Here is a 57671-nt window from a genome sequence, read left to right as displayed (position 1 = left end):
CGCCTGCGTGGCGTCGATACGGCCCGCGAAGAGGTCTTGGTTGGCTTCATCCTGCGTCTGATAGACTTTTAGCTCTGCATCCTTGAAATATTCCTGAGCATAAGCCTGATGGATCGTAGAGGCTTGGATCCCAATGATCTTACCTGCAAGCGACTCTGGGGTCGGCTCAATCTCCATCGACTTGTCCGCCACGATGACTGCTGGCGTGTTGTAATACGCATCGCTGAAGTCGATGGTTTTTAGCCGCTCTTCAGTGATCGACATCGAGGCCATGATCGCGTCGATCTGTTGGCCGGTTAACGACGGAATGATGCCGTCCCAGGCAACAGGGGTGATCACGCAGTCGAGCTCGGCGGCGGCACAAACGGCATTGATCACCTCGATCTCCCAACCGACCCAATTGCCCGAGCTGTCAGGTGACGCAAAAGGAGGATAGGGCTCGGCGGCAATACCGATCTTGACTTGTTCAGCTGCGGCCACACCAGCGGTTAGAGCGGCTACGGCTGACGCTGCAGTCAGAAGTGCTTTGAATTTCATTAGGTTTCTCCCTGTTGGTTTTATTTGGTTTGTTTCGTGTTATCCGACTGATCTGAGGAATTGCTTCAGTCGTTCCGATTGCGGATTTCCAAAGAGGGCGGCAGGTGGTCCCTGCTCTTCAATGCGCCCCTGGTAGAGGTAGACGACGTGGTTCGCCACTTCGCGCGCGAACTTCATCTCATGTGTGACCAATAGCATAGTACGCCCTTCGGCAGCCAGATCACGGATCACTGTCAGAACTTCGCCGACAAGTTCAGGGTCCAAGGCGGAGGTTGGTTCGTCAAAGAGCATCGCAGACGGATCGACCGCCAGCGCCCGAGCGATAGCCGCCCTCTGCTGCTGACCACCGGACAGATATGCTGGAAAGGTGTCCTCCTTGCCGCCCAAACCTACTCTGACCAGCAATTCGCGCGCACGTTCGATCGCCTCGGATTTTGGCACCTTCAATACATGTACCGGAACCTCGATCACATTCTCCAACAGCGTTCGATGGGTCCATAGGTTGAACTGTTGGAACACCATCGCCAATTTGGTCCGAATACGCTCGATCTGCTTCTGGCTCGCCGGGCTACCATCTGCCCGCATTGCCACTTCCTCGCCGCCGATTACGATTTTGCCGGAGGTCGGCGTTTCAAGGAAATTGATGCACCGTAGCATCGTCGACTTGCCAGAACCCGAGCCGCCAATGATCGCGACGACATCACCTTGATGCGCGGTGAGGTCCACGCCTTTCAGCACCTCGAGATTTCCAAAAGACTTATGCAAGTCCTCAACACGGATCGCCTCACGGCGCGTATCCGGTTGTTGAGCAACTGCGTCAGCGGCGGCTGTGTCCATTTTTCTTTGACCCCAACTTTCTGATTGCAGTAAGCCGCGAGCATAGTAATTATGCAAGTGTATAATTTTGGCACCCGCAAAAAAGGACCGATCGTGAGCGAGGACCGCAAGAAATTTAAGCGTGAGTCGGCCGAATCCCGGCAGCATGCACTGATTCTCGCGACGCTTGATTTGGTGGCCGAGCAGGGCGTCCGTGGCGCCACGGTGCGGGGAATCGCTGACCGCGCAGATGTTACGCAGGGGCTGATCCGTCATTATTTCAACTCCAAGGAAGAGCTGATCGTCGCCGCGTATGAGCACCACATGAACTCGATGACAGATCAGACATTCGCACCCGCGAACGAAGTCGCAGCCAGCGCCCAGGCTAGGTTGGCAGCCTTTGTGAAGGCGTCATTAACACCTCCGGTTGTCGACCCCCGCGCTATTGCTCTCTGGGCGAGCTTTTTGAACAAGGTGCAGCAAGACCAACAAATGAAGGCGACGCACGAACGGACATACGCCTACTTCCGGGACCAGCTTGAAGGGCTGATCGCTGCCTCGCTAAAAGAAGCGAACCGCTCGGTATCCCCTGTCCAGTTGCGGCAACTGGCTATTGCTTGCAACGCGGTAATCGACGGCCTTTGGCTGGAGGGCGGCGCATTGCCCGATGCTTTTGAGCAAGGTGAATTGGTGGAAATCGGGCTGAAATCCGTTTCCGCCATTATCGATTTGGATCTAACGCAGGAGAGCGAGCCCCAATGAGGCTGACAGCAATTACCGAACGGCTGGCCGGATTGGGCGGCGGCAAATGGGAAGTACACCTGAAGGCGCGCGCGATGGTCGAGGCCGGCGCAGATCTGGTGGAAATGACAATCGGCGAACCAGACGTACCAACGCCGCCAGAACTCTGCGAGGCTGCTGCTTTGGCGTTGCAATCGGGTCGTACAGGATATTCCAACGGCCGCGGAGAGGCTGGCCTCTGCGCAGCCTTGGCAGACTCTTACACCAAACGCCGCGGGCGGCAGTTCTTGCCTGAGAACATTCTCTGTTTTCCCGGCACGCAGACCGCGCTTTATACGGTGATGCAGGGTGTTGCCGAAGCAGGTTCCGAAGTGCTTGTCGGTGACCCGATGTATGCCACCTATGAGGGCGTAATACGCGCATCCGGAGCCAAGCCTGTACCGGTGCCGCTCCGCCCGGAAAACGGATTTCGGCTGCAAGCCGAAGACATCGCCGCGCGCATCACGCCACACAGCCGCGCCATACTTTTGACGACTCCGCACAACCCTACAGGCGCGATCCTGACCGCAGAAGATGTGCGGCAAATCGGCGAACTCGCGATCAAGCACGACCTCTGGATCATCTCAGACGAAGTGTATGAGCATCTGGTGTTTGAAGGAGCTGAATTTGTTTCCCCGCTCTCGGAGCCGGAACTGGCTGATAGGGTCATCGCGGTCTCGTCGATTTCCAAATCTCACGCGGCCCCTGGGTTTCGCAGCGGCTGGTGTGTAGGTCCAACCACGTTCTGTACGGCCTTGCTACCGGTCTCGGAAACGATGCTGTTTGGCAACCAGCCCTTCATCGCAGACATGACTGAGAAAGCCGTACGAGACGGGTCTTCGGTCGCCGCGGGCATGGCGTCCCGTTTTGCCGCCCGTGCCTCTGTTCTGGAACGCCGCCTTCATAGTGAAACGCCGTTGACCGTCCACCAACCGGATGCCGGCATGTTCGCACTGGTCAACGTGTCGGGCATCGGAATGGATGGTGACGCATATGCCTGGGATCTGTTGGAACACGGCGTTTCTGTGATGCCCGGCTCTGCCTTTGGCGAAAGCCTTAAGAACTGGGTTCGGGTCGCCCTCACGATTGACGACACCCGCTTTGCGACAGCGTTAGACCGCATCGTCACCCACGCAAACCTCAGCAAACGGAGCGTTGCATGACCAACCAAACAGTGGGCGAAGCACTGGTCGCCGAGTTGAAACAACGGGGCGTGTCTTGTGTGTTCGGCATTCCTGGCGTTCATACGGTCGAACTCTACCGCGGGCTGGCCGCCTCAGGTATCCAGCATGTGACTCCAAGGCATGAACAAGGCGCAGGTTTCATGGCTGACGGCTATGCGCGTGTCTCGGGCAAGCCGGGCGTGGCCTTTGTGATTACAGGGCCTGGCCTGACAAACACGCTGACGCCGATGGCGCAGGCCCGAGCGGATTCCGTTCCGATGCTGGTGGTGTCCGGCGTCAACGAAAAGAACACGTTAAACAAGGGGCTCGGCCATTTGCATGAGCTGCCCGACCAGCATTCGCTTGCCAAGACTATTGCGCTGGTTTCAGAACATGTGAACCAACCCGGTGACCTGAGCGCTGCGTTGGATCGCACGTTTGCAACCTATTCCTCTGGACGACCAGGCCCCAACCATATCCAGATCCCGCTGGATGTAGCAGGATTGGCCGCGGAAAGCGCCCTAACCCCGAACAACCCTTCCGGCCAGACACTCGACAGAGGCTTGGTCCAACAGGCGGTAAACCGGCTGTCGGCTGCACGGCGAGTCGTCATCCTGGCGGGCGGCGGAGCAAAGATGACAGACGAGGAGCTGCAATCTCTAGCCGAGCGCCTCGATGCACCTGTCGTGCAAACCGTAAATGCACGCGGGCTGATGCATGGGCACCCACTGACTGTTGCCGCCAGCCCCAGTTTAAAGGCTGTCCGGGCGTTGATAGAGGCAGCCGATTGCGTCCTCGCTTTGGGGACCGAGTTGGGCCCAACCGACTACGACATGTATGCCACCGGAGAAACGGCCTCTATGCAAGGGCTCATACGAGTGGATATTTGCGCGGATCAACTGGCCCGTCACGACGCCGCAATCGCCATAAAGGGTAGAACTGATGAGGTCATATCCTCATTGCTTGCAGCGCTACCCGGAAAATCCAACCAACGAGATGGCATAGACCGCGCTGAAAAAACCCGCGTCGCAGCCTTCGAAGAGATAGGCCCGGACTACCGCGCCCAAGTCAGGATTCTGACGGCAATGCGCGCTGCAGTCCCGAATGCGCTTATGATCGGAGACTCTACTCAGCCGATTTATGCAGGCAACCTCTACTACGACCACGACCGTCCCGGTGGTTGGTTCAATGCCGCCACTGGATACGGGGCGCTTGGCTATGGCATTCCGGCCGCTATCGGCGCTGCGATCGCCGATCCGAAAGCGCCCGTGATTTGCATCGCTGGTGACGGGGGTGCCCAGTTCTCACTGCCCGAGATCATGGCCGCAGTGGACCAAAACCTGCGCATCACCTTTGTTCTTTGGAACAATCATGGCTATGGCGAAATCGCTACTTCCATGGAGGACGTAGGTGTTGAGGTGATCGGTTGCGACCCTACCCCGCCCGATTTTGCCGCCACTGCTGCCTCGTTTGGCATTCCTTTCAAACGCGTTCCGCAAGACGCGACAGCTGTTGCCGCTGCACTGAAAGCAGCCAATGCGCAAAACGGCCCCTCTATTCTGGAAATTAATATTGCCGGGCACCGTCCGGATCAGGAGTGACTCATGCGAAATCCAACCTTTGAATTTACCCGCGCCATCACTCGCAAGCCTGCCTCGACCATTGTAGACGGACTGCGTGCCGAGGATATCGGCAATCCCAGCCTCGAGGGTATGCTGGCAGCGCATTCGGCCTATATCAGCGCGTTGTGCAGTACCGGAGCAGAAGTGATCGAGCTTGACCCGCTTGAAGCGTATCCGGACGCTCAGTTCGTTGAGGACACCGCGCTGTGCCTGCCGCAAGGTGCTATCCTGATGCGACCTGGCGCGCCTTCCCGTCTGGGTGAGGTGGCAGAAATATCGTCGACGATCCGTGCCTGTTACGATGACGTCCGCGAGATCAAAGGCCCTGGCCATGTTGAAGGCGGCGACATACTGGTGACCGGAAAGGAAATCCTCGTCGGCCGCTCGGATCGAACGGACGCTGCAGGAGTGGCCGAACTGACAGAAATCGCTAATGTGTGGGGTCATGCGTTGCGTGAGGTGTTTACGCCTGAAGGCGTATTGCATTTCAAGACTGATTGCTCGCTGATGGATGCAGAGACCATCCTTGCGACCAAGCGCCTGGACGCGTCCGGGTGCTTTGAAGGCTACCGGGTTTTGCATGTTGCCGACGGTGAAGAAGCGGCCGCCAATGCAATTCGCTTCAACAATCTGGTCCTGATGGCGGCCGGTTTCCCGCGCACCGCAGATGTTTTGGACAAGGCCGGGTATGAGGTCGTCCAGATCGACAACGCCGACTGCGCCAAGTTGGATGGCGGCATGTCATGCCTGTCACTGAGATTCTAATCGCAAAAAGGTCCTTTGGGCATAGGGACCGAGTTGGGCTAAAGCAACGCGACTACACTGGAAGACCGAAATGAGCGCGGCCAAGAATACGTTAATACTTGGCCGCATGTGAGTTCGTTAGGTGACGTCAGATAGTGGCGGTCATTTGCGACCCTTGGATGTTGTCTGCAAGAGGCGATCAGTTCGGAACCGGCACATCACGAGTTTATCGGCGTGTCGCCTGCCATACGGCAGATCTGCACCGCATCGATCTGGTCGCTGTCGCGGATAAAAGTCATGGACATTGCAGACAGTGAACGGGAATGACCTAGCAACTGAACTCTTCAGCCAGCTTAGAAAGATCATTTTTGTCTCAATGGGCGAGAGCTTTGATGATGGCCACAAGCAGGCTTCAGTCAGTTAGCATTTCCGAAAGCTCACCTGCTCCTTTTTGCAGGATGTTCAGAAAGGACAGCAGGCTGTTGACGTCGTGACGTTGGGTTGGAGCATGTACCGAAAGTGTGCCTACTAATCTGCCTTGTCCATCACGAATGGGTACAGCGATGGCCGTCATTCCGGCCATGAATTCCTCATCATCTGTCGCGTAACCCTTCTCAGCGATTCCGCGGATTTCCTCGCGTAATGCTCTAGGGTTAGTTAGGGATTGTTCGGTCTGCGGTTTTAAATTGCCTGCCGAGAGAAACCCATCCAACGTTTTCTGACGCAGAGTAGACAGGTACATCTTGCCGCTAGCCGTGCAATGGAAGGGCACCTGAGTTCCGATTGGCAATTGTATGCGTAGCGGCCATTTCGTTTCAACCCGGTCGAGGTAGATCATCCCTTCCCGGTCCGGGATGGCTAAGTTACAGGTCTCACCAACGTCTTCGGCGACGCTGCGCAAGATAGCCAAACGCGCTGTGCGCAGATGTTCGGAAGACATGATATTGACTGAAAGTAGCCGCAGCCGGTGCCCAGGACCATATGAGCGGCCATCCAGATCTCGCTGCAGGAAACCTTCGGCCTCTGCGGTTTGTAGCAGACGGTGGACAGTGGGCTTTGCCAGTCCCAAAGTCTCGATCAGGTCCGCTGGTTTGATGGCGACCCCGCGCCGCGCCACCTCCTCAAGTATAAGAAGGAGACGCAGGTTGGTCGGGATCTGAGTTTCTTTGTCTTGTGTTTCCGTCTCGGCCATCCCGCAACATTCTAGTTATTTGGCAGCAGGATCAAGGCCAGATCAGGCACAAGCGACACCAGGATCCATACCGACAGCAAAGCTACCAGATAGGGCACCGTGTATCGCAGAAGCCGGAAGTAGGGCACACCAGTCACCCCTGACGCCACATAGAGGTTCAAGCCGTAGGGCGGAGTGATGAAGCCGATAGACGCGCCCACCAGGAAGATCACCGAGAAATGGATCGGATCTACCCCAACCGAGGCAGCTATTGGCGCGAGTATCGGCGCAAGGATGATTGTCACTGGCAAGCTTTCCAGCACCATGCCGGAAAAGAAGACGATCACCATCGAGGTGAACAGAACCGCGTGGTAGCCGCCCATTGAGGTTACAAAGTTCCCAATGGTTTCTTGTGCCCCCAGCAGCGACAGGATTTGCTGCATCACCACTGAAATCGCGATCAACGGTGCAAGAATGCCTGTGATCTGGGCTGACCGGATCACAATTGAGGGGATCTCGGGGATCGTAAAACCTTCGACCACGAACATCTCGGCATAGCTTTTTTCGGTCGGTGGAATATCGTTCCGTGCGCCCATGATCCGGTTGATCGGATAGCTGACCAACCCGGCAATCACACAGAAGCCTACGGTCACACCCGCCGCTTCGGTGGGTGAGAATTTACCGGTGTAGATGCCCCACAGAACCAAACCGATGGCGAAGAAGCCAAGCCAAGCGCCGAACGCGGTTTTCAATACTCGGTTCAATTGCAGCGGGATCAGATGCCCCCAGCCATTCATGCGGCAGATGATCCAGCAGGCGAACTGCATCCCCATAACCATCAGTGCACCTGGAATTATACCAGCCACAAACAACTCAGATATCGGCAGGTTCATCAAGAAGCCGTAGACGATAAAGATAATGGACGGAGGAATGATGATCCCTACCGTTCCACCCGCCGCTGCGGTGGCCGCGCTAAAGCGTTCGTCATAGCCGCCTTTTACCATCTCGGGGTGCAGCATCGACCCGATTGTTGCTGTTGTCGCCGAGTTGGAACCCGAAATCGCGGCGAACAATCCGCAAGCGCCGAGAGATGCCATTGCCAACCCACCACGTATCCAGCCCAGACAGGCGTAGGCGAAGTCGCTGAGGCGCCGCGCAATACCTGATTTGTTGATCAGGTCTCCAGTCAAAATGAACAATGGCATCGCCAGCAGTGCAAAACCTTTGTTGAAAACGTTCAGAAGTTCGGCACCCATGTTGTCTAGGGTCAGGCCGAGAACAAAGGAACAGCCGATGACCCAGTAGCCAATCACCAGCAAAACCGGCACGCCCAGCATGAACAGAAACGTAACACCAAGCGAAATCAATGTGACCATGGTTCCGTCTGTCATCAGTCTGCTCCGATCACGGCCTGCTGAATCAGCGGCTTGCCTGTTGTCCAGTTGTGCAGATCGTCAGCGAGGTTCTGGAACACGCGTCCGACCATTAGAAAGAAAGACAGCGGTGCGGCCAGAAGGAACCACCACTGCATGATATTGTCGGTACCAAGTACGATCTGGAAGTTAGACGCAGACAGCGCCACCAGCCGGGAAGTGGTGACGATGACGATCACCGCGAAAATAAACCACAGAACCGCATCAAGGATCAGGCAAGCCAGCTGACCTGCCCTCGGCATCGCGGTGCGGAATTCGCTAAAGCTCAAGTGCGTACGCAGGCGTACGTTGTAAGACGCCCCGAACCAAGCCATTACCATGAACAAAAGTGGCGGAATGGTCGTTGACCATGGCTCTTGATCATTAAACACAAAACGGTCGATCACACCCCAGAAGATGATTAATGCAATGGCAAGATACGAATAAACCATCACAGATCGTTCTAGATGGCGCTCTATGAAGGGCACTGTCCGATAGACCAGCATGACCAGAAGCCCGCCAAATGCGGAAGCCACTGCACCCAGAACCCAAGCAGCGTCAGATTCCAGAGCTGATTGAATCTCGAACGAATCCTGGCTGAGAAAGGCGCTGAAGATCGCGCCTATGTCTGCCCATAACGACATGTACCCCGTCCTCCCAGTCGGTGTGTTTTTCGAACCGGCCCGTTTGGGGCCGGTTCACATCAGCTTATCAGGCCTGACCCATCCACCAACGGCGCGGCTCTACATTTTCCGGCAGTGTGTCTGCGGGTATCTCACGCGCGATGTCGTAGATTTCCTGATACGTATCGATGCCGCCAGACCATTTGTTCAGGCGTTCACGCCACTGCGCCCATGGCTCGGGGTTATAATTCGGCGCGCACATCTCTTCAGCCAGTTTGATCTGATCGTCCGGCAAGAAAGCGGGGCGGACACCGTTTTCGGCAAAGATCGTATTGGGAAGCTGCGGTTCCGAGAAGCCAACGGTGTTCAGCAAAGCGGCCTCATTCGCACCTTGGATCAACGCCTGAGTGAAATAGGATGACTCCATCACTGCGTCCTGCAACTCACCTCCGAGGCCGTCAAAGACCTTGGCTGACATCGAGGTATGCTCGGTGCCACAGAAGAACTTCAGGTTCACCGATTGCGATACCACTGGTGCCATATTGGCGTAAGCCACGGCTGAGGCCCAAGTTTCAGCCCCATCAATCAGACCTGTTTTCAGTGCGTCCAGCGTCTCTTCCCAGGCCACCGGAACCGGGTTCAGGTTCAGCAACTGCATTGCAATCCGGCCCAGCTGTGTGCCTGTCACACGGTTCTTGGTTCCGAACAGCTCTTCCAGTTTGGTCACTGTGGGCTTGTCCGCAAAGGTCGAGCCCATTTGCAGACCGCGCAGTTCACAATGGGTAAACAGGAACTTCAGCCCATGCCGTTTCTCCAGGGGGTCGCGGAGAATGCGCTGGCTCGCAGGACTATAGAAGAAATGGTACTGCGCCGCGCGGCTGGGGAACATATAGGCATAGTCCAGCACGTTCAGATAAGGCGCGCCACCGGCCGAGTTCTGCGTCGAAGCAGCGTAGATATCGACGATTCCCTGCTGAGTTTTTTCAACGCAGCTGAGCTGACCACATATCTGGTTGTCGCCGATGAACTCGATCCGAATCTCACCGTCTGTGCGTTCTTCCAGATCACGCGCGAACTCGATCGCCCCAGCGCGCTCGATCAGAAGGTTGCGGGTATTGAAGCCCGAAGCACCGAATTTCAGCGTGTGTTTCGGCTCTTTTGAGAAACGTTTTTCATACGTGGATTCAGCTGCTTGCGCCAGATTGGCCAAGCTCATCGCTCCACCAAACCCACCTGCTGCCAGCAACGTGGAACTCATTCCATAACGGCCAGCCACGCGGAAGAAATCCCGCCGCGAAATCCCACTTAGTTTCTTACCGATCTCCATTGCTTACCTCCCTGATCGCAATTATTGAGACGTTTTGTATCAAAAAATGCTAGTATAATTCTTGCATCTTGCATAGAGTTTTTTCAACGGCGCTAGGAGGAGGCAGTCATGGAAGTGGATTATGCGGTTGTGGGCGCGGGGTCTTCGGGCTGCGTCATTGCCAACCGGCTGAGCGCCAATCCTAACACGACTGTTGCACTGCTAGAGGCAGGTGGCCGCGATACTAACCCATGGATTCACATCCCTGTCGGTTACTTCAAAACTATGCACAACCCCTCGGTCGATTGGTGTTATCGCACAGAACCTGATCCTGGGCTGAACGGTCGGTCCATTGACTGGCCGCGCGGCAAGGTACTGGGTGGGTCATCCTCATTGAACGGGTTGCTCTACGTGCGCGGACAGAAAGAAGACTACGACCGCTGGCGGCAAATGGGCAATGAGGGCTGGGGTTGGGACGATGTCCTGCCCCTGTTCAAGCGCTGCGAGGATCAGGAGCGGGGTGAAGATGAATTCCATGGCGTTGGCGGGCCCTTGTCCGTATCCAATATGCGTATTCAACGTCCGATCTGCGACGCATGGGTGGCCGCAGCGCAAGCGGCGGGCTATCCGTTCAACCCGGATTACAATGGTGCGGAACAAGAGGGTGTGGGGTACTTCCAATTGACCACCCGCAATGGCCGCCGGTGCAGCGCTGCCGTTGCCTATCTGAAACCCATCCGGGATCGACAAAACCTGAACATCATCACGAACGCTCTGGTCACGCGCGTGGTTCTGGAAGGGAAAAAGGCAACCGGTCTGGTCTACCGGGATCGTTCCGGCGTCGAGAAAAAACTGATAGTGCGGCGCGAAATCATCCTGTCCGGCGGAGCCATAAACTCACCACAAATCCTGATGCTTTCAGGGATCGGAGACCCCGAACACCTAAAGGAAAATGGCATCGCACCGCTGCACGCCCTGACAGGTGTCGGCAAAGGGCTACAGGATCACTTGCAGGCCCGGCTGGTGTTCAAATGCAATGAGCCGACGCTGAATGATGAAGTCCGCAGCCTGTTCAATCAGGCACGTATCGCCCTGAAATATGCACTGTTCCGTGCAGGCCCTATGACAATGGCCGCCAGCCTTGCCACCGGCTTCATGAAAACACGCCAGGATGTAGAAACACCAGATATCCAGTTTCACGTCCAGCCTTGGTCCGCTGACAGCCCTGGCGAGGGTGTTCATCCGTTTTCAGCCTTCACCATGTCAGTTTGCCAACTGCGCCCGGAAAGCCGGGGAGAGCTACGTTTGAACGGCCCAGATCCGGCTAAACACATCAAAATAATTCCGAACTATCTGTCCACTGAAACAGATTGCCGAACCATCGTCGATGGGGTGAATATCGCGCGTAACATTGCCAAACAGAACCCTCTCGCCTCGAAGATTTCAGAGGAGTTTCGACCAACGGCTCAACTGAGTTGCAACGACTACGAAGGCACGTTGGACTGGGTCAGATCAAACACTGCATCAATCTATCACCCTACCGGCACTTGTGCGATGGGAAGCACTGAAACATCAGTCGTAGATGCAAAACTAAAGGTACATGGCATAGACAACCTACGGGTGGCCGACTGCTCGATCATGCCGGAAATCGTCAGCGGGAATACTAATGCACCGGCCATCATGATCGGTGAAAAGGCTAGCGATTTGATAAGAGCGGGAACCTGACTCGACAAGCGAGGGAAAGGTGTATGATCCCTCGGTTTGATTGTGTGTTCCTCCTTTTACAAAGGTAGGAAGCACTATCGGAGAAGTTCCCTTAGGGTCAGGAAGCATAGTCGGTTCTGTTCGAAAACTCTTAAGCTCTCTGTTTGAATTGAAACCCCATCGTTTTCGGCAACCTGAGTTCCAACTTGGGGGCGCAGAAAAGATGGATTCAATCAAAGGGGGCACTTCCCAAGGGATGTCCCGCCACGGTGTGTTCCGTCAGATTGGCGTTGTTGAACAGACGTACTTCCCCGCGCACAACCTAAGTAATGTGCAGAGTCTCGAATTCTCACAGTTGGGGGGCCGCAGTGGAATTGTGGCGCGTTCTGCTATTTGGCAATGAGACGCGAAGAAAACGTGGCCAGTACACGTGGACAAACATCTAGTCGGCAAAGCCACAACTCGCAAACGTGTCTCAACCAATTATGTGACTGTTCGTACACTACCCCTACCCTAACGTGACAGATGCCAAATGCCTCGCATCAGAGACCCCAGAGTCAGTACCGCGAGCCGAAGTCTCGACATTCCAGCGGCAGTACTGCCTGCCATGGCAGCGGCTCGATCACAAAAAGATCGATTGAGCCGTTGGATGAATCGGCGGTACCACCGCGGTTGGCAGTGCGGCAATCCCTGCTGCAGCGGCTGCAAATGGCAGAGAGCTTTCTAAAAATTTCCAACGTCCTTCGTTGAATTTGTCAGAGCCGTTTTTCTCTTGCTCAATCGTTTGCTTCAACGTTTTTTCGTGTTTTGAAAGGGTTCGTGACCCATTCGAGCACGTAAAGATACGAACGCCTTTAAATGCGATCGTACGTATAATTTTTGCGACAGCAAATGCCACTCATTGCTGCGGCTTCGTTGCTAAGAGTTTTAAAACGTCGCGATCTGCGCAATTGCGGTCATTCGGGCATCGCGCAGCGTCGGTCAAAGTGGTCTCACAGCGGGTAACTAACAGTCGCAAGGCACATTAATGCCAGTTCGGCGAACTAAAGCAGACTTTCCAAATTCGGACTTTAGTTCTCGTCAGCCAGATTACCTGTCGCAACAACGGTTTGGAAATACTCGACCTTCAGGTCGAACGACTTGAGGAGTTCCTGCGTGCTTGGTTTAACCACCGCATCATCAAAGTCACCTTTCTCGAAGTGCCCCGCAGAAGCGAGGTCAGACCAAAGGCTCGTAACCACCAGCTCGTTATGTTGACCTTTGACTTTGACTGCAAGAGCGGCCCCCAAATGCCCGGGAAGCTGTGCCATTTCAACGAATGTCGTTCGTCTTAGGTGATCAGCGTATTGCTCCAAGACCTCATCAGTTCCCGCCACTGCTCGCCACCAACGGATAATCATTTTGTCCTCGCGTGTTTTCCATTTTGACGTCAAAAGCAGATCAGGATTCTTTGCAAGTCCTGAATTGAGCGCCTTTAATGTTCCACTCATAAACTTGGCCGATCATCACTGGTTTCTAAACCCAGTCAGAATACGTCTCAGCTGCAAATTTGGGCTATTTTCAGTCATTGGATGCGGAGCCGGACGTCTCAAAGCTGACTTTTTCTGGTTGTTTGGTCCCTGCGATCGCAACCCGCTTTACTGACAATCGCTGCGCAAATAGACCGAAGGTTGGCAAAACTTGTCATTTGCGCCCAACAGCAGTCAAGCTACTGCGCCAAAGCGGCTTCCAACCGGGCCGAGCTACAAAAACAGCGTTTGGCATACTCAACCTTACGAACGGATTCAGCATTCAATCCGATTGCCTTACCGCAGTCTTCGCGTGCAGCACCTGCCATTTGAAACGCCGGGCCGTTGCGGCCGGAGCTGGTGAGTTGGTCATATTGGGCCACTGCAACCTGTAGGCGGGCCACAAGATCGTTTTGCAGTTCGTCGCCAACAGCTGTTTGCGATAATGGTACGTCACGGTAGCTGCGACAGGCGGCCAAAATGTCTGCCAGCCCCACTGTAACACGGCGATTTCGACGCTCGGCCGTGGACACAGCGATTAAAAGGTCGGATTTGCCTCGGCTAGAAATATCTCCGATTTGGTCAACCGAAACGCCCGCAGCGACGAGTGCCCGCGCAACAGTGTTTGCTCGTCTTTGCCCCAAATCCTGATTGTATCCCGTTGATCCAACCGCGTCTGTGAAGCCTATGACCACGGTTGGCTTGTAACTGTCGGTTGCCTTTAGCCGTTCAGCAATTTCGGCGACTTGTCGCTGACCTTCCGCGTCCAACTGATCAGAGTCGAAATTGAAGTTAACGGTCCCGAACACCTCGGCCAGGACACTGGCCGGCGCCGCAGAAAGAACCAGAAAAACAGCCAGGCGAGCGAGCCCCAAAAATCGAACCATTCCGACCTCATTCATTTGCTGGTCACCAAAAAGATGTCAGGACAAAAGTGCTTTGACAAGTTTGCTGCCCGCAGCGGGCGAGTCAATTGCACGTATCGCAATAAAATGTTGCCAATTGCCCATTGTTGGGCAATCTTTCTAATCAAATCTGCCTATCTGCGTTCCTTAACAGGAAAGTCTTTGAGGGAATCCATGCGTCAATTCATTTGCGGCACGGCAATGATCTGTCTCGCTGCGATGTCACTGCCGAAATTTGCCAACGCGTTGTCTCTGGAAGACGCTATTTTATTCGTTCTTGAGACCAACCCTGAGATTACTGCCGCAGAATCCAACAAACAGGCTATTGAGTTTGAACTGCAACAGGCGCGCAGTTTCTGGGCCCCACGCTTCGAACTGGACGCATTTGCCGGGGGCAGCATCAACGATGGCACCACTACTCCTGACCTGTCCGCCGCTGATGGATGGATCGGCGGGTACGAGGTTGGCGCCCGCATGTCGCAATTGTTGTTCGACGCTGGCGAGACCCGCTCCGAAATAGAACGTCAGGCTTATCGGATCGATGCTGCCGCACTGCGTGTACTTGAGCGTTCGGAAGTTCTGTCGTTGGAGGCCATCCGCCTTTATGCGGATGTTTTACGCGTTCAATCCCTGGTAAAACTGGCCCAAAACAACCGGGACTATCACGTCGAAGTCCTGCGTCGGATACAGCGAGCCTATGACAGTGGCGTTGTCGGAATCGGAGATCTTCAGCAGGCCGAGGAACGCCTGATCTTGGCCGAAGATACAATCATCTCGTTCGAGTTTGACTTGGAAGATGTCAAGAACCTGTTCATCGCCGTGGTTGGTGTCGACGCAGAAGGGCTCTCGACGGTTCCGGACATTCGCCGTGCTTTGCCTGCAGATTTGGATTCCGCGCTCGAGATTGCGCGTCGAGCGAACCCCACCATACGGTTCCTTCAGGCCGACGTCGGCTCGGCCGAAGCACAATCACGACGCACTGACGCAAATGCTCTTCCCAAGCTATTTCTCGAAGCTGACGGGCGCGTAGGCGAAGATGTGGGCGGGTTCGAAGGAGATGTTGCCGATGCGCGGATCGGGCTGGTAATGCGCTATCAGTTCCAAGGCAGTTCGAAAAGGGCTGCTCGTCAGGAAGAAGTGCGCCGTGTCAGCGAAAGCCGCGCCCGGTTGTTGGCCCAAACACGAAACGTCGAAAACGAGGTTCGCCAAAGCTATTCTATCTATAGGACGGCGCAGCGACGGACAAAGAAAATCACCGCTCAGGTCAAGATCGCGCAAAAGCTGCGGGATACGTATGAACAAGAGTTCACTGTCGGACAGAGGTCATTGCTGGATGTTCTGAATACACAGAACGCACTGTTCCAGGCCGAAGCCAATTTGGTGAACGCCAAATCGGCCGAAAACTATGTTCGGTATCGCATTTTGGCGTCTGTTGGCGTGCTATTGCGGACCATGGGCATTGAACCGCCCGAGGATAGTCGAGTCTATGCCCGCGACGAGTTGAACGTGACACCACGCAACCAGACCGGAGGCGAGCAGCGACTGGATGCAAGTACCTTTCGGGACTGGAGGAAATCGCTTGACTGACAGGACCCTGCTTTAGTTGGAGTTGCGCTCATCGCCGCAGAGAATCCGCCAAAACGCCCTGCCACTGCGCGTGTAAACATATCTCCGCGTGTGGTTTCTGGCGACCGTTTGACCGCAGAGGGCAAACCGGAATGGCGGTTCGAAGGTAAGCCACAAGATACGCTCGCCGACGCGATCGCCACATGCATGCGCCTGTGTGGACACGATATCGGGGTCGAGGTTCTGTGCTCTGGGCGACTGCTAGATGCCAACGGAAGTTTAACGCCGACCGAAGCGGTCAAAGCCGTTGAGGCACAAGGATTTCGGGCCTATCTGACGCGCCGCGAGTTGAAGGACATTCCCGAGCCTGTTTTGCCTGCCGTATTGTTCCTGTCAGGACGGGATGCCTGCGTATTGCAACGTATCACTGGCGAACAGGCGACGGTGATCTGGCCGACACGGTCCAACGATCCGCTGACAGTACCCTTGGCCGAGCTGTCCGAGCTTTACGCAGGCCACGCGTTGCTGCTGCAAGCCGATGAAAGCGCCGACGTTGATCACGGGGCTACCGAAAAACCGGGTCATTGGTATTGGAAGGTCGTGAACCGGTTCTGGCCAGACTACATGCAGGTGATCATGGCTTCGGCCATGATCAACCTTCTGGCGTTGGCGATGCCCTTATTCACCATGAACGTCTATGACCGGGTCTTTCCGAACGCAGCCTTGATAACGCTCTGGTCGCTGGTTGCCGGCGTTGGCCTGGCGTTGTTGGTCGATGCCATCCTTAAATGGGTACGGGCACGCGTCGTGGACAAGGTTGCTCGTCGCGTCGATCTGGCAGTTTCTTCCGAGATTTTCCGTCATATTGCCGATCTTCGTCTGGACGCGCAGGCGCAACCGACCGGCGGGTTAATTAACAACTTGAAAGATTATGAACAGGTGCGGGATTTCTTCTCGTCGCAAACTTTGGCCTCACTAACAGATTTGGTGTTTGCTGCATTGTTCATTGGTGTCATCGCTTACATCGGTGGTCCGCTGGCATGGCCCCCAACCATAGCGCTCAGCGTTGTTCTCATCTTGGGTGTATTGATTCTCGTCCCGTTGCGAAGGGCGTCCAACTCTGACAGGCAGGTCACTGGGGTTAAAAATGCTGTGGCAGTCGAGGCCGTAAGCGATCTGGAAACACTCAAGGCTGTCTCGGGCCAAAGCCGAATGCAGGCGCGATGGGAGAGAATGGTCGCCGAGTCAGCAACAACGCAAGAGCGCAGTCGCCGATTGGCGACATTTGCAACCACGATCACAGGATTTGCCCAACAATTGTCTTCCATCGGGATTGTGGTGATCGGAGTATACTTGGCGTTGGAAGGCAACCTGACAATGGGTGCCGTAATCGCGGCGATGATTTTGTCTGGCAGAGCGATGGCACCCACAGCGGCCCTATCTGGCCTTTTTGTTCGCGCAAGTTTCGCAATCGAAACGCTGCGCGGCCTCAATACTCTTATGTCCCAGCCTTCGGACAAGGGGTCGACGGGTGCTGCCCTCAGCGCGCCTGCCAAAGAAGGTGCGTATGAGGTTCAGAACCTCTCGCTGCAGTATCTAGGAACCAAAGTCCCGGCTTTGGCTGAGGCGTCTTTCTCAAGCGATCCGATGGCGCGGATCGGGATCATCGGACCTGTCGGGGCTGGCAAAACAAGTCTCGTGCGCATCTTGTCGGGGCTATACGCACCCACCGATGGCATGGTTCTACTGGATGGTTTGAACATAGCGCAACTGGCTCCGGCCCGACTGCGCAAGGACATCCAACTGGTCCCACAAGAAGCGGTTCTGTTCTCCGGCACCTTGGCTGAGAATATTGCCTTTGGGGTACCGCAAGCCACAAACGAGGATATTCTGCGCGTGGCGCGATTGGCTGGGGTCGACCGCATTGCAGCCGCGCACCCGCAAGGCTTTGGAATGCCAATCACCGAGCGGGGTCGCAACCTGTCGGGAGGTCAGCGACAGCTTGTGGCGCTGGCCCGTGCCTTGTTGCCACGTCCAAGAGTATTGATCCTAGATGAACCAACCTCTTCGATGGATACGCAAACGGAACAAATTTTTGTTCGAAACCTTTCGCGGGTACTGGCACATTGGCCGATGACCCTGATCGTCTCGACCCACCGCAGCAGCCTGCTGAGTTTGGTTGACCGGCTGATCGTGTTGGACCAGGGCAAAATTGCGGTAGATGGACCAAAAGAGGACATCCTGCGGCAATTGGCGAAAAACACCGGTGAAGGACCGTCATGAGCAATCGGGATTGGGAGCTGGTCGATTTCGCGAGCGGTCCCAAGGCCGCAAGCCTGCGCCGGTCTTCTGGGTGGATATTTGCCGTATTACTGGGACTACTGCTGATCCTCGGCTGCGCGGTACTGTGGGCCTCGCTGGCGCGGATTGAAGAACTGGCTCGTGCAACCGGTCGGGTCGTCCCGTCAGGTCAAGCGCGGGTTGTCGAAAGTCTTGAGGGTGGCATCGTCCAGCAAATTCTGGTGCGAGAAGGTGATGTGGTTGAGGCCGGGCAGGTGTTGGTCCGCCTGGATGACACAAGCTCTGCTGCCAGTCTGGGCGAATTACGGGCGCAGCAGCAGGCGCTGCGTGCCCGCGCCCTGCGACTTGAGGCGGAATTGGATGGAGCAGCTCAACCAAACTTTACAACGGCGGCCATTGATCCAGACAGTTCACTGGCGGTTCGGGAAAGTGCCCTGTTTGACAGTCGAACCGCCTCATATCTGGGTCAGAGGGCTGTTCTGGATGCGCAGGTTCAGCAACGCGAACAAGAAATCGCCGAGCTTAGCGCTGCACTGGATCGGGTGGCTGAGAACATCGCGCTACTTGACGAAGAAATTCAGATCAAGACCGAGAGTGGCATCGTCCCACGGGCTCAGATCCTGCCGGTGGAACGCGAGCGCACCGCAAGACGTCAGGAACGTGACGCGTTGAGCAGCCAGCGTGAACAAGCGGGCGCAGCATTGACAGAAGCCAATGCCCGCCTGACCGAAGCCGAATTGCAGCGACGGGCCGAGATCAATATCGAGCGATCTGATACGCTCAACCAACTCAGCGTCATTGAGGAGAGCATAAAAAGCGCGACCGATTTGGTAAACCGCGCCGCCTTGCGCGCGCCGGTAAACGGGATCGTATCGACCCTGAATGTTCACACAATTGGCGCTGTGATTGCCCCCGGCGAAGAAGTGCTTCGCATCGTCCCGGCTGATGACTCGCTGCTGATCGAGGCGCGCGCGAAACCAGAAGACGTCGCCTTTCTGCGTCCGGGCTTGCCCGCAAGCGTCAAACTGACTTCTTTTGATTTCACTGTATACGGTTCCTTGGACGGTCAGGTGACCCGCGTCGGGGCCGATGCTGAACAGGATGAAGCCACCGGCGAGGTCTACTTCCCGATCATAGTAGAAACCAAAAGCAACGCCCTTGAAAAGAATGGTCAACGGCTGGAAATTCGCCCCGGTATGGTCGCCTCAGTCGATATCCTGACCGGAGAGCGAACCGTACTTGACTACATCCTGAAACCCTTCCGCAAGGCCAGGTTCGAAGCACTGCGCGAACGATAATCTGTATCAGATCACCGCTGTTTGCTGTGCACCATCTGCATCGTTGAAAATCACCTCGACCTCGGCCGAAAAACCACCCCCGGCCGCATTGACCGTGGCCACCAATGTGCCAGATACATCCAATTCTCCGCTGGCGTTGTCGTAAGTGACTACAGAGCCAAGATCGGCCTCATCAACGTTCACCAAAGCCGTAAGGTCGATCTGGTCACCTCCAACCGGACCTTCGTAATCGGTAATGACGTCGGATAGGGTCAAGTCGGTCATCACAAAAATGTCTGCCCCTGCCCCGCCTTCAAGTGTATCTGCCCCTGCCCCGCCGGTCAGCGTGTCATTCCCGGCGCTGCCTATGGCCCAGTCGTTTCCTTCCCCAAGATCGACGCTGTATCCTTCTGTCGACCCGGAGAGATTAATAAAATCGTCCCCGCCCAACAGGTTAAAGCCTTCAATCTCGGCATAGGGTGACGTAGCCGACCAAACGACGCCGTCGTTCCCGGAGGTGCCCGTTGCAATATCGTTACCGCCCACTGATCCGGTCACATCGTCCAGCAGGTCGCGAGATGCGCCGCTCGGGTCCGTGATGGTGGCACCTGTCACCTCCATTTGTAGCGTGTCGATATCCAAATTAGCCGTCGCTTCGGCACTGGCAGGAGGTGTTCCGTCATCCACGATATCGTAGTTTAGCACGGGCGTTCCGACATAGCCGTCCGGAACAGTGATCTGCACACCACCAGCCTGCACATCTATCGTCACGTTGGTTGGATCATCCGATGTGACATTCGCGATGCTCAGGGCGTCCATATCACTTGCGTTTGCCAGCAACTCAACGTTGGTGATGAAAAACGACGACTCGGTGGAGGAGATGTCCACTGGCCCCGACACATCAGGCTGGTCATTCACATCAATACTGAACGGCACAGGCGAAGACGATCCATGGTTTGTCGTGGCGACAACTGAACCTTCGACGGCGCCAGCAAAGTCGCCCGGCAGAAGGATCGTCACCGCCGCAACAAGAGCCGCAAATTCTGCCGACGTCAGTGCGCCACGAGTCAACGTCAACGTCTGCCGATCAGAGGAAAGCACCCCATCTGACGCAGTAGTGCCGTCGGGCAACGGAGCGTCGAAGGTAACCACAACCTCATCCAAAGTCTCCAGACCCAGCGTTCCTGTCACTTCTGCATCAATACCAAGCTCTATCTCAATTGGCGTACCAGTCTGCGCAACGGCGTCAGGGTCTGGGTCGACGGTCAGGTCCAGATCAAGCGACGGTGTGATCGTCAGATCCAGTTCTGCCGGGGCTGAGGTCTCGCTATCCGAGAACCCTCCGATCAAGGCTGTATCAGTGGTGACCGCAGCAACTTCCAGCGTAAGGTCGCCCGCAAAGTCTTCTTGCGGTTCAAAGGTTACAACGCCATTTGGAACGAAGGTCGGTGTGCCGCCACCAGATGCATCTGCAACCCCAGCCAGTGTCACCACACCACCAACTGCAGGTTGGGCCACACCATCCAGAAGAATTATTCCGCCGGGAGGTACGGTGATCTCGAACGTCATCGTCTCATGCGGATCCGGCGTAGTGCCTGAGATATCGAGCGTATAGACCGTCGCATCGTCCTCGACCCCGGTATCTGGTGTGATCGAGGCGGTTACTGTCGGCACATCCGCGTCAGGACGAACCTTCACAATAAAATCCACCGATCCAGTGTTACTGTCAGAATTCGCCACCTCAAGTGTATTGACGGTCAGGGTCAGCGGGATTTCGTCCGGAATAGTGGAATCCAAACTATCAGGTGTGCGGCCATGCTCATCCCGAAGCACAAACTGCACTTGTTCGAACGCCTCTTCCGATATCGTGTAGGTCCCGTCACCATTGTTGATGAATCCGCTGGGCGGCCCCGTGACGATTAGGTAGTCTGGAACGCCGGACAAAACCAACGTGACCACTTCAGAACCATCTTGATCAGGAGAACCCGCATCCACAACACTGCCGAGTGTAAAGGGAATGTCCTCGATGATTGTGATAACCGGGGTCGGGCCACTCAGATCAACATATGGATCCCCGGTGTCGGGGTCCGTTGGTGTCTGATCAAAATCGAATATCGGGTCATCTGCGACCGGAATGATCGTCAGGGTCTGCGTGATCGTGCTGGACAATGTCGAGCCATCGAGATCTTCTGAAGTTGCACTCACGGTATATTCGAGCGGACCGCTATAGTGCTCGTTTGCTGTGATCTGCAGCGTCGGCAACTGGTCTGCGGTGACCGTATATTCAATTAGCCCGCCGCCAACCGGTGTGCCTATTAGCGGGTTACCATCCCCATCAAGCAACTGGCCACCATTCGTGCCATCCACCTGGATGGTGATATTGCCTACAGGCCGTTCGCCCGGATCAATTCCGCGGATTTCGATATTCGGTGTAAAGGCCGTGTCTTCTAGAACGGAATCTGACCCAAGAACAACAATTTCGGGGCCATCAACAACCGGGTTGATGGTAATCGCAAATGATCCGGTGGCGTCGGTGGTCGTGCCGCAGGTGGAATTGACCAGAATCATAGAATAATCGAGCGAATTCAGCCCATCATAAGGGTCATCCGTTCCAAAGGTTTCGTCGGCCGGGAACGGATCAGGACTGGACTCGTGTTCGGGCGGGGTGAACAAGATTGAGCCAGCTGTCAGGGTAGGATCATCCGGATCAACACCCAACACACTCAGGTCAATTGCGTATTGGCCAGTGACCGGATCGAACAACACAGCTCCGGGCGGGTCACTGCTGAGAGTCGAGCCCTCTGGCAGATCAATTCCCAGACCAAAGCTGCCTGTCACCCCATTGGGCAAGTTCACCAGATCGTCGATACTGTCATAGAAACCCGGGACCGGGGTTATTTGAATCTGAAAGGCGATTTCAGTGTCTTCATCACCACTTCCGACCAACTCGAGCGTGGGTAATGGTAGCTTTTGGTCATCCTCACAATCACCGCCACTGCCGCCATCGGGTATAACGACAATGCTGATCTCTTCAGAAACCGCGGCGCCTCCGGGCAAGTCATCGATTTCCTGGATGATCTCAGCGGCCGTCAAACCTGTCAAACCAGACAAGTCAGCGTCATCTTCAGTGACGATGGCCGTGAACGTTAGGTTATAATAAGTGACTTCGGTTACACCGGTTGGAACAAATTGCAGATTTGCCAATTGGCTTTCGGTTACCAAATAGCTTTCACCGGTAGCATCGAGCGGCGTCGCATTGGCGAAGCTTGTCGCGGGATCGACACCCGTAATCAGGTAGTAGATCGTTTCCGATCCATCAAAATCCGCTCCGGGGTCACCTTCCGGCACCAAAATTTCTGTCATCACACCAGTCAGCGGGGTGACGTCGGTGGTAAATGTCTCATCTTGCTGGTCGCTGATGACGCCGGTTTGAATGACAGTGTCTTGCAGGCGGCTGTCCAGCAGAAACGGACCGCTTGAAAAACCGGCATAGCCGTAAATCAGTTCGGAATTCGGGCGCTCGTCCGTCGTTCCTCCGGGGTTAAACTCGCCATCGATCACGCCAGAATAAGCCGTTTCATCCTGCGTGGTGATAATTGGGTCATCCGCAACACCGGTTACCGTCAGAGTCGCGGTTCCTGTTGCAAGTTGGACTTGTGTCGGATCAAGCGTTTCGAAGTAAACCAGCGAAACGTCGAACACAAAATCTTCGTTGCTGTCGGGACCCGGCAGGACCCACAGATTGGATGCCTGTGCAACGGTCAGCTCCAGACTACCAGTTGGTCCAGCAAACACCGGGAACAGTTCGATCGAAGCAGGATCACCGGGAGGGCCGTCAAAGAATTGCGGTACGCGTCCTCCAGAATCCGGAATGATATTGCTTACCACAACGATGTCGAGAATAGCCTCAGGTGACTCCGGCGAGTTCGTTGGATTGTCGATCAGGTTCCCGTCAATCGGAAAAAACACTGCTGTATCTTCAGCAGTCGTGTAGCTTTCACTCGGATCTCCGCCATCAACAACGGGATCGATATAGAGCTGGTTGGCAAGCGGGGTGACACGCGTGCCTCCGCCGTCCGCCTCGGTTGTGACTACCTCGATGGTCGCGCTTACGGGCCCGGCAAAGTGCAATGGGATGCCGCGTACCTCGGCCCCCTCCCAGCCGCCATTCTCGAGGCTCCAAGTGTTGAACCCCGGCGGTGTATTCACCTCGGTCAGCAGTGCAAGAACTTTAGGTCCGCCCGGATTGTCAGGGTCCGGTACATAGATTGTGACTCCGGCCGGTACACTTCTAAGCACGACCGCAGTGACTTCTTCGCTGCCATCCTGGTCTTGAATGATCGGCTCGAATGGGATTTGCCAGACACCGCCGGCGGCGTCGATTTCAGCTTCATTACCTTCAGGTAAAGTCAGGATGACAGCTATGTTGTTGACTGGGTCGACGTCGACATCAAATGTTGCGTCCGACACCTGATCGTCAGTGGTGACCGTATTTTCGTCCTGTGTGGTTAGGGTGACTGTCAGATCATTTCCAAAGAAGTCTCCAGCCGAAGAAAACGGGTCTGTGTTTTCGCGATCAACGTCATAGTCTTCGTAAAGAGTCGGGGTGAGCTGAATGGAGCCTTCGAAACTGGTCACATCCGGTACAAAGGTGATTGTAATTTCACCAGTACCGGAATCGTAAGTCGCGGTTTCAATCTTGGCCAGCTCCGCCGGGTTCAGAGGTGACGTACCATCAGCCGAGAAAAAGGCAGACGCGTCCACTGTATCACCGGTCAGAAAATCCGCGATCCAGTCGGTTGGCACATTGGCGACAACCAACGTGCTTATTTCTTCAGAGCCATCAGTATCCGGAGTTTCTGCATTTAGCCCTACAAACAGGCTGACCTGCCCGGGACCCGAGCCATCGTCAGTGCTTTCCAGCAGCGTGAGTATCTCAGCCCCACTGATCGAACCATCCTCGACACTGGCGGAAACCGAAGTCGGGCTGTCCGCTGCAACTTCGTCAGCGGTCAGTACAAAAACGGAAGCAGTCAGATCCGCCTCAGCAAGAGGATTAACGGTTTGGGTGATCTGGAACGCGCCGGTGTTGAAATTGTCCGTCAGATCGTCTTCAACATCGCCGGTTGTTGTTTCGTTCCAAGCCAGTGTGCCATCCAATGTCAGAACGCCACTGAAATGCTGGGGAACGACAGTTTCCAAAGACTCCAATGCTGCCGAGAACTGCGCTTGTGTCGCACCAGCAGCCGGGGTCAGGCTGTATGATACGCTGTTCGCCGTTGATCCTGTTTGCGTAATGATCACAAAGCCTGCCAAGGCCGGGTCACTGACGCGTAGTTCAAGCTGATTTGTATCCGACGGATCAAAAACATCACTTGCGGTGGCAACGCTGATGGTCAAATCCATCGCCGAGATCGTCTCGGACCCATCGTTGTCTTCTAAGGCGGTGCCTGAGATATCGACCTCAATCCGACGCCTGCCGTTCCGGTTTTCGTTAACACTGATGTCGTTCGTGGCCACGTCCAACCCATCCACGATCGCATCGACATCGACATCCACACTGTCTGTTGCGGTTTGTGTGTCTGACGGTAATGGTGGCGCCTGATCCAAAGAGGTCACAATGGCCGTCAGTTCGTCGCCTACTATTGTTTCGACGTCTCGGTCGTCATTGGGCAGCGGTGTCAATCGAATGGCCCCATCGAACTCAGTAACGCCGTTGATCAAAATGATCGTCAGGGTCGTACCCGCAATCGTTGCCGAAGCGATTTGATCCGCACCCTGTTCGAACAAAGCCGGATCAACAATACCGCCTGCATCGGCAACCCAACCCATCGGGATGTTTTCAATCACGATCTGCGTCAGCGCTTCAGATCCATCCTGATCCGGCGTGCCGGCGTCGATGAGCAGAAGGAAAGACGTATCTTCGTCCACCAGATAGTTGTCCGGGCCGCGCTCATCCACATTTGGGGTACTGTCGTCTACCGATAGAAAAATTGTTGGTTCAGCAACGGGCGTGACGTTCAGATCAAAGCTTTCGGTTGCAACTGTTGGGTCACCTTCATCGGTGTCCACGGTGATGGTGATGGAAATCACCCCGGAATAATGCGTAGGCAAGCTTGTGACTGCCAAAGACTGCAAGGTTGCCAGATCGCCCGTCCACTGTGCACTACCTGCGTTCAGCACGGTCCCATCGCTCAAGACGGTATCACCGGCTGGCAGGTTGGCGAAATCCAGCGTGATCGACGTTATTGATTCTGATCCGTCGATATCGGTGATGGTCACATCCAGATTCAGCGGGATTGGATCCCCCAGATCTTCAATTACCGTGATATCCTCCGAGGTAATTTCGACATCCTGTTCGGAATTCACGGTGATCGTGAATGTGCCGGTTTCAATACCGTCATCTGGGCCGGTATCCATTTCGCCCGCCAAAATTGCTTCGTCGGTCGTGAAAGTTGCGCTGCCGGTCAGCGGCGTGGATGTCGAAAAGTCATCGGGGAGCCGGATGACAAGGCCCTGATATTGCGCAAAAGTCAGCCCGTTCAGGGTAAATACCGGACCAACCGGAGCGGTCTGGAAAGTCGCGCCGCCGTCCGTGGAATATTCCACGCCAGCAGGCAGTCCGTTAATCGCCACATCTACAGATGCAATGGTTTCAGACCCGTCAATATCCGTCGCCTGCCCTGTTACTGCATCAGCCAGGCGCACATCCAGAGGCGTCGATGGTGTACTGTCTTCATCCGTATCGCCCGGGGCATCGTTTTCATCGAGGGTAATCGTACCCGGACCGGAAAGCTGCAAATCACCTTCGGCACCGATATCAACAACCCGCGTCGCCGTAACCGTTCCGTCATTCGGTGTATCAATTGCCGCTGAAACGTCCTCGTCAGTCTGAATACTCAGCGTCAGGGTAAGCGGCAGGTCTTGTGCAACGCCGAGATCCGTGCGGTTTTCCGTTGAAAAATCGGTGGGCAGGGTCAATTCCAGCCCATCATATGCGGCTTGAATATCAGCCACCTGATCTGCAGTCATCGAGATCGTCAGAGTCGTTGAACCATTTGGCGATGGCGTCACCATCGCGACTGCCCCGACGGGTACAACCAAACCGAGGCTGGCAATCGTCGACCCGGCCGGCAGTCCCTCGATGATCAATTCCAACGCCTCATAGTCCTCAGAGCCGTCTATATCGGTTACCTGAGGTGCCAATAAATCAGACGGCCTGACTGTAGTAGGAGCGTCCGTTTCGTCCACGACGGTGTCTGGCCCAGTATCATCAATGACGGCATCTCCCTCGGCAAACACCACGATCGGAAATTCCAATTGCGACGTCCCGAGGAACGTCGTCTCGATCGCAATCGTTGCCTGCAACGGACCTGTGGGTGCGTCGTTTCGGCTTGTTGTCGAAAAGTCCGTCGGGAAAGTCAGAACCAGCGCATTAAAATCTGCTTCGCTGCCCGAAAAGCTTAACGTCGCCACGCCTCCGGCATTGATTATCTGGCCGAAATTAGTCGTTGTTCCAGACGGCAAACCTGTGATTTGCAATGTAACTTGGCTGACAGATTCACCGATGTCGGCTTGCTCTAGGTTAAACTCGATAAACGAAGCGGGGCGCAGGTCTACAGGCGCGTCCGTTTCAAAAGCGATTGGTAACCCTGTCAACTCTATGGTGTTGTCGCCGGGTTCGGGAACGCCATCGTCGTCATCTTCCAGAAGGTTTTCGCCAAATAAGCGTCTATCCAGCCTCAGTTCCGAAGGATACTCGGTGGGCGGCAGCAGTGGGTTGTATTCCAGACCAGTAAGTGGGTCGCCGACACGTACAGGCTCCTGCTCTCCTGTGCCGGGCCGTGCATCCCCCAAATCCAGCATCTGATCGAGGGTTAGCTGAGGGATATCACCTATTTGATCCCACTCGCCCAGTGCCTCAACTGAAGCGGTCAGTGCCTTGGCAGAAACCGGGACGTCATCAAATTGAACAACATAGGTGTTCTCGGCACCTGCCAGCAAAACTACGATCTGACCGTCAGGTGCGATCAGAAACAGATCACCGTCAACAACCGCGTAGCGATTGGGGGCGAAGTCATTAGGCAGGTTGACTGCGGACAGCCCGTCCGTGTCGATCACTAGTTGAAACAGCTCAGGTGTATTGGCCAGTGCAGAGGCCAATTGCCCAGGCGTTACTGCATCAGGAAAACGGTGCACTTGGTCAATCGTATCTCTTGCCACTGCTTTTTCCTAACCGAAAACGTACTACTCAACTTGAATACGTTAACACTCCATTAGGAATTGCCAACCCCGTGCAATCGGCCGGTGATTATTCTCAAAGTGCAGTCTTTGACTTGTTTAAAAGTAGATCGCCCCAAAATCCTTCGAGTTTTAGTCTGTGGCCTAGGGCCTCTTCCATTTACTAAGCTGTTTGAAATGCTCACTATTTGACTCCGGACTTGCCAGAATCGGCGAACTAATTCGTTCTGAAAAACAGTCTGTTGCAGAGGTCTGCCTTCGATTCATCTGCGTAATCGCTTCGCATTTGCGGCGAACCTTGGCCCCCTGCCTTGCATTCAACACCACTTTGTCGGGAATCGTAGTAATAGCCGGCTAAGTTCATTGTTTGCTCCGGCTCGAGCTCGAATCTAAGTTCTTGCACCGAAAGCGCCCTGCCCCAACGCTTCTAATGTACGCCTTTGATTGAAAGCAGAACCGTTCGGCTTTTTAGAGTGTTTTTGGTCAGATCGTGAGTTTTCGGCGTACTGCGATCGAAGAAGCGCGGTAAGGCCGTTCCATTGGCGTGATGCTGCGAGGGTTTGGTTGCGCCGTAAATGCGACACTAGAAAAGACGCCCAAAGGCGCGCAGCCGAGCTGGATTGATTTCATCAGGACATTTAGCAGAAACGGCTCCCAAAAATCATTGGGAGCCGTGTTTATTGAATAGCTGGACCTTTGGGAAGTCAGGCGTGTCCACCACCGATCAAACCGATGCCCGAAGTCAGACCGAACCAGGCTTTGACCCGCAGACCAACCGCCTTGATGATACCCATTGCCTGGATCCCGTGGGCGACAAGTGTGCCTTCCATTTCACCTTCAAAACTGGTGGTGTAGGATTGGACGATGCAGCCACTTCCTGGCACCAGAAGATCGCGGTGCTCTGGGTGTACGAGGTCAAGATGGACGACGATCTGACCCCGTTTCGCCTTTTCACTAGGCTCGATCAGTCGACCGCTGGGCGCAAGCTGCCCGGAAGAAATCGACTCCTGAATACGGACGATCCTTGCCGGAAGAACGGTATTGCGCATCGAGATGTTGAAGTTACTTTCGCAAGCCACTTCTGCCGCCATACCTTCGTACAGTTCAGTGCGAGAAACTTGTGAAAAACCAGCAACGATACGTCCACGCTCTGCATCTTTCCGATCCGGTACAATTAGCATGGCGGGGCTCATCGCGGCTTGTGCTGCGCGCGAACCGACGTTCAGAGTGACTTGTTCAACCACGCCGTCGACAGAGCTGGTCGTCAGCGTCTTTGAAAGTTCCACCTGAGCTTGCTTCAACGACGCGCGCGCCGATGCAAGTTGGGCTGGCAGAACAGCAGTCGCTTGGACTTGTGCCACACCAAGTTGCGTTTCAGCTGCCTCAACCTCTGCTTCCCGAGTGCTCAAGGTTGCCTGGGCACGTTCGAGCTGGCTCACTTGAAATGCAGCGGAACCCTTTGCTTGAAGTGCCTCGTGATCCATAAGCACCAGTTCGGCCTGTTCTCTGGCAGTAGTCGCGGCATCCAGCACGGCCTGCGCAGTCTGGACTTGCAACTCAGCTGCCAGTTTCGCGCTTTCAATTTCCTCGACTTTGCGCGTCGCGAAATCTACTGCGGCTTGTTCAGACGCATTCTCGACAGCAAACAGCGGATCGCCCGGTTCCACATGATCACCGCCTTTGACATAAATATCGGTCACCGTTCCACCATTCTCGGCGACGACTGGAACAGTTCTGAAGGGCACAAGGCCAGTGTAGGACTTGGGATAGTAATAAAATACCGCAAAGAACACGATCAGTGCCAAGACGAACCACATGAACAGCGCCCGGTGAACGTTGTATAGGGTAACCGGTAGCCCGCGCCATTTCAGATAGATCACGCGCAGGACAAACGGAAAAGATGTGACTAGAAGCTCAATCATTTTACCAACTCCTCTTGCGAAGGGCGCCACCACAACATGAAGTCGCGGGCGATTGCGGTTAGGATCAGGGCGCCTGGCAGCAGAATGCTGAAGTGGCTGAGTGCAGGCATCAGTTCATAAGCCAGCGCTACGGTTAGCATCACCGGGATGGTTGTACGCAGCGGGGTGCCTTTTGATTTGTGCTCGGTGTAACGCTCAAAACGCGCATAGAGGTGTACGACCAGTAGGATCGCAAGGAAGAGAACAACCAGGCCGACCCAGGCATAGGTATCGGTCTGATTGGGCGCGACCCACCATCTGGGGTCGCCGCCAGCGGCGAAGGCAGGAGTTGAGATGACGCCAAGCAAGGGCGCCATCAGGAACGCGGGTGGTTTCATGTTTTTGGTCCTTTGGTTCGCAGCCACGCTGCGGAAGAAGATTGATGACTTTGAGAACGTCAGTTCTCGGTTGGTTGTTGCGATGGCTCTGAGGGCTGCTTCGACGGCCCGTAAGGAGGGTCCCAGCGACGCCCGTTCGGTGAATTCTCGCCAAGCGACGATGCGTGCAGGCCTTGAACACTGCCGCCGGACCATTCCTGTCTGGCGGAGTCGTGGATTGCTTTAAAAACGCGGTAGTACCTTGCGAAGTAGATCATTGCGTTGTCCTTTCTGATGACCCGGACTTAACCGTCATCGGCTCAGCGATCCTGAGGGTTCTGGACATTTGTTATTGCCTTCTGGACAATTGCGGTGACTGCAGGAGGTTGCGTGCTAGTCAGAGGAGGACGCAAAAGTGCCACGCATCAGCGCTTACAGGCTGCAAAATGTCGGGCTGCGTTATGGGCAAGAACCCGGAGCGCGCGTTCCGTTTCCTGAGGTCCTGGAAATGGCGGGAGCACCCTCTGATATCGTCGACAGCCCCGACGCAACTGTCGAGCTGCTGCATGAAGCAGGCGCAGTTGAAACCGCCTGTCGCGTTTTGGACGACAAAACCTTTGCTGCTCGGGTTGGGCTTTCAGCGCAAGGTCCCGGAACGCTTCTGGCTTACATCGTGCGGGCGGCTGAAACGGTCGAGGACGCGCTGACATTGACTCAGCGGTTTTACGCAATGCAAGACCCCGACCTGCGTCTGGATGTAGTGGGGGCACCCGACCAGCCAAAGATCACTCTGGAGAGCAGCGTAATCCCGGCGCATCAATATCCTCGCCATCGCGAAATGCTGATATTCGGTCTTTATAAACGAGTTCAACAAATCACCTCTGGCGGGCTTGCCCCGATCTCTATCGACTTGGAAACAGACGATGCCGATCATTGCCAATTGCTGGGAGATTTGGCGGGATGTGAAGTCGCAGGCTTCAAGTCCGGATACGCCTTGGCTCTGCCCCCAAACGGCATGAGTTTTCGTATACCAACGGCAGACCCCACTTTGCTGGGGCATTTACGTAGGCACGGAGAAGAGCAACTGAAGGCTCAACCTGATGCAGTCCGAAGCCTGTCCGACCGTATTGTGGATATGCTCGGGGACCGTCTTCCCGGACCGATACCAAACGGCGACGATATAGCCGAAGAGCTTGGACTGACCCGACGCACTATGACCCGGCACCTGTCGGCCGAGGGAACAAGCTTTAAAGCACTGTTGGAAGGGGTGTTGTGCGACCTGTCCAAGCGGATGCTTCGTAGTGGCGAGGGTGTTGCGCGCGTTGCCTTCATGCTTGGGTTTGCAGATCAGGCCGCCTTTTCAGTGGCGTTCAAGCGATGGACAGGTGAAACTCCCGCCAAGTTTCGTAAAGCTGGCCGCTAGGAGACCTTCCACGTGCAGCGTGCGGGGGCGGAAGATGTCCAAGATCAACAAAACCTTGTCCCGTCTCCAAAAGAAACCAGGCCTTCGGGTCACCTAGTTCAATGGCACACAGCAGCCGCAGTGGTTGCTAACCCAGAACAAGGATGAACCCTATGAAGACCTCAAAAAAAATCTTTATCGCCCCGATCTCCGGCGCACTTCTGATCACCATGGCAGCCACAGCTCAGGCTGATTACGTCACCGACAAAGCGATTAAAGGCGCAGTCGTCGGCGCAACTGTCGCGGGCATTGCTGGCGAAAGCATCGTAGGTGGCGCTGCCGCTGGTGCCGCAGTTGGAGCCGTCGGCGGTGCAATCCAGAAGGACAATTTCGAAGATGCGCAGGACGAAGCACAAGAGCGTCGCGACGACTTCAAGGAAGAGCACAAGGACTGGAACGACTAAAAATTGACCGCCAGAGAAACAGAAGAAGGAGGAAACGTAGCCAAACAAACCTGACCGGTCAGCAAAAGGCCCATTGGCCCTGCGCTGCTAGCATCCAGACGCAACTTGACTGACCGTCCCCCGCACAGAACTCGCACAGTTTCTGATAGGTTGCCATCCAGCTCTCAAACGAGCCGGGTGGCACCTTTGTTTTGAGCCCTTGAACGCAACTGTTTCATGAAGGCGCGGTTCCAAATTTCAGTCTCAGCCCTGCCCAACACGAGCCGGGAATTGTCCAAAACCCAAAAACAACCGTCCAGAACCCAAACGACAGGAATAGGCACCAATCCCAAATCTGGCTCATCCGAATGACATCGACGGGCCGGCAACAGACGTATCTCTGGTGACTGCCGCGCTTTGCAATCCAACGCCAGAGAGGACGGCAATGAACCTACTAGCAAACTTTGACGCAGAGACCCTGGCACGCATACAGTTTGCCTTTACTGTGTCTTTTCACATCATCTTCCCGGCATTTTCTATCGGCTTGGCAAGCTTCCTGGCCTTTCTCAATGGCCTTTGGCTGTGGCGTAAGGACAAGGTTTACCTCAACCTTTTCAACTACTGGAAAAAGATCTTCGCCGTTGGTTTTGCGATGGGTGTCGTGTCCGGCATTGTGATGTCTTACCAATTCGGCACGAACTGGAGCACGTTCTCGGATACCGCAGGCCCTGTAATCGGGCCCTTGATGGCCTATGAGGTCATGACCGCCTTCTTCCTTGAAGCAGGTTTCCTTGGCATCATGCTCTTTGGTCGTGAACGCGTCGGTCCCGGTTTGCACATGGCGGCTACGGCGATGGTTGCGCTAGGTACGCTGATATCAGCTACGTGGATCCTGTCCGTCAATTCCTGGATGCAGACCCCAGCCGGGTTTGACATCAACGAGTTGGGGCAATTCATCCCCGTGGATTGGTTGTCGATTATCTTCAATCCGTCCTTTCCCTACCGCCTGACACACATGGTCCTTGCCGCCTATCTCACCACTGCCTTCGTAGTGGCCGGGGTTGCGGCATGGCACTTGCTACGTCGCAATCGCACGGCCGAGGTGACCCGCATGTTCTCGATGGCGATGTGGATAGCCGTTCTGGTCACGCCTCTGCAGATCGTTGCGGGCGACCTACATGGTTTGAACACGCTGGAGCATCAGCCGCAGAAAGTTATGGCGATGGAGGGTCACTTCGACAGCCACCCCGAAGGTGCACCATTGATCCTGTTCGGCCTTCCAAACGAGGATGACAAGCGCGTGGACTACGCCATCGCGATTCCGAAACTATCATCGCTGATACTGAAACATGACCTGAACGCTCCGATTGACGGGCTGGACACTATTCCCGACGACGATGAACCCCCTGTCGCGATCGTTTTCTACAGCTTCCGCATCATGCTCGCTATCGGATTTGCCATGCTGGGCATCGGCCTGTGGTCGCTTGTTCAGAGGGTTCGCGGTCGCATCGACGAAGATCGTTGGTTGCACCGGACATCTGTTCTGTTGGCGCCCAGTGGGTTTGTAGCGGTGTTGGCCGGTTGGATCACCACCGAAGTGGGGCGCCAGCCGTACACGGTGTACGGGCTGATGCGGACATCCGACTCCCTTTCACAAGTGGATGCGTCTGCAGTTGCGGCGTCTCTGATCGCCTTCATCGTTGTGTATTTCGCTGTGTTCGGAGCAGGCACCTTTTACATGTTGCGCCTCATGGGCATGCCTCCCGCGGAAGGTCTCCAGGAAAATCACAAACCTATTGAAATCTCTACCTTGGCGGAGGCAGCGTAATGCTTGAACTCTCGACAATCTGGGCGGGCATCATTGCCTTTGCCGTTCTGACCTATGTGGTCCTGGACGGTTTCGATCTTGGAATTGGCATCCTCTTTCCATTCGCAAAAACTGACAAAGATCGCGATGTTATGATGAATTCGGTCACACCGGTATGGGACGGGAACGAGACCTGGCTGGTCATGGGGGGCGGAGGTTTGTTCGCTGTTTTCCCGCTGGCCTATTCTGTGGTTATGCCCGCGATCTACATGCCCGTCATCATTATGCTGCTTGCGCTTGTTTTCCGTGGTGTTGCCTTCGAATACCGGTGGCGAACGGTGCGCGGGCGATGGCTGTGGGATATCGCGTTTCACGGAGGCTCAACCGTAGCTGCCTTCTGCCAAGGCATCACGCTTGGCGCGCTGGTCCAGGGCATCCCGATCGAAGATCGGCTGTACGCAGGTGCACAGTGGGATTGGCTGACCCCGTTTTCTGTTCTGACGGGTGTGGCCTTGGTGATCGGGTATGCCTTGCTGGGAGCGACCTGGCTCAATATGAAAACCAAGGGCGAGATACAGCGCCGGATGCGTTCTTACGCCCGACCGCTGATGCTTATGACGCTTGCTTTGATCGGCCTTGTTAGTCTTTTGACCCCATTCCAAGACCCGATCTATCTGATCAGATGGTTTTCGTGGCCCGGTGTCGTCTTCTCTGTACTGGTGCCGGCTATAGTAACTGTCATTGCATGGATGCTTGATCGCGGCCTGAGGGAACAGCGAGACGATCAACCCTTCTTCTGCGCCATTGCTTTGTTCGTCGTCTGCTTCATCGGCATAGGGATCAGCTTCTATCCCTATATGCTACCCCCAAGCCTCACGATTGCTGAAGCCGCCGCACCGGACAGCAGTTTGGCTTTCGCACTGGTTGGGGCCGTCATTCTGCTGCCTGTGATCCTGGGTTACACCGCCTACACGTACTGGGTTTTCCGCGGGAAGATCGACCCAGAGGAGAGCTACCATTGAAACTGCTAAAGCAAGTTTTCTGGTTCGGTGCGATCTGGTTCAGCAGCGTTTTGTGCCTCGCCACTGTCGCTTACGTAATCAGGTTGTTCATCACCTGAAATGGGAAGGACACCAATGCTTGCCCGTCGGCATGTCCCTGTCGCGCAAACACTGGTCCAAGCGCTGAAAAAAGCCACGATCCGGACCGCCAGATTCCCAAAAAACGGCTGGCTGTGTCGTTTCAGATTTAACAATTCAAGGGGGCTGCAATGCTTTCTAATCCAAAACCAATGTCCATGCAGATGGATCAGATTGATCCGGCTCTGCCCAATCCACCTAAGCGAAAATACCGGGGCGGCAGCCGCTCATCCGACAAGTTGCCAAAACTGTTCACAGGGCTCCTTGCTGCAGGGCTTGCAACATTCGTTCTGTTGCCCTTCACCCTGGCCCTCACCGGGGTTGTCACGAAAGATCTGTCCCCTATAGTGGACAAGTTTCTAGCCCTACTCTCTACACTTGCCTTTTTCTCTTCCACAGCCGCAATAGTGCTGAAAGGGCCAACCCTGCAGGCCGTCCTCGGGCGAGGATTGGCCTCTGTCGGTACAGCGCTAATCATTTCGCCCTTGGGGCTCTCGATCCTGTTCGCACTATACCTGCAAGACTGGGTATCGATCATAGCAGACACGTCTATGGAGCAGGCGGGTAGAACAGCGATATCCCTGTTTGGCGGTGTCTTCGTTGCAAATGCTCTCGCAATGGGATTGGCGTTTGGATGTTTATCTCTGCTACTTGGGACTAGGCTAATGCAAAATTGTTCAAAACCAATCGGTTCGCCGTAAGCGAGTGAGCTTCCGCATTCGGCTCGGTGCCGTCATCCGTTCAAACATTACCAATGCCAACAGTACGGACGAAACAGACCCTGAGGTCATTCGCATACATGGCCGCTTGGAGGCGCGAAAAGCTGTTCTGGCGGAAGGTGCGGCAAGTCGCCCCCCATCATGTCGGTGTTTAGCCCATGTATTTGTTGAAAAATTCGATCATCGTTTCGGAATGCTCACCGAAGAAATTTTAACCTTGGAAGCGGCAGGTATCGTCGTCTTCAATCCAATGGAGCTTCTTTTCCGGCTTGCAGCTTTCTCCAAAGCGATCCGCAATCAAAAGACACAAGATCACGATTGCAGAGGGTAAGAACCGAGCACGTAGCTGACGCCATGACTGGGGTGCGGTACAGGGCAAATTCCATCAGATTGAGTGCTTAGCGGTTCAATCGCCGCAACCGCCGCCATCTCCGGAGCCACAGTCACCTGCATCCTCGTCAGCGAAAGGATCGTTACTTTCAAAAATCAGAGTTAGTTCACCCTTGGTACTCAGGCTTTTGAGTGTGGCTCCGAAAACGAAGAGTGGTACGCTAAGCCAAAGCGCCCCAAACAAAAGATCACCACTTTGAACGATAGAACTTGCGCCGACGCAAATGAACACCGACAAGAAGATCAGCAACAAGACAGCTCCAGCTCTGTCTTTGAGCTTCCAAACACCTTTTGGAGGTGTGCCAAATAGGTCCTTGTACGCGTTAATGGTGGCTTTGTAGTCATCCAGGTGCTGAGGGCCTTGACCTCCAGGATTGTGGTGAACCTGTTTGCCCAGCTTTTTACAAAAGACGTCCCAATAATCGCGACTGTGCTGCATGTGCAGATGCCACACCAGATCTACCGCCTTTGAGGGAACGTTGCGCGCTGGCCGTGTGGCACAAAGATACATAAACTTCTGATATTCGGTGATTGCCACGCTTGCGGTGTCGCGAGAGATGCTGTTTTCGGCCATAAGTTGCTCAATGAATGGCTTGCCTGCAGCATCATCAGGCATTTTGTGCGTTTTGATCAGCTCCCATAGCTGAGTATTGAGAGAGGTCATCGGAGCCTCCTATGTTTTCTCTTTTCTGCAATCTTTGATTAACGCTTGAATATGACAGGTTTGTGACACCTGCGAAAACTCACTTGTAAGAAGAGACCAGAGGCGGTCCTCATGCAATTCGATAGTTGATGAGGAAGATGGTCTCAGCATCTTCGCACGCCCTGCGTGGTGCTGCCCCAGCTCTCAAGGACGATTAGCAGGCATTCGTCATAAACTAAACTTAGGCCACCTCTTTTACATGGTGGCCTTTCAGTTTTGCAGTGAAGCAGTTACCGGTAATGTATCGCAGGCGGGCCTCATCCTACCCAATTGTAGAATGCGTAGCATTCAATTGGGCTAAGGTTGCCACGGGGGCAAAAGATATCATATGCAATTTCTAGATAACCCTCGACGATAACCCCATAGCCCACGGCTACAAGGAACAAGGAACCAATGAGGTATCGACCATCTTCTTCAACTTGGCCTGGCAGCTGGCCCTCTTGATTTGCTCCCCAAGTCAGGCGAATACCGTCCTCCATTGCGTATCCACCAGTATCAGTTCCGATCACATCAAGATCAGAAAAATCCCAGCTCCAACTCGGGCTTATTGCGGGATATTGCGGAGTGGCAGACAGATTGTTCAGCCCTTTATTACGCTTTGAGGGAAGGTCAAAGTTAATACCTGACGATTTAGTGGTTTGGAGGTTATCGGCCATTCCATGAGCGTGATTGAATTTTTGCGACGCTGAAGAGTAAACTTTGTGCGCAAACCCGCGTTGGCCAGTCTCACGCAACGGACCAGCCGTGGACGTTCCGGCACTCAGGATAATGGCGAATGCGGTGACGTATGTAATCAATGTCTTTTTCATTTCTTGGTCCCTTTTTGTTGAGCGTATTTGATGCGCTGTATGTGGGACCAACCTGGCAATATGCGGCTCAAGTTGATTGCGCTGAAACGCCAGGGTTTTGAGAAAAGACCTCAACTTATCCCTCGCTCGCGATGCCTTCCGTAACACGAGCGGCCAGAGACAAGTGAAACCGGACTAGCAGTCAGGCTTAGATAGCCCGCGATTGCAACTGCGTTTCAGGCACTGGTAACAAGTGCTAGCAGCCGAAACTGCCGAACAGCGGCCAAACGATTGCTTGGCATAGTTTTTAAACCCTGTCTATTATCGCACAAAACCTAAGACGCTTCGGGTTCACCGGGGGTTATTTCACGGGCAACGTATCAACATGAACGAAAATGAATCTGGTTCCGATGGCCAATCCTGGAGTGTTCCGGGTTTCGGGGCGCATCACATAGCCAAGCTTCTGGACAACCGCGGCTCAGATATCATTGCGCTGCTAAGATCCGCCAATCTGCCCGTTGATATTCACGAAAACCCGCCGAATTTTATTGATGTTCGCAACGAACTCCGACTTCTTGAGCTTGCGATTGAGGAGACCGGAGATCCTCTGTTTGCGATATCGGCGGGCAAAACCTTCAACCCCAGAAAGACAACCCTTCTCAGCTACGTCGTCTTGAACTCGCCGACCGTTGGTGAGGCAATCGAGAAAGCAGTGAACTATGCGCGCTTGGCCCGAGGCTTTGCCAAACTGTCCTTCTATGAAGATGAGCGTGGCATGTTTTTAGAGATAGATTCCATCGCTCAGGTGATGCGTGCTGATGGAGCTCATAACGAGTTTCGAATTTCCGCATTCCTAACCAGTTTTCAGATTGCAGCCGAAACGCCCCTGCCAGTGCTTGAGATACGGTTTCCGCATGAATTGACTGAAGAAAAGCGCTCTCAAATATCCGATGCTTTGTCGGTCAATGTCAAACAGGGCCAACGCGTTCCGGGTATCCTGTTTGACAAGGCAGTGATGCACATTCCGATCAAGGATACGGATCCTGCGTTGCTGTTGCACCTAGAAACGCATGTGCAAAATCTGATGAAGGAGCTGGCGCCAACCATCGGTGAAACAAGTTCCCTGGTGCAGGGCGAAATAACATCGCGACTGTCCTTTAGTGCGCCAGCGCAAGATGAAATCGCAAACACGCTTGGGATGAGCGTCAGTACACTTGGACGCAAGCTTGCGAAAGAAGGCACGACCTACAAACAGCTGCTAAAGGACACTCGGCACAGGTTGGCCGAGCAATACCTGGATGACCCCAAACTCAGCCTTTCCGAGATTGCATTCGCGCTTGGTTATTCGGATCAGGCCGCGTTCACCAACGCCTACAAGACTTGGACCGGTCAATCGCCGGGGAGTGCTCGGGCGGGTTAATGTGCCTGTCGGCGAACGGTCCTTTCAGGCACCCCTGTTAAGCTTTTGCAGGTCTAGGACCAGGCGTCCGAGCAAGAGTCGCAGTCGCCGGAGTTCGAATGCTCGGCGTTCACATGAAAGCCAGAGCTGGCAGCATTGGCGGTTTGTTGAGTGTTTTCACTCAACGGGTGCGCGATGGACATTCCAGCACTTGCGGCAATCGCGAGAGCGGTCGCGAATGGGATCATAACCTTTTTCATTTGTTGGCTCCTTTCAATTGTGCGCATCCGGCGCACTCGGTTTGTAAGCGACGGAAAAGCTTCCCGTGCATCAATAGCAGGGCGAATATTTGCTGTGGTGGTCATGGGGAGGAATTTCGGAGCATTTTTGATCTCCCGAACTCACACCCAGTTCAAACTTTCTGTCGATTGCCGCCTCGGGGTTTTCCTTAACTGCGCTCCAGCTTGAACTGACCGTTCCGGCTACGGGAAACTCGTTTCCGATGTTGTGGTGAAATTCAACATGCTCACCTAGGTTGGGATGAGACAAGCCGCCGGCGAATGCTCCATGGCCTATCGCCGGGCGGGCCAAGGATGTTCCAGCACTCAGAAGAAGGGCGAAAACGGTGACAGATGCGATCAGTGCCTTATTCATTATCTAATCCCTCTCGGTTGCGCGTTTTCAAAACGCTGTGTGTGAAACCAATCTGCCAATCTGCGGCTCAGATTTATTGCGCTGGCACGTCAAGGTTTTGAGAAAAGACATCAAGCTGACGCCTGAAACCCCTCGGTTTCAGATCAAACGCCTGACGCCTTAGAACTGGATCTCAAAGCCGATGTCCCAGCCAATGCTGTAGTCATCCGAGCTGCTTCCCAATCCGGTTTCACTGGTAATCTCAGCATAGAGTTGCGCGTAATCCGACAGAGGGACATTGCCGCCTAAGGTCAGGGCCGCTGTGTTCTGACCTCGCTCGGTGAACACTGTATTTTGACCAAAAACAACCGAGGCCGCGTTGTCGAATGTATGGTAGAAGTCTATTTGACCATACAGCTTCGAATTGCTCGCAAAAGCATGTTCAGCGCGCAGGCCGACCCGGGCCGTCAACGTGTCACCATCCACTAGGGATCCGGTCCGACCACCATCAACCGGATCAGGGACATCATCCATGTCGATATCGCTGTACATAACTTGCACTTGCGGGATGAGTGTCCATTCGTTCAGCAGCATGAACGACTTGCCCACTTCAACAGATATCTCATACCCGTTACCGTCGGCATCGACCGCGGCGCCGCCGTTAGGGCGTATCTCGCCGTCGAAATACCCATATCGAAACTGCCCGTCGACATAGAACAGACTGTCCGCCAACCAAAGCGCGCTAAGTGTAGCATCATAAGAGTTGACCGAGATATTGGCGCTGGCCAGGCTGCTGCCTACATCCGATGACAGGCTGCTGATGCCGAACTCCAGACCGCCAAACACCTGTCCGCCTGCGACGTCACCCAAAGGCAAATTTGCACCATAACGCAGACTGCCGCTGTTTGCCGTCATCTCTCCTTCACCGACGTCGTAGCTGTCGCGTTCGCCATCGGCCTCAACCCAGAACACTGGTCCTGCGTTTTTTGTCAACTCAGTCAGCGCCCGGCTTGCGGTGACGGCATTGGAACCGCTGCTTTGCGTCTCAGTGCGTGCTGTTGAAATATATAAACCAATACCCGGTCTAAACCCGCTTAGGCCGTTACTTGGTGGACCGGCCACGGACGTTCCAGCACTCAAAAAAAGTGCGAAAACTGTTGTGGGTGCAACCATGACCTTTTTCATCTTTTTGCGCCTTTCAGCCAAACGAGTTTGTTACGCTGTGTGTGCAATCAATCTGGCAATCTGCGGCTCAGATTGATTGCGCTGTCACGTCAAGGCTTTGAGAAAAGGCTTCAATCTAGCGCCCGCTCACACTTTTTTGCAGAGGGACGTTCGCTGTCGATTAAAGGAAGTTGCGCCCCCTCGAACCTGAATAGGCTGAAGTTGACAAGCGCAGCCGAGCCCCAGAGCTAACAGCCGGGGCTCGAGCTAGATATCGCTACGTCTTGTTTCTCCGGGCTGGCTTACCTGGATCGACACACTGCTACCGGTAGTTCATCCAGATCTGTTGATTTGACAGGTTAAAACCCGACGTCTTACCAAAAACCCAAGTGTAGTTACCATTTTCCTCAATTGGGACGAATACAACACTGGGGAACTCCGAGCTCCAATTGGTGCCAGCCGAACCATAGGCGTAATCTGGTTTGGCGGCGTCAACTATCGCATTCGCCTTTTTAGTGATGTAGCTACCTCTCTGAATGGACTTGTAAACCTCCTGCTTGTAACCGCGCTGGCTGTTGTCACGCAGCGGACCCGCCGTAGACATTCCAGCACTCAGAACAATTGCGAACGCGGTGACGGATGAAATCAGTGTCTTTTTCATTTCTTGGTCCCTTTTGGTTGAGCGCGTCTGTTACGCTGTGTGTGAGACCAAACTGGCAATCTGCGGTTCAGATTTATTGCGCTGACACGTCAAGGTTTTGAGAAAAGGCTTCAAGTCGGCACCCGTTTGCTTCCTCTGCCTCAATGGGACGAAGTTGGATACGCTGGCTTCGCGACAACCGTCCACGAAACTCAGTAGATGGAAGCTATAAACTGGCAAACAGCTGACATTGGGACAAGAAGCAGCAGTAAACAGAATGCGCCTTTCTAGGCCGCGAAGGCAGCGCAGCGTTTTGTCAAAAAAGCTCTAGTAGATGTCGGTTGCCGATTTGGGAGGGCATGGCGGATCGGATGATCAGCTGTGGAAACACTAAATTTGCCTTCCGTTCGCGTGCTCTGCCCGCCTGGAACTAAGGCCGGATCGAACAGAGGCGACCATTGAAACCAAAATACGTCTGGGCGATCCGAGTGCGACTTGAATTGGCCCAGAACCAACGCGGTTCAACACGCACCACTTCTATTTGGAACGTGGGTTCAGTTCGAAAATGAACAGGCGCAGTTCACGAGAAGAGCTGCGCCTGTTTTTGGTCAACATCGATGACCGCGCGTTTAAGCGGCAACCCACATTTTCAGGGGCGCACGGAAATCCATCAGGTCAAAGCCTTTGTGATCTTCGACCCAACCGTCGATCCGATCCGAAGTTGCACCGACAAAGTCGTTGAACATCGGGCAGATCAGGCCTCCGTCATCACGGATCAAGGCCGAGGCTTCTGCGTACATTTCCTTGCGCTTCGCGTCATCCAGCTCGGCGCGGGCCGCGATTACAATTTGGTCAAAACGCTCGTTAAAGAACCGGGTATCGTTCCAATCCGCTGTGGACAAATAGGCTGTGGACAGCATTTGGTCCTGAACCGGACGGCCACCCCAGTAGCTGGTGCAGAAGGGTTGCTTGTTCCAAACTTCGGACCAGTAGCCGTCATTGGGCTCGCGCTTCACGTCCAGCGTGATACCCGCGGCGGCTGCGGACTGCTGGAACAACGCGGCCGCATCCAATGCGCCGGGGAACGAGTTCTCAGACGACCGAAGCGTGACTGGCCCGCTATGACCCGATTTCTTGAAATGGAACGCTGCCTTGTCCGGGTCGTATTCCCGCTGTTCGAACTCTGTTGCTATGGGATAAGAGCCGTTGATGGGTGTGTCATTGCCCACAGAGCCGTAGCCGAAGAGAATCTTGTCCACCATTTCCTGACGATTGATGGCGTATTTCAAGGCCATACGCAGATCATGGTTGTCGAACGGCGCGGTGTTGACGTGCATGATAAACACGTAGTGCCCTGCACCTGAGGTAGAACGAACTGTGATACCGGGCGCGCGGTCGACAAGGCGTGCAGTACGGGGTGGCACACGGTCAATCATGTCAACCTGACCGGATTGCAAGGCCGCGACGCGTGCGGTGTTGTCGTTGATGACAATCACTTCGATTGTGCCGGCATGGCCAATATTGTCATCCCAATGGTTGGGGTTCTGTTCAGCCACGAAACGCACACCCATATCGGCGGCTTTCAAAACGTAGGGGCCAGTGCCGATTGCGGCAGCAGGGTCTTCTTTTCCGCCACCGGGCTGAATGACGAGGTGGTAATCTGAAAGCAGATATGGAAGGTCCGCATTGGGCGCGTCCAGCTCGACGATGAACAAGTCGCCATCTGTCCGCATATTCGCGATCCCACGCAACAAGCCCAACGCCCCGGATTTGGTCTCTTCGTTCGAGTGTCGGTCGATGGTCTGCAGAACATCCTCGGCGGTGACAGGCTGACCGTTTGAGAAGGTGATTCCGTCGCGGATCTTGAACGTCCATGTTTTTGCGTCGGCAGAAGCCTCAAAGCTTTCTGCCACCTTGGGCTCAAGGCCGCCATCAGGTGCAAGTGCCAAGAGTGTCTCACCCCACAGGCGAGCGACCATATTTGCGGTTGAGTTTGCGGCAGTCGCAGGATCAAGGCTGTCGGTCGTGCCACCGCCCTGGATACCAACGCGAATGGTACCGCCTTTCTGTGGACCGGCAGCTTTGACGGCTGATGACATCGCCAGATTGGCCGTTGCCGCTGCCAGACCCAAGGCAGACGCTTTCCCAAGAAATTCACGGCGGGACACTTGGCCCAGGGCCGCCTGTTTTGCTAGATATTTGATTTGTTCGTTCATGGTGATTTCCCCGTTGTCGTTTGAGAGCGTAGATTTGTTAGTAGGTTGCAAGTGACACTCCGCCTGCATCTGCGGCCGGCGGAAAGCGCTGTGACAGTCTTTCAATGATCTCGTCACGCGTGCCGCGATACTCTTCTTTGAAGTAGAGGTTGACGTGTTCACCCGGATCGTTGTGCAGGTCGAACATCTCGCCCCAATCCGGGTTTTGGGGGTAGATCGTGACGCGCCATTCGTCTGTCATCACCGTCTGATTGTAGGTGTCCATACGTGTGCGTGGGTGATACTCAGCAAAAAGCTCGCGCCGTCCCGGCCCGTCTGTCTGCGTCATCAGGTGAGCGAAAGAGGTCCCTTCGGTCGGATGGCGCTCTAGTCCCAAGTAATCCTGCAGGGTCGCGCGCAAATCCAGATGGCTGGTCGTCCCGTGGCGTTCACCAGGTTCGATACCTGGGCCTGCGACGATCAGCGGAACCTGCAAGAGCGATCTGTAGGGGCTGGGGCCCTTTCGGATTAGCCCATGGTCGCCCAGCAGTTCCCCGTGATCCGAGGTGAAAATGACGACCGTGTCTTCAAGAAGCCCCTGTTGCTCGGCCTGTGTGATGATCCGCCCGACACAATCGTCAATCATCGAGATCATGCCATTGGTATAAGCGATCGCACGGCGAATGGAGTCATCCGAGAATTTCGATGTAGTTTGCAGAAATCCTTGCTCGCGCGGAGGGCCCGGATCGCGCAGAAAATCTACATAGCTCTTGTTTTTTTCCTCATTGTCGCCGTCGCGCAGGAAAGACGGCATCGCTGCTAGCTCATTCGGAATATGCGCGGGCATCGGCATGTCTGCTGGATCGTACATGTCGCACCATGGCGCGGGGGGAGAGAACGGGTGGTGCGGATCGGGGAAGGAGACAAACAGAAAGAACGGGTCTGACCCATCACTTTCAGTCAGGAATTCGCAAGCCCGATCTGTGATCCAGGAATTGTAGTGCAAATCGAAAGGAATGGCGGACTTCCAAACTTCGTCGATATCCCCGGATTGCGGTTCAAGCGCGTTTTCAGGCAGATAGAGGTCAGCTGCCCCCGGCGCAACAGACTCCAGCCAACGGGCATAGTGCCCACCTTCAGTTGCGCTAACGGATTCTCCGATCAGCATGTCGACCGTGTCAAACCCGTAAAAGGGGCCGCGCCATCCCTCGCTTTCTGGCAAGTCCCAAAAAGCGTTTGAGTCCGGCATAAGATGCTCTGGCCCGGCCAGAATGGGTTGGAAATGGAATTTTCCGACCCCATGGGTCTTATACCCCACGGCCTGAAAATCATGGGTGATCAGTTGCAGATCCTCTGGCAGCGCAACTCCGTTACGTGTCAGACCGTGCGACCTTGCGTATTGACCACTGAACAACGTGGACCGGCTTGGTGAGCAGATTTGATGCGGTGTGAAATGCTTGGTAAAGAGAGCGCCCCGCTGGGCCATCGCATCTATATTCGGTGTCCGGACATGTTCATTGCCGGTGCAACCCAGACTGTTCGCCCGTTGCTGGTCCGTCATAATCAAAATGACATTTTTCTTCATTCTTCGCACTGCCCCCCGAAACAACGGGACGGTACCACGGGCATTACATTTGAAATAATACTATCTGTTTCGTATGATATTTGTTAACCGAATACCTATGCTTACCCACAATCAACTCAAAGTCTTTTCAGCGATCATGCAAACCGGCTCTGTTTCCGCCGCTGGTCGCAGGTTGAATTTGTCACAACCTAGCGTCAGTCGGCTTTTGTCGGATCTCGAACGGGAATTCGGCGTGCCCTTGTTTCGTCGCCGAAGCAAGGGTGTGACACCGCTCCCAGAAGCCGAGGAATTCTATCAAGAGGTTGAACGCAACTTTCTGGCGCTCGCAAACCTGGACGAAATCGCCACTCAGATCGCTCGGAAGGATCGCGGTTCCTTGTCCATCGCTACAATAACCGCTGCGTCTCTGGACATCGTGCCTCAGGCCTTGAAGCGGTTGAACATAGCGGAAAAGAACATCAGGCTCGACTGGCGAGTGCGGTCTTCAAATTGGATACTGGACTACGCTCGTTTTGGCGCGATGAGAACAGGTTTCGCCTATGTTTCGCGCTCGTTGAAAGAAATGAACATCTTATACGAGGGGAGCTTGCCCCATGTTTGTTTTGTTCCCGAAGGTCATCCCTTGTCTTCAGATCAGGGGGCGCTGACGCTGGATCAGATGGCACCCTATCAGATTATCGGGCTGCGCAACGAAGTTGAGAGCGCATTGTCCCTTAGCGAACTACCAGTAGGTGAGCACCCGCCAGTGACTGTGGAAACATCTTTAGCTGCACTCACTCTCTGCAAAACTTGTGGTGGGTTGCCCGTCGTGGATGCGTTTACGGCTTGTCACTGGTTGCAGGGGAACAAGGGGCAGCCGCGGATCGTCAAAGACCTTCCTCTCTATCGGTTTACTGTTGTCGAACCCATTGGCGTCAACGCTTCGCAGATCGACAGGGATTTTCAGGACTGCTTGATCCAAGAGATCGAACGCGTTGTTTTGTGGACCAAACGGCTCCGTTAATAAAACGAAAGCGATCATTGAAGTTCAGACATCCAAGGATAGTCCAGCATTGGTCACTCCGGGTTCTTTCCCACTATTTCCGCAACTTTTCGCAGCGCTGGCTTACGGCCCATTCCGATCCTTCACGGTACGGTCGAGCGTTGCGGCGCAGCGTCAACTGTCCGGTCTTTGGCTGCGGCCGCTTGATCCTGGCCCCGTTAAGCTCACCGTCTGCGGACAAAATAAGCTCCGACCACAAGCTGAAAGACATAGAGAGGAAAGTGATCCGATATCATCGCCTTCGCAGCGCAGGTTATTTACCAGCTATGGTGCCGTGGCCTAGAGTTCGGAGGAGATTGATCGTCTAGGTTATTAACTCGTAGACGACTTTAACCTGTGGCTATGATCGTTACCAACGTATCATCCATGGATGGCTGAGCGGAAAGCGCCAAGTGTGATGGTTGATTTGCCAGAGGTTATGAAAGCTGCGATTAGCACGCGACCGGGGGCTCCTTTGGTTATTGCCGAGGTACCTGTTCCACAGGTCGCGCGGGAACAAGTCTTGGTCAAACTGGAAAGCTGCGGCATTTGCCACAGCGATCTGCATCTGCGCGAAGAGACGTTGCCGGACAGCGCTTACCCCAGGATTTTCGGTCACGAAGGGATCGGGCGTGTTGTCGCCATTGGCAAGGGGACAAGAACTGCGCCAGCGCTTGGCACCCGTGTCGGGTTGCCGTGGCTGTATGAGACCTGTCTTGATTGCAGTTCCTGCAGGTCCGGCCTTGAGAATTACTGCGTCGCTCAACAGGCACGAGGTGTCGAACAGGACGGTGCCTTTGCCGAATATGCCGTGCTTGAAGCCCGCTTTGCCTGCGAAATCCCGGAAGAAATCGACCCGATCAATGGGGCGCCTTTGTTGTGCGCCGGCTTGACAGCATGGAGTGCTTTGAAAAGGTCCAAGCTGGAAGCAGGACAAAATGTATTGATCATTGGGGCTGGTGGTTTGGGACAATATGCGGTCCTGATCGCAAAGGCACGGGGGGCGCGGGTGATCGTAGTGGATCAGGATCGTAACAAATTGCAGACAGCGCGCGGGCTTGGCGCTGATTTGAGCATACTTGCCGGACCCGATGCGGGTGTGGAGGTTCGTAAGGCCGGGGGTGCGGATGTCACGCTGAATTTTGCGCCCTCGCCCAAAGTTTGGGGCACGATCAAAGACGCGGTAAACCCTCTGAGCGACATCATCGCCGTTGCGTTGGTGGACGAGCCAGTTGATCTTTCTATGCTCTGGCTGATTGACGGAGGTCACCGGGTGTTTGGCTCGTCCGTGGGAACACGTCAGGATTTGGTGGACTTTCTCACGTTTGCCGCGCATCGCCCTCTGCAGGTGGACGTGGAACGGGTGAGCTTGGCCCAGGTCAACCATGCGTTGGATCGCCTGCAGGCCGGGGATGTGACTGGCAGACTGTGCATCGATTTCAGCCTGTAGCCAAGTAAGTCACGACGCCGTTGCAGATTGTAGTTTTCACAGCGGTCTCACCCGCGTTTTCCTGGGATAACACCCGATCCAGCACCACGATATCGGCCAGCATGCCCGGCTTGAGGCTGCCAAACTGGCCGTCACGGCGACAGGCATAGGCTCCTTCGCTGGTATAGGCGGCCAAGGTTTCGTCAAAGGTCAGGCGCTCGTCCTTTTGGTCCTCAGCCCATACCTGCCGGGTCATGGCAATGTCGATACCGGTCAGGGGCGGCAGCGCGGCGATTGGCCAGTCGCTTGAGAAACACACCCGCGCGCCCGCCTCCCTGAGTGTTCGCCAAGCATAGGAGTCGGGCCATTGGTCTTTGCCGATGATCGAGATCAATGGTTCCAATGGAAAATCCCCGCACCCCGGCGGGTGCGGTGGCATGAACGAGGCCACCACCTGCAATTCAGCAAACCGCGCTCGATCAGCGGGGTCATGCAGTTCGATGTGTTCGACGCGGTGCCGATTGTCTTGCGGGCCGTTGGCCACACGTGCCGCCTCATACCCATCAAGCACTACGCGCACCGCACCGTCCCCGATAGCGTGCACCGCAATCTGAAACCCACGCTTGTCCAACTCGACCGCCAGCAAAGCAAAGCGGTCGGGATCATGTAGAGGCGCGCTTTTGTGGCCGGGTTTGCTGGGATAATCCTGCACACGGTAGCCGGTGAGCACATCCAGCGTACCATCCATGAAAAACTTAACCCGGTTGCACCATAACATTTCGCTGTTCAGGTCGTGCCGCATCTGCTCAGCAATCTCGATGTTTGCGTCAGGCTCGCCCGGTGTGAAATGATACGGCAGTTCAAGCCGGCAACACAGATCTCCTTCGGCCTCAATCTCTTGCAGCAGCTCGGCCTGATAGACGTTACCGTCCATGTTGATGATGGTGGTGATGCCGTGTTGCGCGCAGTATTGCAGCCCTTCGCGCAGCAGGGCCTTGTCGGCCTCACGCTGATTACGTGTGACCTCGCCCGACGGCTCAACCCCTTCCAAGCCCAAAACCTCGCGCCCGCCGTGCTGGCCAAGCGCCTGAATGGTACCGACGGCGGGTGGTTCGATGAGCGTACCGGTGGCCACTCCGTCAGCATCCAATTCTACATGAGAAGCCGGACCCAGGTCGCGTCCCCTCAGGACGCCTGCCGCCTCAAGCGCCGCGGTATTTGCCCAACCGTTGTGAAAGTCCGCGCTTTGCAGCAGCAGCGGGCGATCCGGGCATATTTCATCCAGCATGTGCCGGTCCGCATTGCGCCCTCCATCAAAGGCATCATAGGCCAACCCTTGCGCAACCAGCAGGCTTTCATTCCGGTTTTGCGCTGCGAAATCACGAATTGCGCGGGTAAGCGCTCGGGTCCCTGTGACATTCTCAAGCCTTAGCACTTTCAACGAATAGGCACCAAAAAACAGGTGCATATGGCTTTCGACAAACCCCGGTAGTACTGTGGCGCCGCCGGCGTCAATGACCTGAGTTTCAGCGTTGCACAACGCCTCAACTTCGGCATTCGTGCCCAAGGTTTCTATACGGTTACCCGAGACAAACAGGGCATGATATTCGCTAGCTGAGGGCTCCATTGGGCGCACAGCGGCGTTTATGATTGCGATGGAAGAGTGCATGTTCTGGGCGTCCAGCAATTCGTCGTCCTGAAGGTTGGCACAGGTTTTACGGGAGCGCCAACCCCAGAGACAACGTATCTGAGAGGTAGGGATTGTCCGCGCGGGATTGCTCGTAGTCACCCGGATCGATCTCAGCCGTGATCACCTGAGCATCGTCCTGTGACGCGAAAGCCAACCTTTGCCCATCCGGCGCCACGATGGAAGACATACCCTGGTAAGTATAGCTTTCATCACGCCCGGCATGGTTGACATAGACGATGAAAACCTGGTTCTCAAAAGCGCGCACCGGGATCACCTGTTGCGTGATAAAGGCTCCGGCCGGACCGGCAGCCATGGCCGTTGGCACGATGATCACCTGAGCGCCAGCATGCGCAAGCCTGCGCACGTTCTCCGGGAACTCGACATCGTAGCAGATCAAAAACCCCAGTTTCAGGCCTTGCATGGATGTCATCACCAAAGACCGATCCGGCGTCTGAAACAATCCCTTCTCGTACGCGCCATAGAGGCAGTTTTTTCGGTAGATCAGCTGAGTGTCCGGATCTGCACTGTCAATGACGATTGCGCTGATAAATCGGGCGTCGCCCTCAGCCTCGGGAAAGCCCGTGACCAAACTAACCCCGGTGTCCCGAACGACCTGCGACAGCCTTTTTGCCCACGGCCCGTCATGCGGTTGCGCCAACGTGCACAGTTCCGCACCACAGCCGTATCCGGTGATGGCCAACTCGGGCGCGACCAGCAGATCGACTTGCGCGGCCATGGCATCCTGCATGGCTTGTTCCAACTGGCCTAATCGGTATTCGGGACTGCCACCCGCTTTCATCTGAAATGCAGATATCTTCACTTCTCGGTTTCCCCCAATCCTGCACGGTCTGGCTAAGTTTTAAGCACTTCAATTCACAACGGTATTCAGCATGTCGTGATTAACAAATAACGCGTTGCAAACCGATACATTTCTCTGGCTCAATGCAAGAATGAAAATCACCGGCTCAGATATCCATCTTCTGACAATTTTCGACAGCGTGGTACGCAATCAGGGTTTTTCAGCGGCGCAGGTGGAATTGGGCCTCAGTCAGCCGACGATCTCGAACCACATCACCGCGCTTGAAGAGCGATTGGGCGTGCGCCTGTGCCAACGCGGGCGACGCGGGTTTCTGCTGACTGAAAAGGGGCGGATGGTGCACCAGATCGGCATGTCCCTGCTGGATTCTCTGGATGAGCATTCTACCCAACTGGCCGGGTTGAATGGTAATCTGGTAGGGCGCCTGAAGCTTGCGGTGGTGGATGCCACCACCACGGACACCAACTTCAAACTGCCATTGGCAATCAAACGGTTAACAGAGACAGCACCAGCGGTACGCATTGACCTTACGATCTCGGAACCGCAAGAGATTTTGCAGGGTATTCTGGACGGCACTTACCATATCGGCTTTGGAAGTTTCGACAATGTTGGCAATGGGTTAAATCTCACAGACCTATACGAGGAGAACCACGCCCTCTATTGCGCGGATACTCATCCGTTGTTCTCCGAACCTGCTGACACCATTACAGATGAAGTGATCGCGCGCTATGCTTGGGCGCATCGCGGCTATTGGAACCAGCAACGACAGAAAACCCTGAACCCATCCGAGCGGGACCTGTTCGTGCAAGAGATCGAAGCGCAGCTTATTCTGGTGCTGAGCGGCGCCTATATCGGTTTGTTACCACTGCATCTCGCCACGCCCCTTGAGCAAAAGAGCCGTCTTCGACGCCTGCCCAATAGCCAGCAAGACTATTCTTGTACCATGCAAATCGTCACGCGATCGGGAACATCACCTAAGGTAAACGACCTTTTCATCTCGATACTCAAGGAAATCTACGAGGAATACATTTCCGAATGACAATGTAAGAGTTTGCTCAACGGTATTTTTCGTACAAATGCCGCTGGTTAGGCTTCGGTGAAATTCACATGAGGAGCAGCAATGCCAGACGCAGCCGGGCCGCAATACAATCAGCCTTTGGGTGGGAACGAGATGCCACGTTTTGGCGGTGGCACAACAATGATGCGGTTGCCGAGTCAGGATACGGCCGAGGGGCTGGATGCATGTTTCGTGGGCATCCCGATGGATATCGGCACCTCAAACCGAACTGGGACGCGCCATGGTCCACGGGCGGTCCGCGCCGAAAGCTGCATGTTGCGGCCCTTCAACATGGCAACAGGCGCTGCACCTTTTGCCAAGATGCAAGTGGCTGACATTGGCGATGTGGCAATCAACACGTTCGATCTCAAAAAGACGATGGACATCATCACCGATGCCTATGACGAGATTTTGCGACATGACGTGGTCCCGATCACGTTGGGCGGGGATCACACCCTGACCTATCCAGTGCTGCGGGCCATCGCGCGCAAACATGGGCCAGTGGCGTTGATACATGTGGACGCCCACGCCGATACAAATGATGAAATGTTTGGCGAAAAGATTGCGCACGGCACACCATTTAGGCGCGCTGTTGAGGACGGCCTGCTGCAGAACGACAAAGTGTTCCAGATTGGTTTGCGTGGCACGGGCTATGCGCCTGATGACTTTGACTGGGGCCGGAAGAAAGGTTTTACTGTCGTTCAGGCAGAAGAGTGCTGGCACAAGTCACTGACGCCGCTGATGAAAGATATCCGCGCGCAAATCGGTGATGCACCCACCTATCTGACCTTTGATATCGACAGCCTGGACCCGGCCTATGCGCCCGGGACCGGTACGGTCGAAATGGGCGGGCTGACCAATATTCAGGCGCTTGAAATCGTGCGTGGCTGCGCCGGCTTGAATCTGGTCGGAACGGATTTGGTTGAGGTCTCGCCGCAATATGATGTCAGCGGATGCACGGCACTGATCGGTGCAAACCTGGCCTACGAAATGCTTTGCGTACTGCCCAAGAACCGGGCCAACTGAACAAACCAACAGGAGATAACCATGCCAATCACATTGTCTCGCCGCCGATTTCTAGGCACCGCTGCCGCCACCGGCGCAGCAGCGCTCGCCGCGCCCGCAATCGTTCGAGCGGCGCAACCGCTGAAAGTCGGTACCTATGGCGGTTTTTTTGAGGACAGCTTCAAGCAGTTTATCTTTCCCGAGTTTACCAATGCCACAGGGATTGAGGTGAATTCAGTTGCTGTTCCAACCGGCGAAACCTGGCTGGTGCAGATCAAGAATGCCGCCAGAGCCAAGACCGCGCCTGCGGATGTCTCGCTGATGGCTGGTATTCCGCGCAGTCAGGGGGCGGATCAGAAAGTGTTCAAAACGCTGGACGATTCCAAAATCCCGAACCTGTCAAACATGTCGGATACGTTCCAGGATCGCTATGATGACGGCAGCCTGTTCGGGGTCGGTGCGGTGTCTTGGTATATCACACTCTGCACAAATTCGGACGAAATTCCCGAAGCCCCTGACAGTTGGGCAGCATTGTGGGATGAGGCCTACAAGGACCAGATCGGTCTGCTGGGTCTGGCCTCAAACTCTTACATGCTGGAGGTGACTGCGACGACGTTCTTTGGCGGCACCGACATTTTGGACACCAAGGAAGGCATCCAGCAAGTGTTCGACAAACTGTCCGAGGTCGTTCCCAATGTGCGGCTTTGGTACAAGGATGAGGGCGCGTTCCAACAGGCGTTGCAGGACGGTGAAATTCCGATGGGCCAGTATTACCATGACGTGGCTGGCCTGGCCGCCGCCGAGGGTTTCCCGGTTGTCTCCACCTTCCCGAAAGAAGGCGGAATTGTAGACTCGGGCTATTGGATCGTGCCCGAGCACGCCCAGCCGGTAGATGAGATTCATGAGTTCATCAACTTCATTTCGGCACCTGAAACACAGGCCCTGTTGTCACGCAATGTGGGTACAGCACCGGTCGTCGATCCTGCGCTGACCGATCTGACCGCGGAAGAACTGGCCGCCGTCAGCAGCCCGATAGCGCCGATCGTGCCACGTTATGACGTGTACAAGGAGCACGCGAATTGGATTTCTGACACCTGGAACCAGATGATCGCAGGTTAACCACTCACTGCAATGGCCCGCCCCAGATAACGGGGCGGGCCGAACCATAACTTGAAAGACAATGCGCATATGCCAGGTTTGAGCATCGAAAACGTCACCAAGAAATTCGGGTACGTGACAGCCGTCAAAGATGTGAACCTTCAGTTCAATACCGGCGAAATGATCTGTTTTCTGGGGCCATCCGGGTGTGGAAAAACCACTCTGCTAAGGATGATCGCCGGGTTGGACGAACCCACCAATGGCACGATCCGCTTTGAGGATCAGGACCTGACCGGCGTCCCAGTGCACCAGCGCAATATTGGCATGGTGTTCCAGTCCTTTGCGCTGTTTCCGCACCTCAATGTAGGTGAAAATATCAGTTATGCGATGCGTATCCGGGGCCATTCGCGGTCAGAATGCGAAGACCGCGCGCGGCAATTGCTGGACATGGTCCATTTGCCGGGGGTGGAGGATCGAAACGTATCGCAATTGTCAGGCGGGCAGCGTCAGCGCGTCGCCATCGCACGCGCTTTGGCCCTGAATCCTCAGGTTTTTCTGCTGGATGAACCGATGTCGGCGCTGGACGCCAACCTGCGCGAAGTGATGCAGATTGAGCTGCGCAAGCTGCAGCAGGAACTGGGTATCACCACGGTCGTCGTCACCCATGATCAGACCGAAGCCATGACGATGGCAGATCAGATCGTGGTCATGGGCAAGGCGCAGGTTCTGCAAACCGGTACTCCGATGGAAATATACAAGGCACCGGTCGACAAATTCGTGGCCGGGTTCATCGGTACCAGCAACCTGTTGCCGGCCAAAATGTCGGGGCCGGACGGCGTCCATGTCAACGGTGTCGAATTGAAAGTTGAAGGCAACGCGGGCCACTTCTCCGATGGCGAAGATGTCCTGTTGATGACCCGCCCGGAAGAAGTATTCGTACATCACCCCTCGGATACAGCTGTGGCGAACTCAGTGACAGGCACGGTGACCTTCGTGCGCGATATCGGGGCGACGATCGAAATTCTGGTGGATTGCGCAGGACATGAGGTGATCTCAGTCCTAACACCCAAGGACTGGCCCAACGTAAAGGTTGGTGATCAGGTGCATGTTGAAATGCCCCCTGCCGCGTGCAGTATATTGGCGGTCTGAGAGGGCGGACGAGATGCAGACAAGCGCCCTTTCACGATATCTTGGACTGATCCCGTCATCGGTAATGATCGGGGCGTTCTTTTTGATCCCGTTTGTCCTGATCCTGTTGACCAGTGTCTCGACCCCGACCGACGACGGGGGGTATGCGACCAGTTTTGATCTGCAGCATTTCGAACGCTTCCTGACCTGGTTCTATGTCGAGCGGGCTTTGTTTTCGGCAGGGCTGTGCGCCTTGATCGCAATGCTCAGCCTGTTGATTGCCTACCCCTTCACCTATTTCCTGACTACTTTCCCGCCGCGCGCGCAGACCTTCTGGCTGATCTACATCTTGGCGCAACTGTCGCTGTCCGAAGTGCTGATCGCCTTTAGCTGGCAAATCCTTCTGTCGCGAACTGCCGGGGTTGCGAACATTCTAGTCTGGGTCGGGATGATCGAGAAAAGCTTTGCGATGACCCCCTCGGCGGGGGCAGTTGTGGCTGCTCTGGTCTACCTGACGGTCCCGTTCTCGGTGCTGCTGCTGTTTCCCGCGCTCAGCCGCTTGGACAAAAGCCTAATTGAGGCGGCGCGTACATTGGGCGCCTCGCCAGTGCGGACCTTTTTTACGGTTGTCATTCCAGTCACCCGCCCCGCGATTATCTCGGGTGGGGTGACGGTGTTTGTCCTGACACTGGGCGCTATCATCGTGCCACAGGTTCTGGGCAAGCCTGAGCACTGGACGTTGTCGGTGCTGATCACGGATCAGGCGATCTTCAACTTCAACATGCCGTTTGCCTCGGCTCTTGCGGTGGTGTTACTGGTCATCAGCGCCACCGTCATCTGGCTGGTCACGAAATTCTCGGGGAAAAAGACATGAGGGCGTTGCGCAGTATCTATCTGGCGCTGTTCGCGCTGTATCTGATCGGGCCGATCCTTGTGATCGCTGCCGTGTCGTTCAATGCCAAAAAGTTTCTGGCCTTCCCCCCACGTGGTTTCTCATTCCGCTGGTATGCTGAGGTTTTCGTAGCCAATGACTGGTTCTCTGCTCTGAAGAACTCTTTGTTTATCGCTTTTGCTTCGGCCAGCCTGTCCGTTTTGATCGCGACGCCAGTGGCCTATTTCGCGTGGCGCTACGGGTTGCGCTATGCCAAGGCGCTGCTGGCGCTTGGAGTCGCACCTTTTATCCTTCCCCCGGTTATCATGGCGCTGGCCTTCTTGTTATTCTTCACCGGGATCGGAATGAACGGCCTTATGATCAACGTCATCATCGCACATGCGGTATTCCTGCTGGCGCTGCCGTTGGTAACGATCTCTTTGGGACTGGAAAGCGTCGACCGCTCGCTCATTGAGGCCAGCCAAACCATGGGGGCATCGAACGCGGTGGTCTTCCGCTCGGTGATCCTGCCAATTGCCGCGCCTTTTGCCTTTGCAGGCTTTGCGTTCTGCTTTGTCCTCAGCCTGAATGAGTACATCATTGCGTTGATGACCGTTGGTTTCTCAATCGAGACGCTGCCAATCAAGATCTTCAACGCGCTGCGCTATGGCTATACGCCGGTCATCGCGTCAATCGCGGTGATCTTCATGGTGATCAACATTGTCATTTTCGCCCTGATTGCACGGTTTTCCAACCTGGCCCGCATTCTGGGGGCGATGGAGTAGGACCAGACCATGCCACACGATCATGACCCGCTGGAAGAAGGCCCTGCCCTGCGCGTACGCGCGTTGGAAGAGTTGATGGTGGAAAAGGGATTGGTGGACCCCAAAACACTGGACAGTATCGTTGAATACTATGAGCGCGAGACCGGACCCCGCAATGGCGCGGCGGTTGTCGCCAAGGCATGGACCGACCCTGACTACAAAGAGTGGTTGCTGCGCGACGGAACGGCCGCCATCAATGCGTTGGGGTTCAGTGGCTTTCAGGGCGAACATATCCGCGTCCTTGAGAATACTGAGACCGTGCATAACGTTGTCGTTTGCACATTGTGCTCGTGCTATCCTTGGCCGGTTCTTGGTTTGCCGCCCACCTGGTACAAAAGCCCGGCTTATCGGTCACGCGTCGTGCGTGAACCGCGCGTGGTTCTGGCTGAATTTGGGGTTACGTTGTCCGAAGACGTACAAATCAAGGTTTGGGATAGCACCGCAGAAATCCGCTATCTGATCTTGCCACGCCGTCCTGAAGGCACCAGCGGCCTGTCAGCCGAAGAATTGGCTGACCTTGTCACCCGTGACGGCATGATTGGCACGGCGCTGTTATAGGAACGGATGCATGGATGGTATTCATGACATGGGGGGAATGCACGGGTTCGGGAAAGTCCCACGCGATCAGGACCGTGCGTTTGACCATGACTGGCAGAAACGCGCTTTCGCCCTGACCGAAGCACTGGCATGGTCAGTTCCTTTCTGCGCCGACGAACACCGCTATGCGATCGAGCGCATTGCTCCGGTAGACTATCTGGGGCTGGATTACTTTGAGAAATGGGCCATCGCGGCGGCGGCTTTGGCACAAAACGCCGGGCTGGTTGATCGGCACGAGCTGGAGTCTGGCCATAAACGATTTGATATCACGCAAGAGGACCATCCCGCCGTAAGTTCGGCCGAGCTTCTGACAGCGACCAAAGCAGGAGCTGAGATGAAATTTGCACCCTCGACGGCCGAGCCACTATTCAAGGTGGGACAATCGGTGAGGGTTCTGGCCAACAGCCCTGTTGGCCATACCCGAGTTCCGCGCTACGTGCGCAATCGCGTTGCGCGGATCGTCTCTGATTGCGGTGTGTTTCAGTTTGCCGACGCTATGGCGGCTGGAAAGGGACCCTGCCCGCAGCATTGTTATACGCTCGAGTTTTTGGCCAGCGACCTGTGGGGCGAGGCGGCTGACCCGAACGGTCGTGTCTGTCTGGATTTATGGGAGAGCTATCTTGAATCCGCATGACCAGCCTGGGGACATAGCCGAGCAAGTTCTAGACACAATACCCGATTTGGGCGATGAGAACCCGCTGTTTCGCGCCCCCTGGCAAACCCGAATTTTTGCTCTGGTCGTAACTCTGGTTGAGGAAGGGCATTTCCCGTGGACCGCATTTCAAACCCGTCTGGCCGATCTGATCACCCAGTCGGAACAGATCGAATTTGCTGACACTGCCGACAGGGTCGAGAGCCGATACTTCGATTGTTGGCTGCAGGCAGCGGAAGAGACTTTCACGGACCAAAGACTATTGGAGGATTGCGATGTGGATCAGAAAATCGGAGCTCTGCGGCAGACCATCGCCGAAATCCGAGCAGTGCAGACGAATTTGTCACAAACCTCTGAAAACAATTAGCGAGTAAGCGCGCCCCGCTTCTAGGACTTCGTTAGATACTCTGAAAAAAACAGCCGCGTTCGGCACTGAATACAAATTTGCTATTATTATCGCCCAATTTGAGGAAAAAAGCATGTCGGTATCCGGACCACCGCTGACCGCACCTGCGGATTTA

The 57671-nt window shown here is 55.0% G+C and carries 50 protein-coding genes (2 of these 50 running past the window's edge); 28 read left to right on the top strand and 22 right to left on the bottom strand.

Features of this window, described 5'->3' with window-relative positions; translation table 11 throughout:
• A protein-coding gene (locus tag ACXAGD_RS20975; RefSeq protein WP_475213701.1) for a transporter substrate-binding domain-containing protein crosses the window boundary here: on the bottom strand, positions 1–537 show its 5' portion. It extends 228 nt beyond the left edge of the window; 537 of the gene's 765 nt are visible here — the first part of the coding sequence; it begins with the start codon at positions 535–537; the stop codon falls past the left edge of the window.
• A 39-nt stretch (positions 538–576) separates the two neighbouring features.
• Positions 577–1374, bottom strand: coding sequence for an ABC transporter ATP-binding protein (locus ACXAGD_RS20970; protein WP_475213699.1), 798 nt, complete (start codon positions 1372–1374; stop codon positions 577–579).
• A 93-nt stretch (positions 1375–1467) separates the two neighbouring features.
• On the opposite strand from ACXAGD_RS20970, the gene ACXAGD_RS20965 reads away from it, so the two are divergent.
• From ACXAGD_RS20965 to ACXAGD_RS20950, 4 genes are read left to right on the top strand one after another with little or no spacing between them, the layout of a single operon-like run.
• Positions 1468–2115, top strand: a complete 648-nt coding sequence (locus tag ACXAGD_RS20965) for a TetR/AcrR family transcriptional regulator (protein ID WP_475213697.1) — start codon at positions 1468–1470, stop codon at positions 2113–2115.
• The gene (locus tag ACXAGD_RS20960; RefSeq protein WP_475213695.1) at positions 2112–3296 is read left to right on the top strand and encodes a pyridoxal phosphate-dependent aminotransferase; all 1185 of its coding nucleotides are present in this window, start codon (positions 2112–2114) and stop codon (positions 3294–3296) included. The genes ACXAGD_RS20965 and ACXAGD_RS20960 overlap by 4 nt, the downstream gene beginning before the upstream one ends.
• Complete coding sequence (locus ACXAGD_RS20955) at positions 3293–4897, top strand: 5-guanidino-2-oxopentanoate decarboxylase (RefSeq protein WP_475213693.1); 1605 nt, start codon at positions 3293–3295, stop codon at positions 4895–4897. Before ACXAGD_RS20960 ends, ACXAGD_RS20955 begins: the two co-directional genes overlap by 4 nt.
• Positions 4898–4900: 3 nt before the next feature.
• Positions 4901–5683, top strand: coding sequence for an arginine deiminase family protein (locus tag ACXAGD_RS20950; RefSeq protein ID WP_475213691.1), 783 nt, complete (start codon positions 4901–4903; stop codon positions 5681–5683).
• 391 nt (positions 5684–6074) lie between these two features.
• Here the strand turns inward: ACXAGD_RS20950 and ACXAGD_RS20945 are convergent, their stop codons facing one another.
• The 4 genes from ACXAGD_RS20945 to ACXAGD_RS20930 form a co-directional block, all read right to left on the bottom strand.
• Entirely contained in the window at positions 6075–6854 is a 780-nt protein-coding gene (locus ACXAGD_RS20945) for an IclR family transcriptional regulator (RefSeq protein WP_475213689.1), read from the bottom strand.
• Positions 6855–6865: 11 nt separating this feature from the next.
• Positions 6866–8224 carry a TRAP transporter large permease gene (locus ACXAGD_RS20940; protein WP_475213687.1) on the bottom strand — a complete coding sequence of 453 codons (1359 nt, stop codon included), beginning with the start codon at positions 8222–8224 and terminating at the stop codon, positions 6866–6868.
• Positions 8224–8889 (bottom strand): TRAP transporter small permease, encoded by a 666-nt coding sequence (locus tag ACXAGD_RS20935; RefSeq protein ID WP_475213686.1) that lies wholly within the window; start codon positions 8887–8889, stop codon positions 8224–8226. Before ACXAGD_RS20935 ends, ACXAGD_RS20940 begins: the two co-directional genes overlap by 1 nt.
• 67 nt (positions 8890–8956) lie before the next feature.
• Complete coding sequence (locus tag ACXAGD_RS20930; protein WP_475213684.1) at positions 8957–10195, bottom strand: TRAP transporter substrate-binding protein; 1239 nt, start codon at positions 10193–10195, stop codon at positions 8957–8959.
• 108 nt (positions 10196–10303) lie between these two features.
• Between ACXAGD_RS20930 and ACXAGD_RS20925 the strand changes: the two genes are divergently transcribed.
• Positions 10304–11899: a GMC family oxidoreductase gene (locus ACXAGD_RS20925; RefSeq protein ID WP_475213682.1), complete on the top strand. Its 1596-nt coding sequence runs from the start codon at positions 10304–10306 to the stop codon at positions 11897–11899.
• Positions 11900–12500: 601 nt separating this feature from the next.
• Here the strand turns inward: ACXAGD_RS20925 and ACXAGD_RS20920 are convergent.
• From ACXAGD_RS20920 to ACXAGD_RS20910, 3 genes are all read right to left on the bottom strand, one after another.
• Positions 12501–12671, bottom strand: a complete 171-nt coding sequence (locus ACXAGD_RS20920; protein WP_475213680.1) for a hypothetical protein — start codon at positions 12669–12671, stop codon at positions 12501–12503.
• A gap of 277 nt (positions 12672–12948) precedes the next feature.
• Positions 12949–13368: a hypothetical protein gene (locus tag ACXAGD_RS20915; RefSeq protein ID WP_475213678.1), complete on the bottom strand. Its 420-nt coding sequence runs from the start codon at positions 13366–13368 to the stop codon at positions 12949–12951.
• Between the two features lie 218 nt (positions 13369–13586).
• Positions 13587–14273 carry an OmpA family protein gene (locus ACXAGD_RS20910; RefSeq protein ID WP_475213676.1) on the bottom strand — a complete coding sequence of 229 codons (687 nt, stop codon included), beginning with the start codon at positions 14271–14273 and terminating at the stop codon, positions 13587–13589.
• A 192-nt stretch (positions 14274–14465) separates the two neighbouring features.
• Here ACXAGD_RS20910 and ACXAGD_RS20905 point away from each other — a divergent pair, with 192 nt between their 5' ends.
• The 3 genes from ACXAGD_RS20905 to ACXAGD_RS20895 all read left to right on the top strand — a co-directional run bounded on the left by ACXAGD_RS20905 (position 14466) and on the right by ACXAGD_RS20895 (position 19456).
• Positions 14466–15878, top strand: coding sequence for a TolC family outer membrane protein (locus tag ACXAGD_RS20905; RefSeq protein WP_475213674.1), 1413 nt, complete (start codon positions 14466–14468; stop codon positions 15876–15878).
• A gap of 108 nt (positions 15879–15986) precedes the next feature.
• Positions 15987–18140, top strand: a complete 2154-nt coding sequence (locus ACXAGD_RS20900; RefSeq protein WP_475213672.1) for a type I secretion system permease/ATPase — start codon at positions 15987–15989, stop codon at positions 18138–18140.
• Positions 18137–19456, top strand: a complete 1320-nt coding sequence (locus ACXAGD_RS20895; RefSeq protein ID WP_475213670.1) for an HlyD family type I secretion periplasmic adaptor subunit — start codon at positions 18137–18139, stop codon at positions 19454–19456. The genes ACXAGD_RS20900 and ACXAGD_RS20895 overlap by 4 nt, the downstream gene beginning before the upstream one ends.
• Before the next feature lie 6 nt (positions 19457–19462).
• On the opposite strand, the gene ACXAGD_RS20890 is transcribed toward ACXAGD_RS20895, so the two are convergent.
• The 3 genes from ACXAGD_RS20890 to ACXAGD_RS20880 form a co-directional block, all read right to left on the bottom strand.
• Positions 19463–27658: a cadherin-like domain-containing protein gene (locus ACXAGD_RS20890; RefSeq protein ID WP_475213668.1), complete on the bottom strand. Its 8196-nt coding sequence runs from the start codon at positions 27656–27658 to the stop codon at positions 19463–19465.
• A 722-nt stretch (positions 27659–28380) separates the two neighbouring features.
• A complete protein-coding gene (locus ACXAGD_RS20885) occupies positions 28381–29598 on the bottom strand; it encodes an HlyD family secretion protein (RefSeq protein ID WP_475213666.1) in 1218 nt (405 codons plus the stop codon).
• On the bottom strand, positions 29595–29975 hold the full coding sequence (locus ACXAGD_RS20880; RefSeq protein WP_475213664.1) for a hypothetical protein: 381 nt from the start codon (positions 29973–29975) through the stop codon (positions 29595–29597). Before ACXAGD_RS20880 ends, ACXAGD_RS20885 begins: the two co-directional genes overlap by 4 nt.
• Positions 29976–30369: 394 nt before the next feature.
• On the opposite strand from ACXAGD_RS20880, the gene ACXAGD_RS20875 reads away from it, so the two are divergent.
• From ACXAGD_RS20875 to ACXAGD_RS20845, 7 genes are all read left to right on the top strand, one after another.
• On the top strand, positions 30370–31377 hold the full coding sequence (locus ACXAGD_RS20875) for a helix-turn-helix domain-containing protein (RefSeq protein ID WP_475213661.1): 1008 nt from the start codon (positions 30370–30372) through the stop codon (positions 31375–31377).
• Positions 31378–31529: 152 nt separating this feature from the next.
• A complete protein-coding gene (locus tag ACXAGD_RS20870) occupies positions 31530–31820 on the top strand; it encodes a hypothetical protein (RefSeq protein ID WP_475213658.1) in 291 nt (96 codons plus the stop codon).
• Positions 31821–32244: 424 nt separating this feature from the next.
• The gene (locus tag ACXAGD_RS20865; protein WP_475213656.1) at positions 32245–33627 is read left to right on the top strand and encodes a cytochrome ubiquinol oxidase subunit I; all 1383 of its coding nucleotides are present in this window, start codon (positions 32245–32247) and stop codon (positions 33625–33627) included.
• On the top strand, positions 33627–34628 hold the full coding sequence (cydB, locus tag ACXAGD_RS20860) for a cytochrome d ubiquinol oxidase subunit II (protein WP_475213654.1): 1002 nt from the start codon (positions 33627–33629) through the stop codon (positions 34626–34628). Before ACXAGD_RS20865 ends, cydB begins: the two co-directional genes overlap by 1 nt.
• On the top strand, positions 34625–34726 hold the full coding sequence (locus ACXAGD_RS20855) for a DUF2474 family protein (protein ID WP_475213652.1): 102 nt from the start codon (positions 34625–34627) through the stop codon (positions 34724–34726). The genes cydB and ACXAGD_RS20855 overlap by 4 nt, the downstream gene beginning before the upstream one ends.
• A gap of 150 nt (positions 34727–34876) precedes the next feature.
• A complete protein-coding gene (locus tag ACXAGD_RS20850) occupies positions 34877–35446 on the top strand; it encodes a hypothetical protein (RefSeq protein ID WP_475213650.1) in 570 nt (189 codons plus the stop codon).
• A gap of 4 nt (positions 35447–35450) precedes the next feature.
• Complete coding sequence (locus ACXAGD_RS20845; protein WP_475213648.1) at positions 35451–35795, top strand: hypothetical protein; 345 nt, start codon at positions 35451–35453, stop codon at positions 35793–35795.
• Positions 35796–35870: 75 nt separating this feature from the next.
• On the opposite strand, the gene ACXAGD_RS20840 is transcribed toward ACXAGD_RS20845, so the two are convergent.
• Positions 35871–36518 (bottom strand): glycine-rich domain-containing protein, encoded by a 648-nt coding sequence (locus tag ACXAGD_RS20840; RefSeq protein ID WP_475213646.1) that lies wholly within the window; start codon positions 36516–36518, stop codon positions 35871–35873.
• 296 nt (positions 36519–36814) lie between these two features.
• Entirely contained in the window at positions 36815–37366 is a 552-nt protein-coding gene (locus tag ACXAGD_RS20835; protein ID WP_475213645.1) for a hypothetical protein, read from the bottom strand.
• A gap of 364 nt (positions 37367–37730) precedes the next feature.
• Between ACXAGD_RS20835 and ACXAGD_RS20830 the strand changes: the two genes are divergently transcribed.
• Entirely contained in the window at positions 37731–38765 is a 1035-nt protein-coding gene (locus ACXAGD_RS20830) for an AraC family transcriptional regulator (RefSeq protein ID WP_475213643.1), read from the top strand.
• A 53-nt stretch (positions 38766–38818) separates the two neighbouring features.
• Here the strand turns inward: ACXAGD_RS20830 and ACXAGD_RS20825 are convergent, their stop codons facing one another.
• The 6 genes from ACXAGD_RS20825 to ACXAGD_RS20800 form a co-directional block, all read right to left on the bottom strand.
• Complete coding sequence (locus ACXAGD_RS20825) at positions 38819–39004, bottom strand: hypothetical protein (RefSeq protein WP_475213641.1); 186 nt, start codon at positions 39002–39004, stop codon at positions 38819–38821.
• A gap of 70 nt (positions 39005–39074) precedes the next feature.
• Positions 39075–39398: a hypothetical protein gene (locus tag ACXAGD_RS20820; RefSeq protein ID WP_475213639.1), complete on the bottom strand. Its 324-nt coding sequence runs from the start codon at positions 39396–39398 to the stop codon at positions 39075–39077.
• A gap of 159 nt (positions 39399–39557) precedes the next feature.
• On the bottom strand, positions 39558–40550 hold the full coding sequence (locus tag ACXAGD_RS20815; RefSeq protein WP_475213637.1) for an autotransporter outer membrane beta-barrel domain-containing protein: 993 nt from the start codon (positions 40548–40550) through the stop codon (positions 39558–39560).
• Positions 40551–40863: 313 nt separating this feature from the next.
• A complete protein-coding gene (locus tag ACXAGD_RS20810; protein ID WP_475213635.1) occupies positions 40864–41202 on the bottom strand; it encodes a hypothetical protein in 339 nt (112 codons plus the stop codon).
• A gap of 608 nt (positions 41203–41810) precedes the next feature.
• Positions 41811–43397 (bottom strand): ABC transporter substrate-binding protein, encoded by a 1587-nt coding sequence (locus ACXAGD_RS20805; RefSeq protein ID WP_475213633.1) that lies wholly within the window; start codon positions 43395–43397, stop codon positions 41811–41813.
• 37 nt (positions 43398–43434) lie between these two features.
• Positions 43435–44961 (bottom strand): sulfatase family protein, encoded by a 1527-nt coding sequence (locus tag ACXAGD_RS20800; protein ID WP_475213631.1) that lies wholly within the window; start codon positions 44959–44961, stop codon positions 43435–43437.
• 73 nt (positions 44962–45034) lie between these two features.
• Between ACXAGD_RS20800 and ACXAGD_RS20795 the strand changes: the two genes are divergently transcribed.
• Both ACXAGD_RS20795 and ACXAGD_RS20790 read left to right on the top strand, forming a co-directional pair.
• Positions 45035–45964 (top strand): LysR family transcriptional regulator, encoded by a 930-nt coding sequence (locus tag ACXAGD_RS20795; protein WP_475213629.1) that lies wholly within the window; start codon positions 45035–45037, stop codon positions 45962–45964.
• A 457-nt stretch (positions 45965–46421) separates the two neighbouring features.
• Entirely contained in the window at positions 46422–47432 is a 1011-nt protein-coding gene (locus ACXAGD_RS20790) for an alcohol dehydrogenase catalytic domain-containing protein (protein ID WP_475213627.1), read from the top strand.
• Here the strand turns inward: ACXAGD_RS20790 and ACXAGD_RS20785 are convergent.
• The gene (locus ACXAGD_RS20785; protein WP_475213625.1) at positions 47422–49098 is read right to left on the bottom strand and encodes an amidohydrolase; all 1677 of its coding nucleotides are present in this window, start codon (positions 49096–49098) and stop codon (positions 47422–47424) included. The two genes, ACXAGD_RS20790 and ACXAGD_RS20785, sit on opposite strands and share 11 nt — an antisense overlap.
• Positions 49099–49126: 28 nt before the next feature.
• Positions 49127–49921: a carbon-nitrogen hydrolase family protein gene (locus ACXAGD_RS20780; RefSeq protein ID WP_475213623.1), complete on the bottom strand. Its 795-nt coding sequence runs from the start codon at positions 49919–49921 to the stop codon at positions 49127–49129.
• A gap of 130 nt (positions 49922–50051) precedes the next feature.
• On the opposite strand from ACXAGD_RS20780, the gene ACXAGD_RS20775 reads away from it, so the two are divergent.
• From ACXAGD_RS20775 to ACXAGD_RS20730, 10 genes are all read left to right on the top strand, one after another.
• Entirely contained in the window at positions 50052–50957 is a 906-nt protein-coding gene (locus ACXAGD_RS20775) for a LysR family transcriptional regulator (RefSeq protein ID WP_475213621.1), read from the top strand.
• An 81-nt stretch (positions 50958–51038) separates the two neighbouring features.
• Complete coding sequence (gene speB, locus ACXAGD_RS20770; RefSeq protein WP_475213619.1) at positions 51039–52001, top strand: agmatinase; 963 nt, start codon at positions 51039–51041, stop codon at positions 51999–52001.
• 21 nt (positions 52002–52022) lie between these two features.
• A complete protein-coding gene (locus tag ACXAGD_RS20765; protein ID WP_475213617.1) occupies positions 52023–53099 on the top strand; it encodes an ABC transporter substrate-binding protein in 1077 nt (358 codons plus the stop codon).
• 69 nt (positions 53100–53168) lie between these two features.
• Positions 53169–54227 carry an ABC transporter ATP-binding protein gene (locus ACXAGD_RS20760; RefSeq protein WP_475213614.1) on the top strand — a complete coding sequence of 353 codons (1059 nt, stop codon included), beginning with the start codon at positions 53169–53171 and terminating at the stop codon, positions 54225–54227.
• 13 nt (positions 54228–54240) lie between these two features.
• The gene (locus tag ACXAGD_RS20755; RefSeq protein WP_475213612.1) at positions 54241–55080 is read left to right on the top strand and encodes an ABC transporter permease; all 840 of its coding nucleotides are present in this window, start codon (positions 54241–54243) and stop codon (positions 55078–55080) included.
• Complete coding sequence (locus ACXAGD_RS20750) at positions 55077–55862, top strand: ABC transporter permease (RefSeq protein WP_475213611.1); 786 nt, start codon at positions 55077–55079, stop codon at positions 55860–55862. The genes ACXAGD_RS20755 and ACXAGD_RS20750 overlap by 4 nt, the downstream gene beginning before the upstream one ends.
• Positions 55863–55871: 9 nt before the next feature.
• Positions 55872–56459 (top strand): nitrile hydratase subunit alpha, encoded by a 588-nt coding sequence (gene nthA / locus ACXAGD_RS20745; protein ID WP_475213609.1) that lies wholly within the window; start codon positions 55872–55874, stop codon positions 56457–56459.
• A gap of 10 nt (positions 56460–56469) precedes the next feature.
• Positions 56470–57132 carry a nitrile hydratase subunit beta gene (gene nthB, locus ACXAGD_RS20740; protein WP_475213607.1) on the top strand — a complete coding sequence of 221 codons (663 nt, stop codon included), beginning with the start codon at positions 56470–56472 and terminating at the stop codon, positions 57130–57132.
• Complete coding sequence (locus ACXAGD_RS20735) at positions 57119–57517, top strand: nitrile hydratase accessory protein (RefSeq protein ID WP_475213605.1); 399 nt, start codon at positions 57119–57121, stop codon at positions 57515–57517. Before nthB ends, ACXAGD_RS20735 begins: the two co-directional genes overlap by 14 nt.
• Positions 57518–57629: 112 nt before the next feature.
• Positions 57630–57671 carry the beginning of a class I adenylate-forming enzyme family protein gene (locus ACXAGD_RS20730; RefSeq protein ID WP_475213603.1) on the top strand. It continues 1518 nt past the right edge of the window, so only the first 42 of its 1560 coding nucleotides appear in the window; it begins with the start codon at positions 57630–57632; its stop codon lies off the right edge, out of view.

The sequence above is a fragment of the Ruegeria sp. ABF4_144 genome (assembly GCF_056160045.1).
The sequence above is the reverse complement of the archived record's forward strand: the minus strand, read 5'-3'. Positions and strand labels throughout refer to the sequence as shown.

Excerpts from the sequence above, each read along its gene's own strand:
- ACXAGD_RS20775 (WP_475213621.1), top strand. The coding sequence starts at position 50,052 with ATGAAAATCACCGGCTCAGATATCCATCTTCTGACAATTTTCGACAGC.
- nthA (WP_475213609.1), top strand. The coding sequence starts at position 55,872 with ATGCCACACGATCATGACCCGCTGGAAGAAGGCCCTGCCCTGCGCGTA.
- ACXAGD_RS20760 (WP_475213614.1), top strand. The coding sequence starts at position 53,169 with ATGCCAGGTTTGAGCATCGAAAACGTCACCAAGAAATTCGGGTACGTG.
- speB (WP_475213619.1), top strand. The coding sequence starts at position 51,039 with ATGCCAGACGCAGCCGGGCCGCAATACAATCAGCCTTTGGGTGGGAAC.
- ACXAGD_RS20895 (WP_475213670.1), top strand. The coding sequence starts at position 18,137 with ATGAGCAATCGGGATTGGGAGCTGGTCGATTTCGCGAGCGGTCCCAAG.
- ACXAGD_RS20865 (WP_475213656.1), top strand. The coding sequence starts at position 32,245 with ATGAACCTACTAGCAAACTTTGACGCAGAGACCCTGGCACGCATACAG.
- ACXAGD_RS20850 (WP_475213650.1), top strand. The coding sequence starts at position 34,877 with ATGCTTTCTAATCCAAAACCAATGTCCATGCAGATGGATCAGATTGAT.
- ACXAGD_RS20815 (WP_475213637.1), bottom strand. The coding sequence starts at position 40,550 with ATGGTTGCACCCACAACAGTTTTCGCACTTTTTTTGAGTGCTGGAACG.
- ACXAGD_RS20870 (WP_475213658.1), top strand. The coding sequence starts at position 31,530 with ATGAAGACCTCAAAAAAAATCTTTATCGCCCCGATCTCCGGCGCACTT.
- ACXAGD_RS20950 (WP_475213691.1), top strand. The coding sequence starts at position 4,901 with ATGCGAAATCCAACCTTTGAATTTACCCGCGCCATCACTCGCAAGCCT.
- nthB (WP_475213607.1), top strand. The coding sequence starts at position 56,470 with ATGGATGGTATTCATGACATGGGGGGAATGCACGGGTTCGGGAAAGTC.
- ACXAGD_RS20885 (WP_475213666.1), bottom strand. The coding sequence starts at position 29,598 with ATGATTGAGCTTCTAGTCACATCTTTTCCGTTTGTCCTGCGCGTGATC.
- ACXAGD_RS20880 (WP_475213664.1), bottom strand. The coding sequence starts at position 29,975 with ATGAAACCACCCGCGTTCCTGATGGCGCCCTTGCTTGGCGTCATCTCA.
- ACXAGD_RS20830 (WP_475213643.1), top strand. The coding sequence starts at position 37,731 with ATGAACGAAAATGAATCTGGTTCCGATGGCCAATCCTGGAGTGTTCCG.
- ACXAGD_RS20840 (WP_475213646.1), bottom strand. The coding sequence starts at position 36,518 with ATGACCTCTCTCAATACTCAGCTATGGGAGCTGATCAAAACGCACAAA.
- ACXAGD_RS20755 (WP_475213612.1), top strand. The coding sequence starts at position 54,241 with ATGCAGACAAGCGCCCTTTCACGATATCTTGGACTGATCCCGTCATCG.
- cydB (WP_475213654.1), top strand. The coding sequence starts at position 33,627 with ATGCTTGAACTCTCGACAATCTGGGCGGGCATCATTGCCTTTGCCGTT.
- ACXAGD_RS20810 (WP_475213635.1), bottom strand. The coding sequence starts at position 41,202 with ATGAAAAAGACACTGATTTCATCCGTCACCGCGTTCGCAATTGTTCTG.
- ACXAGD_RS20825 (WP_475213641.1), bottom strand. The coding sequence starts at position 39,004 with ATGAAAAAGGTTATGATCCCATTCGCGACCGCTCTCGCGATTGCCGCA.
- ACXAGD_RS20795 (WP_475213629.1), top strand. The coding sequence starts at position 45,035 with ATGATATTTGTTAACCGAATACCTATGCTTACCCACAATCAACTCAAA.
- ACXAGD_RS20930 (WP_475213684.1), bottom strand. The coding sequence starts at position 10,195 with ATGGAGATCGGTAAGAAACTAAGTGGGATTTCGCGGCGGGATTTCTTC.
- ACXAGD_RS20970 (WP_475213699.1), bottom strand. The coding sequence starts at position 1,374 with ATGGACACAGCCGCCGCTGACGCAGTTGCTCAACAACCGGATACGCGC.
- ACXAGD_RS20820 (WP_475213639.1), bottom strand. The coding sequence starts at position 39,398 with ATGAATAAGGCACTGATCGCATCTGTCACCGTTTTCGCCCTTCTTCTG.
- ACXAGD_RS20800 (WP_475213631.1), bottom strand. The coding sequence starts at position 44,961 with ATGAAGAAAAATGTCATTTTGATTATGACGGACCAGCAACGGGCGAAC.
- ACXAGD_RS20835 (WP_475213645.1), bottom strand. The coding sequence starts at position 37,366 with ATGAAAAAGACATTGATTACATACGTCACCGCATTCGCCATTATCCTG.
- ACXAGD_RS20805 (WP_475213633.1), bottom strand. The coding sequence starts at position 43,397 with ATGAACGAACAAATCAAATATCTAGCAAAACAGGCGGCCCTGGGCCAA.
- ACXAGD_RS20935 (WP_475213686.1), bottom strand. The coding sequence starts at position 8,889 with ATGTCGTTATGGGCAGACATAGGCGCGATCTTCAGCGCCTTTCTCAGC.
- ACXAGD_RS20750 (WP_475213611.1), top strand. The coding sequence starts at position 55,077 with ATGAGGGCGTTGCGCAGTATCTATCTGGCGCTGTTCGCGCTGTATCTG.
- ACXAGD_RS20955 (WP_475213693.1), top strand. The coding sequence starts at position 3,293 with ATGACCAACCAAACAGTGGGCGAAGCACTGGTCGCCGAGTTGAAACAA.
- ACXAGD_RS20790 (WP_475213627.1), top strand. The coding sequence starts at position 46,422 with ATGAAAGCTGCGATTAGCACGCGACCGGGGGCTCCTTTGGTTATTGCC.
- ACXAGD_RS20960 (WP_475213695.1), top strand. The coding sequence starts at position 2,112 with ATGAGGCTGACAGCAATTACCGAACGGCTGGCCGGATTGGGCGGCGGC.
- ACXAGD_RS20910 (WP_475213676.1), bottom strand. The coding sequence starts at position 14,273 with ATGGTTCGATTTTTGGGGCTCGCTCGCCTGGCTGTTTTTCTGGTTCTT.
- ACXAGD_RS20905 (WP_475213674.1), top strand. The coding sequence starts at position 14,466 with ATGCGTCAATTCATTTGCGGCACGGCAATGATCTGTCTCGCTGCGATG.
- ACXAGD_RS20765 (WP_475213617.1), top strand. The coding sequence starts at position 52,023 with ATGCCAATCACATTGTCTCGCCGCCGATTTCTAGGCACCGCTGCCGCC.
- ACXAGD_RS20915 (WP_475213678.1), bottom strand. The coding sequence starts at position 13,368 with ATGAGTGGAACATTAAAGGCGCTCAATTCAGGACTTGCAAAGAATCCT.
- ACXAGD_RS20925 (WP_475213682.1), top strand. The coding sequence starts at position 10,304 with ATGGAAGTGGATTATGCGGTTGTGGGCGCGGGGTCTTCGGGCTGCGTC.
- ACXAGD_RS20945 (WP_475213689.1), bottom strand. The coding sequence starts at position 6,854 with ATGGCCGAGACGGAAACACAAGACAAAGAAACTCAGATCCCGACCAAC.
- ACXAGD_RS20940 (WP_475213687.1), bottom strand. The coding sequence starts at position 8,224 with ATGACAGACGGAACCATGGTCACATTGATTTCGCTTGGTGTTACGTTT.